General features: G+C 47.5%; 37 protein-coding genes (1 of these 37 only partly in view). 12 read left to right on the top strand and 25 right to left on the bottom strand.

The window, feature by feature from the left end; all coding sequences use genetic code 11:
* Nucleotides 1-493 carry the 5' portion of a hypothetical protein gene (locus DXD25_RS03040; RefSeq protein WP_187360420.1) on the bottom strand. Its footprint begins 443 nt before the window's first position, so 493 of the gene's 936 nt are visible here — the first part of the coding sequence; the start codon lies at nucleotides 491-493; its stop codon lies off the left edge, out of view.
* Between the two features lie 191 nt (nucleotides 494-684).
* Between DXD25_RS03040 and DXD25_RS03035 the strand changes: the two genes are divergently transcribed.
* From DXD25_RS03035 to DXD25_RS03020, 4 genes are read left to right on the top strand one after another with little or no spacing between them, the layout of a single operon-like run.
* A complete protein-coding gene (locus tag DXD25_RS03035; RefSeq protein WP_117661740.1) occupies nucleotides 685-1452 on the top strand; it encodes a peptidylprolyl isomerase in 768 nt (255 codons plus the stop codon).
* Nucleotides 1453-1507: 55 nt separating this feature from the next.
* Nucleotides 1508-2716, top strand: a complete 1209-nt coding sequence (locus DXD25_RS03030) for an L-serine ammonia-lyase (protein WP_089542517.1) — start codon at nucleotides 1508-1510, stop codon at nucleotides 2714-2716.
* Nucleotides 2717-2727: 11 nt separating this feature from the next.
* Entirely contained in the window at nucleotides 2728-4281 is a 1554-nt protein-coding gene (locus tag DXD25_RS03025) for an ABC transporter substrate-binding protein/permease (RefSeq protein WP_117661739.1), read from the top strand.
* A gap of 4 nt (nucleotides 4282-4285) precedes the next feature.
* Nucleotides 4286-5026 carry an amino acid ABC transporter ATP-binding protein gene (locus DXD25_RS03020; protein WP_089542519.1) on the top strand — a complete coding sequence of 247 codons (741 nt, stop codon included), beginning with the start codon at nucleotides 4286-4288 and terminating at the stop codon, nucleotides 5024-5026.
* Between the two features lie 240 nt (nucleotides 5027-5266).
* On the opposite strand, the gene DXD25_RS03015 is transcribed toward DXD25_RS03020, so the two are convergent.
* Both DXD25_RS03015 and DXD25_RS03010 read right to left on the bottom strand, forming a co-directional pair.
* Nucleotides 5267-6955, bottom strand: coding sequence for a SulP family inorganic anion transporter (locus DXD25_RS03015; RefSeq protein WP_117661738.1), 1689 nt, complete (start codon nucleotides 6953-6955; stop codon nucleotides 5267-5269).
* A gap of 112 nt (nucleotides 6956-7067) precedes the next feature.
* Nucleotides 7068-7610 (bottom strand): hypothetical protein, encoded by a 543-nt coding sequence (locus DXD25_RS03010; protein ID WP_117661737.1) that lies wholly within the window; start codon nucleotides 7608-7610, stop codon nucleotides 7068-7070.
* Between the two features lie 389 nt (nucleotides 7611-7999).
* Between DXD25_RS03010 and DXD25_RS03005 the strand changes: the two genes are divergently transcribed.
* From DXD25_RS03005 to DXD25_RS17410, 4 genes are read left to right on the top strand one after another with little or no spacing between them, the layout of a single operon-like run.
* Complete coding sequence (locus DXD25_RS03005) at nucleotides 8000-8215, top strand: DUF3791 domain-containing protein (RefSeq protein ID WP_117661736.1); 216 nt, start codon at nucleotides 8000-8002, stop codon at nucleotides 8213-8215.
* Nucleotides 8212-8700 (top strand): DUF3990 domain-containing protein, encoded by a 489-nt coding sequence (locus DXD25_RS03000; protein ID WP_117661735.1) that lies wholly within the window; start codon nucleotides 8212-8214, stop codon nucleotides 8698-8700. The genes DXD25_RS03005 and DXD25_RS03000 overlap by 4 nt, the downstream gene beginning before the upstream one ends.
* Nucleotides 8697-8915, top strand: coding sequence for a hypothetical protein (locus DXD25_RS02995; RefSeq protein WP_005939411.1), 219 nt, complete (start codon nucleotides 8697-8699; stop codon nucleotides 8913-8915). The genes DXD25_RS03000 and DXD25_RS02995 overlap by 4 nt, the downstream gene beginning before the upstream one ends.
* Before the next feature lie 12 nt (nucleotides 8916-8927).
* Complete coding sequence (locus DXD25_RS17410) at nucleotides 8928-9056, top strand: hypothetical protein (protein WP_255415677.1); 129 nt, start codon at nucleotides 8928-8930, stop codon at nucleotides 9054-9056.
* Here DXD25_RS17410 and DXD25_RS02990 read toward each other — a convergent pair.
* The 6 genes from DXD25_RS02990 to DXD25_RS02970 form a co-directional block, all read right to left on the bottom strand.
* The gene (locus DXD25_RS02990; RefSeq protein ID WP_117661734.1) at nucleotides 9049-10095 is read right to left on the bottom strand and encodes a YhcG family protein; all 1047 of its coding nucleotides are present in this window, start codon (nucleotides 10093-10095) and stop codon (nucleotides 9049-9051) included. The genes DXD25_RS17410 and DXD25_RS02990 overlap by 8 nt on opposite strands.
* Nucleotides 10096-10271: 176 nt before the next feature.
* Nucleotides 10272-10706, bottom strand: coding sequence for an N-acetylmuramoyl-L-alanine amidase (locus tag DXD25_RS02985; protein WP_117661733.1), 435 nt, complete (start codon nucleotides 10704-10706; stop codon nucleotides 10272-10274).
* 72 nt (nucleotides 10707-10778) lie between these two features.
* A complete protein-coding gene (locus DXD25_RS16580; RefSeq protein WP_153089909.1) occupies nucleotides 10779-10877 on the bottom strand; it encodes a smalltalk protein in 99 nt (32 codons plus the stop codon).
* A 304-nt stretch (nucleotides 10878-11181) separates the two neighbouring features.
* Nucleotides 11182-11778, bottom strand: a complete 597-nt coding sequence (locus tag DXD25_RS02980) for a DNA-binding protein (protein WP_117661732.1) — start codon at nucleotides 11776-11778, stop codon at nucleotides 11182-11184.
* Nucleotides 11779-11963: 185 nt separating this feature from the next.
* A complete protein-coding gene (locus DXD25_RS02975; protein ID WP_117661731.1) occupies nucleotides 11964-12173 on the bottom strand; it encodes a DUF4248 domain-containing protein in 210 nt (69 codons plus the stop codon).
* Between the two features lie 272 nt (nucleotides 12174-12445).
* Entirely contained in the window at nucleotides 12446-14578 is a 2133-nt protein-coding gene (locus DXD25_RS02970; protein ID WP_158556277.1) for a VapE domain-containing protein, read from the bottom strand.
* 184 nt (nucleotides 14579-14762) lie between these two features.
* Here DXD25_RS02970 and DXD25_RS02965 point away from each other — a divergent pair, with 184 nt between their 5' ends.
* On the top strand, nucleotides 14763-15032 hold the full coding sequence (locus DXD25_RS02965; protein ID WP_117661729.1) for a hypothetical protein: 270 nt from the start codon (nucleotides 14763-14765) through the stop codon (nucleotides 15030-15032).
* Nucleotides 15033-15408: 376 nt separating this feature from the next.
* On the opposite strand, the gene DXD25_RS02960 is transcribed toward DXD25_RS02965, so the two are convergent.
* The 11 genes from DXD25_RS02960 to DXD25_RS02905 all read right to left on the bottom strand — a co-directional run bounded on the left by DXD25_RS02960 (nucleotide 15409) and on the right by DXD25_RS02905 (nucleotide 46911).
* The gene (locus DXD25_RS02960; RefSeq protein ID WP_117661728.1) at nucleotides 15409-19899 is read right to left on the bottom strand and encodes a pectinesterase family protein; all 4491 of its coding nucleotides are present in this window, start codon (nucleotides 19897-19899) and stop codon (nucleotides 15409-15411) included.
* Nucleotides 19900-19910: 11 nt separating this feature from the next.
* Complete coding sequence (locus DXD25_RS02955; protein ID WP_147327829.1) at nucleotides 19911-34829, bottom strand: hypothetical protein; 14919 nt, start codon at nucleotides 34827-34829, stop codon at nucleotides 19911-19913.
* Between the two features lie 22 nt (nucleotides 34830-34851).
* The gene (locus DXD25_RS02950; protein WP_117661726.1) at nucleotides 34852-36018 is read right to left on the bottom strand and encodes a fimbrillin family protein; all 1167 of its coding nucleotides are present in this window, start codon (nucleotides 36016-36018) and stop codon (nucleotides 34852-34854) included.
* Nucleotides 36019-36102: 84 nt separating this feature from the next.
* Nucleotides 36103-37290 carry a fimbrillin family protein gene (locus DXD25_RS02945; RefSeq protein WP_147327828.1) on the bottom strand — a complete coding sequence of 396 codons (1188 nt, stop codon included), beginning with the start codon at nucleotides 37288-37290 and terminating at the stop codon, nucleotides 36103-36105.
* Between the two features lie 358 nt (nucleotides 37291-37648).
* Nucleotides 37649-38068, bottom strand: coding sequence for a hypothetical protein (locus DXD25_RS02935; protein ID WP_117661723.1), 420 nt, complete (start codon nucleotides 38066-38068; stop codon nucleotides 37649-37651).
* Between the two features lie 241 nt (nucleotides 38069-38309).
* A complete protein-coding gene (locus tag DXD25_RS02930; RefSeq protein WP_117661722.1) occupies nucleotides 38310-38930 on the bottom strand; it encodes a fimbrillin family protein in 621 nt (206 codons plus the stop codon).
* A gap of 185 nt (nucleotides 38931-39115) precedes the next feature.
* Nucleotides 39116-40318, bottom strand: coding sequence for a hypothetical protein (locus DXD25_RS02925; protein WP_117661721.1), 1203 nt, complete (start codon nucleotides 40316-40318; stop codon nucleotides 39116-39118).
* Nucleotides 40315-41631, bottom strand: coding sequence for a DUF3575 domain-containing protein (locus DXD25_RS02920; protein ID WP_117661720.1), 1317 nt, complete (start codon nucleotides 41629-41631; stop codon nucleotides 40315-40317). The genes DXD25_RS02925 and DXD25_RS02920 overlap by 4 nt, the downstream gene beginning before the upstream one ends.
* A gap of 52 nt (nucleotides 41632-41683) precedes the next feature.
* Nucleotides 41684-42397: a UpxY family transcription antiterminator gene (locus tag DXD25_RS02915; protein WP_117661719.1), complete on the bottom strand. Its 714-nt coding sequence runs from the start codon at nucleotides 42395-42397 to the stop codon at nucleotides 41684-41686.
* A gap of 212 nt (nucleotides 42398-42609) precedes the next feature.
* A complete protein-coding gene (locus DXD25_RS02910; RefSeq protein WP_117661718.1) occupies nucleotides 42610-45795 on the bottom strand; it encodes an efflux RND transporter permease subunit in 3186 nt (1061 codons plus the stop codon).
* A gap of 18 nt (nucleotides 45796-45813) precedes the next feature.
* On the bottom strand, nucleotides 45814-46911 hold the full coding sequence (locus tag DXD25_RS02905) for an efflux RND transporter periplasmic adaptor subunit (protein ID WP_117661717.1): 1098 nt from the start codon (nucleotides 46909-46911) through the stop codon (nucleotides 45814-45816).
* Nucleotides 46912-47062: 151 nt separating this feature from the next.
* Between DXD25_RS02905 and DXD25_RS02900 the strand changes: the two genes are divergently transcribed.
* Entirely contained in the window at nucleotides 47063-48283 is a 1221-nt protein-coding gene (locus DXD25_RS02900) for a glycoside hydrolase family 27 protein (RefSeq protein ID WP_117661716.1), read from the top strand.
* Nucleotides 48284-48542: 259 nt separating this feature from the next.
* Nucleotides 48543-49487 (top strand): hypothetical protein, encoded by a 945-nt coding sequence (locus tag DXD25_RS02890; RefSeq protein WP_117661714.1) that lies wholly within the window; start codon nucleotides 48543-48545, stop codon nucleotides 49485-49487.
* A gap of 110 nt (nucleotides 49488-49597) precedes the next feature.
* Here the strand turns inward: DXD25_RS02890 and DXD25_RS02885 are convergent, their stop codons facing one another.
* The 5 genes from DXD25_RS02885 to DXD25_RS02865 are packed head-to-tail and all read right to left on the bottom strand — an operon-like array spanning nucleotide 49598 to nucleotide 56175.
* On the bottom strand, nucleotides 49598-50197 hold the full coding sequence (locus DXD25_RS02885) for an AbgT family transporter (protein WP_117661713.1): 600 nt from the start codon (nucleotides 50195-50197) through the stop codon (nucleotides 49598-49600).
* Nucleotides 50187-50912, bottom strand: a complete 726-nt coding sequence (locus tag DXD25_RS02880) for a DUF5932 domain-containing protein (RefSeq protein ID WP_089542569.1) — start codon at nucleotides 50910-50912, stop codon at nucleotides 50187-50189. Before DXD25_RS02880 ends, DXD25_RS02885 begins: the two co-directional genes overlap by 11 nt.
* On the bottom strand, nucleotides 50909-54439 hold the full coding sequence (locus DXD25_RS02875; RefSeq protein ID WP_117661712.1) for a DUF5112 domain-containing protein: 3531 nt from the start codon (nucleotides 54437-54439) through the stop codon (nucleotides 50909-50911). Before DXD25_RS02875 ends, DXD25_RS02880 begins: the two co-directional genes overlap by 4 nt.
* Before the next feature lie 5 nt (nucleotides 54440-54444).
* Nucleotides 54445-55116, bottom strand: a complete 672-nt coding sequence (locus DXD25_RS02870) for a bifunctional 4-hydroxy-2-oxoglutarate aldolase/2-dehydro-3-deoxy-phosphogluconate aldolase (RefSeq protein ID WP_117661711.1) — start codon at nucleotides 55114-55116, stop codon at nucleotides 54445-54447.
* Between the two features lie 36 nt (nucleotides 55117-55152).
* Entirely contained in the window at nucleotides 55153-56175 is a 1023-nt protein-coding gene (locus DXD25_RS02865; RefSeq protein WP_117661710.1) for a sugar kinase, read from the bottom strand.
* Between the two features lie 424 nt (nucleotides 56176-56599).
* On the opposite strand from DXD25_RS02865, the gene DXD25_RS02860 reads away from it, so the two are divergent.
* Nucleotides 56600-57664: a substrate-binding domain-containing protein gene (locus DXD25_RS02860; protein WP_117661709.1), complete on the top strand. Its 1065-nt coding sequence runs from the start codon at nucleotides 56600-56602 to the stop codon at nucleotides 57662-57664.
* Nucleotides 57665-57671: the final 7 nt, after the last annotated feature.

Here is a 57671-nt window from a genome sequence, read left to right as displayed (position 1 = left end):
ACGTGGCATTGATGGTCTGGGTAAAACCGCCCCAGTGTGGCGCATGCTTGCCGAAAGTGGCGAAGACGGAAAGATCTACCGAGAGGTTCAGTCCCTTATGGAGTCCCCAGCCATATCGGTTCCAGCCATATTTGCCCCAGTCATTTCCCCAATAGTCATAGCTGTTTCCCAATCCTCCAGAATTGACCAGATTGGAGATCGGATTGTTATAATAATCACTATCCTGAGGATTCTTCAGATAACTGCCCATCTTGTAGAGTTCGTCGTTGTTGGAATCGATATGCCGGATAGGGGTATAGGTGTTTTTTACGGGTTTGCCTCCATATACTACGGTTTTCCCGTCCTGATATACCGTATCGCCTGGCAACAGCCAGTCTTCCCTCGGACTATCCTGACTGTGCAGAGGTCCGAAGCTCACGTGCTGTGCCTGGGCTTTCATTCCTATCAGTGCGAAGCCCAGGAGAAGAAGATATAATCTTTTTGTTGTCATCATATCAAATCGTTTATGTAGCCTCATTTTCGAAGCTTTTTATGTTATTCACCAATTTTCGAGCATCATTTTGCCCGTTTCTGTCATTTTGCACGCAAAGATATAAAGAAAGTTTGAGAAAAGCATAACTTTTTAGAATAAAATCATTATCTTTGCAATCAATAACATAAAAAACAGATTTAAGTATTAAGAAAATGAAAAAGATAATAACGATATCTGCCCTCTTGCTGGCTGTTTTTGCTCCTCAGGCAATGGCGCAGGAACAGACTCAGCCAACTCAGCAGACTGCCCGTCCGGCATTCGACAATGAGTTGCTCCCTTGGGAGACCCCTCGTGATACCACCTGCCACGAGGTACTGCTGGAAACCACGATGGGCAATATCCGTGTGGCTCTTTATAACGATACTCCGCATCACCGCGACAACTTCCTCAAGCTCGTGAACAGCGGATATTACAACGGCTGTATCTTTCAGCGTGTCATCAAGAACTTCATGATCCAGGGCGGTGATTATTCCTGTCGCAAGGTAACTCCTGGAAAGGTGGAGAAGTTTGATGTCAACTATACGGTACCAGCCGAAATCATCTATCCTAAATATTACCACAAGCGCGGTCAGCTCTGTGCAGCCCGTGAGGGGGATGATGAGAATCCAACCAAGGCATCAGCCTCTACCGATTTCTATATCACCTGGGGCAGAAACTTCTCGCCCCGACAGATGGAATACTATGTAGAGAAGGAGAAGAGAGAGGGTGCGAAATCCTACGCTCTGCCATCCGAGCAGTTGCAGCAGGGTTACATCAAGCATGGTGGAGTGCCTCATCTGGACAATGGATATACCGTGTTCGGCGAGGTGCTGGAAGGTATGGATGTGGTAGATAAGATCCAGAATGTGGCTACCAACAAGGACAACAATGACCGCCCGCTGGAAGACATCGTCATCACCAGAGCCACCCAGGTGAAATAGACCAGCAAGGGGAAAATACCTGAAATGAAAACAATAACATTATAATACGGGAAAAATGAAATCTTTAAAGGAGTTATACCGAATTGGCAAGGGACCATCGAGCAGTCATACGATGGGACCTCAGCGCGCAGCTAAGCTCTTCCTGGAGCGTTGTGCTAATGCTTCGTCCTACGAAGTTACATTGTATGGTGCCCTGGCTGCTACCGGCAAGGGTCACATGACCGATGTGGCTATCGAGGAAGTGCTCAAGAAGCATATTGTTCATATCATCTGGAAGCCTCAGGTCTTCCTGCCTTTCCATCCTAACGGAATGAAGTTTGTGGGCAAGGACCTGAATGGCGACGTGATTGATGAGTGGATTGTTTATAGTATCGGTGGCGGTGCCATCTCGGATGGTTCTGATGGACAGTCGGAGTTGGGCGCTGAAGATGTCTATGACCTGAAGACGATGGCGGAAATCCAGAAATGGTGCTACGACAACGGCCGCTCTTTCTGGGAATACGTGGAGAAATGCGAGGATAAGGATATCTGGGATTATCTCCGTAAGGTCTGGGATACCATGAAGCAGTCTATCCACAATGGTCTCAGTCATGAGGGTGTCTTGCCTGGACCGCTGAAACTTCAGCGCAAGGCTGCTGTCTATCATATCAAGGCAAAGGGCTATCGTGCTTCCTTGCAGAGCCGCGGACTGATTTATTCCTATGCACTGGCGGTGAGTGAGGAGAATGCATCGGGCGGTACCATCGTTACGGCTCCTACCTGTGGTGCCTGTGGTGTACTTCCTGCCGTACTCTATCACATGCATACCGCTCATGAAATGAGCGAGGAGCGCATCCTCCGTGCTTTGGCTACTGCCGGACTGGTGGGTAACATCGTCAAGCACAATGCTTCTATCAGTGGTGCTGATGTGGGTTGCCAGGGTGAGGTAGGTGTAGCTTGTGCGATGGCTTCAGCTGCGGCATGCCAACTCTTCGGCGGTAGTCCTGCCCAGGTAGAGTATGCTGCCGAAATGGGATTGGAGCATCACCTGGGTATGACCTGCGACCCGGTTTGCGGATTGGTACAGATTCCTTGCATCGAGCGCAATGCCTTTGCGGCTGCCCGTGCTCTGGATGCTGATCTCTACGCTTCCTTCTCGGATGGTCATCACAGCGTATCATTCGATAGAGTAGTAGAGGTAATGCGACAGACCGGTCACGATCTCCCTTCGCTCTATAAGGAAACCAGCGAGGGCGGTTTGGCAAAAGGCTTTAAAGGAGAATAATGATTAATTAGATGATTTATAACAGATTAAAACAATTTAGTTTAAGTACTTTAGTAATAGCAGTCTGTCTTCTCCTGTCTTCCTGCGGCTCGGATTCTTCCGAAACCCGAAAGCAGTTGAAGGCGAAGGCTGATTTGCAGGGCGCCGTTATCGGCGTACAGTTAGGTACCACCAGCGACGGACTTGCCACAGAGTTGGAAAAGAAAGGAGATGGCACCAAGGTAGAACGATACAACAAGGGAGCCGATGCCATTCAGGCGCTCCTCCAGGGTAAGATCGACTGTATGGTGACCGATGAGGCACCAGCCAAGGCATTCCAGCGGGTGAATCCTTCTCTCCGCATTCTGCCGGAAACCTTCGATGCCTCCTCTTTCGCCATCTGTGTGGCAAAGGATCATGCCGAGTTGCAGCAGTCCATCAATCAAGCCATCCGTATCCTGAAGGCGAATGGCGTCATCGATTCCATCGTCAACCGCCATCTGGAACGGGGCATTGCCGTGGCTTATACGCCTAAGACTCCGGATGTGAAGAAGGTAGGACCGGAAGCGCTGCTGAAGCTCGGACTGAAGAAGAGTCTCCGCTTTGCCACCAATGCCACCTTCGAACCATTCGAGTACTACCAGGATGGTAAGATTGTGGGTATCGATGTAGATGTGGCGAATGCCATTGGCGATGTGATGGGCGTGGATGTCGAGATTCTTGATATGGAGTTTGATGCCATCATCACTTCCGTACAGGCAGGCAAGGCTGATGCCGGTATCGCCGGTATTACCATCACCCCCGAGCGGGAGAAGAACATCGGGTTCACCGATTCCTACGCCGATGTGCGACAGGTCATCATGGTAAATTCCGGAAATGCAGAAGTAGCTGGTGCACAGCATGGAATTCTGGATAAGTTCAAGTCTTGCTTCATCGATGACAACCGCTATGAGTATCTCCTGCAGGGATTGGGCAATACGCTCATCATCACCTTCTTCGCCATCATCCTTTCCGTGATTCTCGGTACGCTGATAGCCATTGTCCGTGCCCGTCACGAACGTCGGGGTGGTTGGCGCATTCCGAATATGCTCTGCCAGTTGTATCTCACCGTCATGCGTGGCACCCCTACCATGGTGCAGTTGCTCATCATCTATTATGTGGTCTTCGCCTCAGCCGATGTCAACAAGATCCTGGTAGCCGTCATAGCCTTCGGTTTGAACTCTGCGGCATATATTGCCGAGGTCATCCGTTCGGGTATTATGTCGGTAGATGAGGGACAGATGGAAGCGGGTAGAAGTCTCGGTCTTTCTTATGGCAAGACCATGCGACTCATCATCCTGCCACAAGCCTTCAAGAATGTGCTGCCGGCGATGGGTAATGAGCTCATCACCCTGCTCAAGGAGACTTCCATCAGCGGTTACATCGGTCTCGTGGATCTTACCAAGGGTTCCGATATCATCCGCAGCATCACCTACGAGGCAATGATGCCGTTGGGTGTAGTAGCCTGTCTGTATCTCATCATCGTCCTCGGACTGAATGCCGGAGTGAGAAAGTTGGAAAAGCGTTTGAGAAAGAGCGAAAGATAATAGAATGGATAAAATGAACGAGATAATCAAGATAGAAGGACTTCGCAAGCGCTTCGGCGACAACGAAGTCCTGAAAGGCATTACCACTTCCGTCAAGCAGGGCGAAGTGGTAGCCATTATCGGCCCGTCGGGCTGTGGCAAGAGTACCTTCCTGCGTTCCATCAATCTCTTGGAGGAACCTACGGAGGGAAAGATTCTGATCGATGGCATAGACCTTACCTCCTGGGATGTAGATATCAACAAGATGCGTCAGCGGGTGGGTATGGTGTTCCAGCAGTTTAATCTCTTCCCGAATATGACCATCCGCCGCAATATCATGCTGGCACCAGTAGAGTTGGGAAAGATGACCCGTGAAGAGGCGGATGAGAAGGCTACAGAGCTTCTCTCCCGCATCGGATTGCTGGACAAGGCAGACAGTTACCCGGATAGTCTTTCGGGCGGACAGAAGCAGCGTGTAGCCATCGTCCGTGCCCTGGCAATGAATCCGGAGGTTCTTCTTTTCGATGAACCTACCTCTGCGCTCGACCCGGAGATGGTAGGAGAAGTATTGCAGTTGATGAAGGATGTGGCTGCTGAAGGCATGACGATGGTAGTAGTAACCCACGAAATGGGATTTGCCCGAGAAGTTGCCAATCGTGTGCTCTTCTTCAGTGATGGCTATATCACGGAGGATGGTACCCCTGAAGAAGTCTTCAATCATCCGAAGTCTCCAAGACTCCAGGAGTTCCTGGGTAAAGTCCTGTAGGAGTTATCCTCTAGTTTCGCAAGTAAGCCCCACACGCCCTGAAAGGGCAGAAGCTCCTAGCCCAGGGCATCGCCCTGGGTAATGTTGGCAAAAAGTAAAGTCGCCCTGAAAGGGCAAAAGCTTTGAAATTGAAAGCTTTTGCCCTTTCAGGGCGACTTTTTTGTATCTGTTCTAAAGCCTAGGGCGATGCCCTGGGCTAGGAGCTTTTGGGCTTTCAGCCCGTTTCAACCGTACAGTTCGTTATTTTTTAGCCTCAATGATCTCTTCAGCACGCTTCAGCGCCTTGCTGATATGATCAGTGATGTTCTCCTTGCCGAGCATATTGTAGAAGCCCGCCTTCTCCAACTGGGCGTTTACCTTTTCGCAGACACCGGAGAGAACTACCTGAATATCCTCCTTCTGACTCATCTCACAGAGGTTGGTGAGGTTGTGGATACCGGTAGAATCCACGAATGGAACCTTACGCATGCGGATGACGCGAACCAATGGACGGTCACCGAAGGCTGCCATCACTTCCTCAAATTTATTACCTGCTCCGAAGAAGAAAGGACCGTTGATCTCATATACCTCTACGCCCTTAGGAATCGTATAGTGCTCCAGGTTGGTAGAGAGGAAATCATATTCCTTGTTCAAATCAATCTCATCCTCAGTAACTGCCGTAACATCAGTGGTCTCGCTCATTCGCTTCATGAAGAGAAGACAGGCGATAATCAATCCCACCTCGATGGCGATGGTCAGGTCGAAGATGATGGTGAGGAAGAAGGTAATCAGGAGCACGGTAACGTCGCTCTTAGGATTCTTCATCAATGCCAGGAAACTTCTCCAGCCGCTCATACCGTATGAAACCACAACCAGTACACCTGCCAGACAAGCCATAGGAATATACTTGGCGAGTGGCATCAGGAAGAGGAAGATGAGCAACAATACCACTGCGTGGATGATACCTGCGACAGGAGTCTTACCGCCGTTGTTGATATTGGTCATTGTGCGGGCGATGGCACCGGTAGCCGGAATACCGCCGAAGAGTGGGGAAGCGATGTTCGCCAGACCCTGGGCAATCAACTCTGTATTAGAATCGTGGTGGTCGCTGATGACACCGTCGGCAACGGTAGCAGAGAGCAGACTCTCGATGGCGCCGAGGATGGCGATGGTGATGGCAGGAGATACCAGACTCTTGATGGTCTCCCAGTTCATCTCAGGAACCTGGGCAGCAGGCAACTCGTTGCTGATAGAGAAACGGTCGCCGATGGTCTCGATGCTCTCTACGCCGGCAAACTGCTTGAGCAACAGCGCCACAACGGTCATCAGGATGATGGCGATGAGCGATCCCGGAATCTTCTTGCTGAACTTAGGAGTGATGGCGATGACCACCACGCTAACCACACCGATGAGGGCACACCAAGGGTCGATGGTGTCGAAACTCTGGAAATAGACACCCCATTTCTCCAGGAAGTCAGAAGGATTGGAAGCCAATGTCAAACCGAAGAGATCCTTGATCTGAGTGGTGAAGATGGTTACGGCGATACCGCTGGTGAAACCTACCACGATAGGATAAGGGATGTACTTGATGATGGTACCGAGTCGGAGCAGCCCGAAGAGCACCAGGAAGAGACCTGCCATCAGCGTTGCGATGGTCAATCCCTCGAATCCATACTTCTGGATGATGCCGTAGATGATGACGATGAATGCTCCTGTAGGTCCGCCGATCTGCACTTTGCTTCCGCCGAAGATGGAGATGATGAGACCCGCTACGATGGCTGTGATGATACCCTTCTCGGGTGTCACGCCAGAAGCGATACCGAATGCGATGGCCAGAGGCAGGGCTACGATACCAACGATGATACCTGCCATGAGGTCAGACATGAATGTTTTCTTGTTGTAACTCTTCAAGCAAGAAAACAAACTCGACTTAATTGCTATTGCCTTCATTTAAAAAGTTTTGTTATATGAATTAATGTGATTTTTGCTTCGTTATCCGAAAATCGAGTGCAAAGGTACAACTATTATTTCATATAACAAAATCTTTTTTAATGTTTTTTAATTACTGCAGCTGAGTCATGTGATAACCCAGTCTCTTCAGTTCCATGGCTGCGCCCATCAGATACATTTGATGTAAAGCTGCAATGAAACCACGGAAAGCAGCCTCTGTACCAGGCTCATATCCCTGATGGATGAGCAGGGTATAGGTGCGAGCGGCACACTCTGCTACGATGGTAGAAGTAGCCTTGTGCTCGTTCTCGTCGAGCAGCAGAACCTGGTCGAGAATATAGTCATCCATGTGGTCGAAATCAATGCGGTCTCTGAGGTATTCATAAAGATTATCTACCTTGCCATACAGTTCCCAGTCCTCGTCCCAGTATTTGGCGATGGCCATGCCTACAAACATAATCCATCCCAGAGCCACGGTAGGGTATTTGCTGAACTCGCGCATGGCATCAGGCAGATAGCTTTCGCCTATCTTAGCCCACTGTTCCTCGATGTCTGGAGCATCCGGAAGCTGGTCATCAACACGCTGTCTGCCAGTAAGGTACATACTCAGATCCTGTTTGAAGATCTCTTCTATTCTTTTGCTTTTATTTTCCATATTATTTAATGTTTATTTTGTCTCTAACTGTCATTGAAGGTACAAAGGTAAAACAAAAAACTCAGATAATACCCGTTTTTTACAAGTTTTAATGCTTTCTCCCTTCCGCATATCTCCCACAGATTTCACGGATTTACTCAGATTCATAGCTTTCAAGCCAAGACCTAAAAACAGAACCATAAAGTTTCAAAAATAAGCATAAAAAGTGGGATTTGTAGCATCTTCGACTAAAATCACCTTATAAAATGCTAAAATTTTGCCTATTTATGATAGATTATCGCAATAAATTATTATTTTTGTAGGGTAAAATGCAATAAAAATATGAAGTTAAATCGCATAAAGGCAGTTTTAGAGGAGAAAGTGGCAGAGCCACAGAAAGGAGAACAACAATGAACAAGGAACAGCAAGCTAGAGCCATGTTTGTATCGTTCTGCATAGAGCAATATGCCAAGGCAAAGAATATGGCTACTGAGGATGTGGTGAATTTGTTTGAACAATATGGCATAGCAGAGCATTTTTGTGAGTTCTACGATGTACTCCATACGCAAGGCGGTCAGTGGCTGGTTGAAGAAATTGACAAAATGATAAACGAAAGAAGAAAATGAGCAAAGTATATCATGGAAGTATCGAGGAAGTTAGAAACCCAGAGATACGTCAGCCAAACCGTTCTCTTGACTATGGCTCTGGCTTCTACACAACAACCTCTTACGAACAGGCTAAGAAATGGGTAGAGCGAAGGATGAAAGATAAAGGAGTATCTGTTGGTTACGTGAATGTCTATGAGTTGGATGACGAAGTAATAAATGACATGAAGTCACTTTTCTTCGAGAAACCAACAGAGGAATGGGTGAATTTCGTAATGAAAAACCGTACCGAGAGGGAGTTCACCCACGACTACGACATCGTGTATGGTCCTGTGGCAAACGATAGCGTTTATACTCAGTTCACACTCTATGAAGGCGGCATCATCAGTATGCCTACTCTCATTCAAGAATTAAAGACATATAAATTGGTTGACCAGTATCTTTTCCATACGGAGAAGTCGCTGCAAGCCATTAAATTTGTGGAATCAAAAATTATAAAGTTATGAATGCAAAAATAACGCAAGACAACTTGTATATGTTGCTGCCATTAAAGATTGGATGGCTTGCCCCTTGGCTCTCAGAAGACAAGGGCATAAGCCTTACGGATGCAATCAACCGTATATATCGCTCAAAACTCTATAAGAAGCTATCCACCGAAAGTACCCAATACTGGCACTTGGGACCAGTTGACTTATACAATGAGCTGAAGAAAGAATTTTAAACAGAAGAAGTTATGCCAACAGACATATCAGAGAAAGAACTCGAAACAATACTCGTCAGCTATCTTCGTGACCATCATGGTTATGAGGAAGGCACGTCCAGCGACTACAACAAGGAGTTTGGACTGCTTTGCCTTATCTGATATGTTGTAGTCTGAATAGCTCTTTCTGTTTTTCTATCTCTTCCTTAAGCTGTTGCTCTGTAGGGAGATAGGTGAGATATTTAGAAGCGAATAATTGCTTGCTGTCGTGCAGGATGGAAAATCTTGCAATGTCCTGGCTGGTTTCCGAACAGAGCAGTATGCCGATGGTCGGGTTGTCGCCTTCCGTGCGTTTCAGCTCATCATACATTCTTACATACATATCCATTTGTCCAACGTCCTGATGGGTGATCTTGGTCGTCTTCAGGTCGATCAGTACGAAGCATTTCATCAGGTAATTGTAGAATACCAGGTCTATGTAGTAGTCCTGGGTATCGGTGATGATGTGCTGCTGGCGCTCTACAAAGGCATAGCCTTTGCCCATATCCATCAGAAACTTCTGAAGATGGGTGATGATGGCACTCTCCAGTTCGCTTTCCGAGAAACTCATGTCTCGGGATAAGCCAAGGAACTCTGTCACCATTGGCGACTTGATGAACATGGCTGGTGAGTCTGCGTATCCTTTTGTAAGGGTTTTCATCTCGTTCTCTACCTCTTCTTTGTGCTCATTGCTGGTTTGCAGAAGACGATAATAGTATTGTGAGGCAACATTGCGGTCGAGGGTTCTTGTGCTCCACATTTGCTCTGACGATTCCTTTAAATACCATAGGCGAGCTCCTGCATCTGTAACTCTTAGAATACTCTTCAGATGGGTCCAAGTAAGATTTTGCACGCGCGCGTGCAAAATCTCCCAATCAGGGAAATATTGGTATAATTGCTTGAAATAGGCAAGGTTACGAACACCATAGCCGGAGCCGAACTCAGTTGTCAACTGCTGAGATATAGACTTGATGAGCTGTATTCCATAATCTGCACGCTGCTTGCCAAGTTGCTCTTCTTCAACAATACGTTTGCCAATTTCCCAGTTTGAGCGTATCAAGGCTTCGTTGATAGATTGATACGCCTTGCTTCTTGCCTTTGTGATGATGGTTCTGATATCATCTATGAAATGAGCATCAATATTAGCTATCTTGTCATTCATATTCCTGTATATTTTATGCTTTTTCGTGCAAATTTAATAAAAATGTAGAAGATGGGCAAATCTTGATGGCAGAAAATCGCATAAATGGCTGCATTTTCTTGATTTATACGAAAAAGCCCCAACCTTATGTGCGGGGACATAAGATTGGGGGAGGAAAGAGAGAAGAGTACGGAAAATTATATGTGGAAATGAATGCTGGAAAGCCACTTCTTGACATCGAAACATGGACACTCCTTGTGGACACCAGGGAGATCTCTATGACCCATGATCTCGGCTTCAGGATAGTCGGTACAGAGACTCTTCAGAAGCTCTCTCATCGCAGCCTTCTGGGCCGGTGTGCGGGTGTCGGCAGGACGGGCTTCGGCATCCAGACCACCCTCGTAACAGATGCCGATGCTGTGGGCGTTGTAATGACGGGCATGTGCTCCAGGCTCCGACTCCGGACGGCACGGATAAATCACTCCGTCCTTCGTGATGTAATAGTGATAACCGATGTCACGGAAACCACGGGCTAAATGACACGCCTCCAATTCGCCTACCGTGAAGTCCTGGGTGACTCGGGTGGCACTGCAGTGGATAACGATTAAATTGATCTTTCTGTTCTTGATCATAGGCAACTCTTGTTAATGATTACTGAATAACGATTTCTGAATAACGATTTCTGAATACTGATGCGGGATTCATTACAATCCCTTGCAGCTCTGCACGCAGACGGCAGAAGCGATGGCGGTAAGTACCGTGATGATAAGATTGATGATCTTCTTGATGGTTTCTTTTCTCATGGTCTGATGATTTACTAAAAATTGATTTACTAAAAATTGATTTACTAAAAATTGACTTTACTAATACTTGATTTACTAATACTTGATTTACTAATACTTGATTTACTAATACTTGATTTACTAAAACTTGATTCAACTAAAAAGTTCATAACCAGGGAGATATCCTAAGAAGGAACCCCTATAACCCAGGCACCCGTGCAGAGCTTGCTTTTGATGATTGTTGCAGATGATTCCTGCCTCTTGATGCTCTCGGAATGCCCCTGACGCCATACGGCTCCCTTCTTTCAGATTTTACGATTCTCGGCTAAAAATTTACGTTGTCGCCGCCTTCTTCTGTAGAACCGCTATCCGTGGTTCCGCCGCCACCCTGTTGGGTGTTATCGGTGTTGCCACCGCCACCAGTCTGGCTGCCTCCACCACCTGTGGTCTGGCTGCCACCACCTGATGGGTTGTCCTTGCCGGCATCATCCGGATTACCTGGATTCACTGGATTCTCCGTTGCAGGAGCTGCCAGATTGATGAGCTTGATAGAGGTGTCAAGGTTCTCGGTCTTGAGCTCGCCAGTGGCTCTGGCTCTCAACTTCAGTCCCAAAATGTACTTCCCTACGTTGTAGTTCTCCTTGGTAGGTGCACCGCCCTTCACCTTCAGTCCGAGGGAGAAAATGGCGATGTCGGCAAATTTTACATTTTTACCCAAGAGGAGCAACTCCTTGGTGCAGGCAGCTGCATCGGTAAGCATGCCGAGGATGGCACCCTTGCTGTAAGGGGTGTTGTGGCTAGCCATGTGAGCGGCGAGCTCTTCGAGTCCGATGGTCTCATCGGATACTACTCGTGGAAACCATTTGCCGTAAGCTTCGGCAATCTTCTGGTTCGTGTTCTGGTATAAGACAATTCTGATCATAACGTTTAAATGGTTAAATTATTAAAGTTAATCGGCGCTGCGCATTGCCCGTGGTTCTTTCTGAATCACAATGCAAAGATACAACATTCAGAATCCGCCATTCACGTTTTCTCACGTTTACTCACGTTTTCTCACTGATTTTCACGTCTTTTTCTGAAGATAAGCCCGGAAGAATGATTTTCTTCCTATGGCTCGCCCAGATAGTCTAAGATATGGGCTACCTGTATCGGACTGAATTCCTTCGACCATTTGGTGTAGCCGCTCTTCACCAGAGCATCGTGGAGAGGCTTGCAGCGGTTGATCCATCTTCTGAGATGGGCACTTGCCACTTCGGGAGTGGCATCAGGGAAATACTCAAGAGCTAACTCTTGCTTGGAATAACATTTCTGTTCCATATTGATTGAAATTTAAAAGAGACTTGTTTAGGATGCCTAAGTGACTTACTTACGAGCCGTAAGTGACTTGCTTAGGATGCCTGAGTGACTTACTTAGGATGCTGGAGATTTTTTGCTCCGGTATGACACTTATGACACTTATGACAGGCTTTTCTTGAAATCTCTCTCACGTAGGCGGGCGGGAGGCCTTTCTGGAAAATTTTTCCTGCCCGCCCGCGTGAGGAAAGTTTTAGAAAACAAGTGTCATAAGTGTCATAGTGTCATAAACTGCATCAGAACGGAAGGTTGCTGCTGGCATCGATTCCCAGGGAAATCTGATAGTTTCTGATCTCTTCAGCCGTACGGATGATGGCGATGAAACCACGGCATCTTGTATTGCGAAACCTCTTGAATCCCAGGTCGCTGAATGCCTTGCCAATCTTCTGGCTGCTCAGCTTCTGAGTGATGTTGCAGCCGATGATCTGCATCGCCCGGGCTACGGACACAAACTCCCCTGTCTCTCCCTCCGAAGGCTTCCGGAAGTAGAGATCCACCAGTTCCTGTTCGAGGCGTGGCGTCTCGAATTTGCTGTTGTGCCGGTTCTGCCGCTCTATCTCTTCATCCGTAAACCAGTAGCGGTAGCCGCTCTTGTAGAGGGCGTAAGCCTGGGCATAGATGCCGGGATGATTGAAGGGATGCTGGCGAGGGGAGACGATGCTCTCTACCTCGAAAGGCAGCCAGCGGCGGGTACCCGTAGGATCGTTCAGAAACTCAGGATTGTTGCCCGTGCCGCAGAAACTGTTGATGTGCTTGCGCTGCTCGGCATAGTGGGCATAGGCAGCTCGCTCGTTGATATACTGCATCGTCACCGCAGCCTTCAGCTGGTTCATCTCCGAGGCTGACATCGTATCCAGCTCCTCGCAGCAGATGAGGGCGTACTGCGAGAGGGCGATGAGATCATCCTTCGTCATTCGCTTGGCATTGGTCTTCGTGTAGAAGTACTGCTTCAGCTCCAGCGGAAGGAGATGATTGAACCAGGTGGTCTTGTTGGCACCCTGTTTTCCGATATAGACCAGGATGACATTGTTGACCGCCTCTTCGTCCAGCCAACCGGCAATCATTGCCACGAGCCACTTTTTCAGGCATTCCTCGAAGCTCAGCACGGAGCTGTCGGTATCCTTCACTTTCACGGTGGCTGCGAGTTCGGCGATGTAGTCCTTGTCGCCCTCCTTCCAGGGCGGGAGATGGGCGAAATAATCCTCGAAGGGATTGAATACGGGCGTATAATCGCTCTCGATGACATTGCGCATATCCAACTTATTTACCTTCACCGTGAGCGACATCTTGGTCCAGAGCGAGTTGACGTGTCGGTCGAGGAGTATCTGCCATTTTGGCGATTTGTCGGAAGTGGCGGAAGCGGCGGAAGGTGATGCGCCTTCTGGGATTTCCTGGAACTCGTATCGCTGGGTGATGAGATTGTATCGGAGACGGATATGACCATCGAGAAAAATTCTGATTTCCTCGACCGATGCGAAGCGGTTGTCACTTCCGCCATTTCCACCGCCTCCACCACCTCCTCCTGATGCCTTTCTGCTGGCACCGGGGGTGTTGTCGTAGCAGGACTTGATGACCTGCTCCACGCCGTCGTATTCGGGAAATTTCTGGAGTGCCCATTCCAGAACGTTGGCATGGGCATAGCGCTTCCTGGCGAGCATATAGCCCACTCTCATCACATAGTTATTGTGTTTGTTTGGCTGATAAATAATCTTGTCGTTGTCTAGTTTCGGCTTGATGATTTGCTCGTAGTAGGTGTTGATGTGTTCCAGTTTCTTCTGTTTCTGATTCTTCTTAGTTGTCTCGGTATGGAATAGGGAGATTTCTTCGGCTGAGAAAGAGATAGCATCGGAATTGTAGTATGCATCGGGATCGTAGGCGAGACCACTGAGTCGATTGACGTTCTTGCATTGAAAGTCAGCTTTTTTGCCAATGAGCTGCTGATAGTAGTCATTGCCCTTGGCGAAGGCGGCGGGGTAGTCATCTCCGAGAAAGGGATAGATGACTCGGATACCGTTGCCGCTCATCGTGATGTAGCAGAGTAGGGTGTGCGGATCGGCGCAGAGCTTCTGCTTCAGGGCGTTGAGAGCCGTGATATCGGGAGGCACTTCGGGGAAGAGCTCATCGAAATCTACGAGAGATAGGTGGGTGAGTGCCCGGATGTTGTCCTGACCCTTGCCTCCTTCGAGGTGGCAGGCTGGGGCAAAGAGGGGTGCATCTGCCTTAAAGGTCTTCTTGCCGGTTTGGCGGTAGGACTGGGTGAGGAACTTGAGTCTCTCATCGGTTTTCATAAATGAAACCAGGCTTTCGAGATCTCCCTGTATGGGAGTCTTGCTGGTCATGTTTGCGAATTGTGATACTAGTTGCTTCATTTTTATCATTTACTATTGTTGGTAAAGCGGATTGTTCCGTTTACATGATTGAGTGAGAAAGGAGTTGGGGATAGTCAGTATCTCGCTGGTTTCATATCGCAAAGTTACAAAAAAAGGTTGAAAGGTCAATTCCCATAGTGGGAATTTTCAACTATATTTTTTAATTTCTTAAATTAATTTAACAATGTACAAAAGTAAAATTGACATTGACATGCATTTATTTGGCAAAACATTGCGCCAGATCATGCATGACAATGAGATTAACTGCGCAGAGTTCTCAGCCGACATTCAGCTGGGTCCAAAGTACCTTACGGGAGTCAGACAAGGTAAGGAAGTGTATAACCACGCTATTTACGTGAGAATCGTGGATGGCTTGAAAGGCTATTTTTCAGAAGATGTTTATCCGGATATTAGAGAGAAACTTATCCGAGCATCGTTTGGGGATGAGGTATAAAACAAAAGAACGCAAGCCCGCTAGGCGTTCCGCCGGATTTGAAATCCGGCGTCAAAAAATGTCCTAACCTATTTAGGCTCTGCGGATTTGCAATCCGCAGCAAAGAAGTATGCTTTTCCTTTTGTTGGGGGATTGCAAATCCCCCCGGTTTTAATAGGTCGAACCTTTTTCTACGGCGGATTACAAATCCGCCGGGACGCCTAGCGGTAGGTCTCCAAATCTGCGTAATCTGCGAATTGAAAATCGGCGGCCGAAGGGAAAGCCAAATCTGCGTGACTTAAAAAAATACTTAATCTGCGTGGGTCAAAACAAAAGGCTGGTAGGAATTTTTCCTGCCAGCCTTTTCTCGTGCTTTTTTCTTGTGTGTCTTTAAACTTTATTTTCTGTAGAACTTGCCTTTCTGCCGGGTGATGAAGATGCCGTGGTGGGCAGAGGATTTATCTACTTTTTGACCTTGCAGGTTGTAGATTGGTTCCTCTTTCTCTTCTTCATCATTCTTCGGGAGGAGAACTGGGGTGGCTCCCTTGGCAAAGACGAAGGTGATGCCACGCTTGCCTAATGCCAGGCTCTCCTGGTTGCTGTCACTCACCATCTCCTTCGGCAGCCAAGCACGGTTGCCGGCTAGGGTAGAACCCGTGTACTTGTAGAAACCTAATCCCCACGTTGCCTTGTAGGAGAGCACATAGCCATTGTTGTTGTTCTTATCAATGGCTTCCTTGCTCGGATTTCCCTTCAGAATCGTTACCTTGTCACATTCTCGCGAGGTAGGATGGAAATCGTGAGTGCCAACAGGACCGTAAACCACATAACCCTTGTTGGCATTTATCACCGTTACCGGAGTCAGCGTCATGATGAAGTCGGTAATCTTCGATTCTGCATCCGTCTGGTTATGCGCCGTGGCAGCGTATGCCTTTACCTCTTCCGGAACCTTGGCGTTGAATGGCAGACAGATGGTGGTCCAGCCATAATCTTTATCACCCTCCTTATAACCTTCCACTTTCTTGATATCAAGCGGGTATGGATCGGCTACCACATATTCTATCTCCTTGGTAGCTCCTCCCAGTCCGCCACGCTGGTTGGCAGCACGTACGCAGTAGGAACCGGCACCAAGGTTGGTGAGATTCACCTGATTGCTGATGGTATTCTCTAGATAGATCCATTTGCCTGTTTCATCCTTCTTGAAGAGGAAGTAGCAGAGGGCTTCGTCCTGAAGGTTCCATTTCAGGAGATTGTCTTCCAGCTCGATGTCATCCTTCCATACAATCTGTTTTTCTGCAGCCTCTCCGCCAGCAACCTTGCCACTCTGTGCATTGATCTGGGCACAGAGTTTGTCGGGTTCAAAACCATCAGAACCACCCAGGGCATTTCGCTTGGTATAGGTTGCTGCCTGAACATCGCTGAGTACGCATTCCTCAGAACCGGCTCCTGGGGTACATGCCGTGAGCGATCGGGTACTCAGAGAAATCAGATTACCATCAGCATTCTTGCTCTTGTATTCATGGAAGCGGATGATTCTGCCAGTATTCATCTTGCCCCAACCGGTGAGTTTCGGGAGGGTTTCCATGGTGGTGTTGAGGAAGGTGCAGGCAGGATAGTTGTTCCAAGGACGGGCGAGGGTCCAGTTGTAATCCCGATGGTACTCCGGATTCTCCGTTTCCGTCTTGATGGTACAGTTGTTGAACACATATCCCCATTCCTGAATCTCACCCTGTTCTGGTGCTGCGATGTTGTTGCTTGCACGGTCGCGGTGGATGAGGTTGCATTTCTCGAACCAGATATTTCCGTCACCGCAGATGAAATCCACGACTCCTGCTATATCACAGTTATCGAAATAGGCTCTGCTGTCGTCACTGGCATTGTTGGAGAAGTAGGTGTCCTGATAGCTGATGAGGGATACATTCTTCATGATGGTTCTGTTGCCCTGGTCGTGGAAGGCGGCAGCTCGGCTGGCGCTACCTGAAGCAGCATAGTCGAAGCGGTTTTCCAGCTTCAGATCCTGGGCATAGAAGTCGGTAGCAGGCTTATCCAGATGGAGGGTAGCTGTTGTTCTGAGACCTTCTTCTGTAGGTTTGTTCCAGATGGTGACTCCACTCTGGCTTTGTCCGATGAGCGAGATATTGCTTTTCAGAAGATCCGTCTTTTCGTTAGCATTCTTGCTTCCTATATGGTATTCTCCATCAGGAACGAAGATGTAGAATCGGTCGTTGTCGGTCTTTGCGTTGGCTGCAGCAATGGCTGCATCGATATTTCCATCTGTTACCACATAGTCAAAGGTCCTGTGCTGGTATTCACTCGCCTTCGACTGGATATGGAGGGTAAGGGAGAGATCCTTTGGATAGGGTGTGTCGTAGATATCGCTCAGCGATTTGGCTGGAATCTGATAGGTATAGGTTGCTCCCGGAGTAAGATCCCAGTATTTGAATACCAGCTGGGTTCCCGTTTTCGAATGATATTCGCCCTTATCGCTTGTGATGGTTGCCTCCTTCATCGTATGATTGAAGTTCAGCTGGATCGAACCGCTTTCTGGAGCATTCCATACCTCACTTTTTTCATCCTTGTATTCCTGATTTCCTATCTTGTATCCGGTGAACTCAAGCCCTACTGTAGGCTTTTGATACTTAAGCTTGACAGGGTAGGTGGCTACGGCGATACCTCCTGTGGTAGTTACAGTGATGATGGCTTCCGGATCGGTCAGGGTTGGTTTCTTGGTTACTGATACCGTACCATTTGCCGTTGCCTCTCCTGTAAGCTCAGGAACTTTTTCCATGTTATTATCCCATACATCTACGTCTTTGAAGGTAACGCATTTGTCCTGATTCATCTGCGTTCCAATCTCTTCTGCCGTCAGCGTTACACCTTTACAGGTCAGCGACTGGAGGGTCGTTTTTTTTGTAGCATCCTGTGTCTGATAGGTAATGATGAAGTCGATGGCATATACACTTTTTATTTTATCTGTAAAGATAGCCGTATGCGATGCACCTTGTGCGCTGGTTACCTCAATGTATTTTTCTCCTACGTTTACCGTATAACCATCATCCCCCTGATTTTTATCTGCGATGGTTACGGAGGTTGGAGTTGCGGTTGCCGTGAGCTTTACCTTGCAGTTTGGCGTAGCCGGAAAACTGATGACAGATCCCTTGTTAATCTGTATTCTAGAATCTTTGCTGAGGTTATTGAATTTACCTTTCATACCAATCAGGTCAAGCTTCAAGTCTATCTTTTTCCCGTTGCTTTCAACCTGAGTAACCAGGATGCCATCTGCTTTCTGGTATTCAATATTTGGAGCACCATCCTTGAGGGCAAAATGCCAGGTGGCTTGGGTCTCCTTATCGATATCGAAGATATTGAAATCGTTTGCTCTGAATACCGGATTCAGCGCAATGTCCTTGGCTTCTGCCTGATAGGTTGTACCAATCTGATATTGCATTGGAGTTCCTGTTGCTTCTCCGGTATCCGAACCCGCTCTCTTCTCCCAATGATCCAGCGTATGTCCCTCGTAGTAGAGGGTGCGGTTCTCTGGTATGGTAAAGTCATCTCCTTCCTCTACCCATGCTGCCTGAGGGGCTGAACCCATGGCATTTGGTCCGCCGTTATAGGTAATGTAATAGGTAGGTTTCTCCTTGAAGCAGATTTCGATATCGCTGTGGGTGTTGATTTCAAATTCCACGATGTAGCGGGTTCGCTTGCCCTGCTTCTTTTCATCCTCTGTTGGCTCCACTTTAGTCAGTTTGTAGTCTTTGTAGGTTGCGGCATTTTCCTTGTGATCTATAATCCTGTCGAATTCGTAGCCGAACAGTCTTTCAAACTCGATTTTCACCTGATCACCCTGTCGGATGAGATAACTGCCATCTTCCTGCTGACTTGCATCATATTGAGAATTGGCAGTAACATTGGTAATCTTGCCATGTTCTGGGTTATCTACCTTTACCTTGAGATTCATCTTGTTGGCAGCCAGAGTAGCCAATTCTATCCACTGGTAGTAGGAGTAGTCATCACCGATAACGATCGGGATGCGGAGTTCCGGATTCTGGGTGGTATAGGCATAAACATACCGGTGGTTATCTCCCGCCTTCTGGCGTTCTGCCTGGGTACGAGCTTCATCGAGCGTAGGCACCACACCGTCTATCGTGGTGGAAGTGATAGGAGAGTAGGTCATCATCGAGATTCGGGTTCCTGCTCCGGCTGCAACCCAGAAGGTAGTACCCGGTCCGATGGCTGCCCATTCTTCCTGGTCTGTATTCCTGATATATCCCTTCTTGCCGGTATCGCACCACATTGCCACATCTCGCATGTATTCATACCGTTTACCTTCCTTCAGGGTCGTGATAAATACCTTGGAAGTCCAGAACGGTTTCTCATTGCTGCCGATGTTGACAGTCTGAGCACAAACCTTTCGCTGCTCCTTGGTATCAGGATCAACATAATCATGTATCTTTCTTCCGAAATCATATCGGATGGTCGGATTCGTAACGCGATTGAATTGGGTGGTAAGATTCGGTTTGAAATGAGGAATCAAGGTGAGGTCCGTGTTGACAGGATAGGTCTTACCTAATTCATACTTGTTACCCTCTTGATCTTCCCAATGCGTAAGCGTATAGCCTTTCTCGGTTGCATTACCGGTATCATCTATGTTCTTGAAGATGGTATAATTGGTAGGAACGGTGAAGGAGGTAGCATTGCTGATCGTGGAGATCGGCATGCTTTCCGCATTGCGATAGGCTTCCGTTTTGCCATTCACATGGGCAGAGGAGTAATCGAAGGTTACGGTTCCTGTCTGTGCCCACGCACTCCCCATCCATCCCATCATCAGGAGAAGGATGATGGAATGGAGGAAGTTGCCGGTTGATATCTTATTCTTTCTATTCATATTCTTTGTTGTTATTTTACCATGATTTTTCTTTCACCGAAGATGTAGAGGCCAGGATGGAAACCACTGTAGGTGGCGGTGCCTGGCTGAACATCGAGGATGCGGTAGAGCTGACCGGTAGAGGCGAAGACCTTGAGCTGGAGACTGTAGGTACTTTCTACCTTGACACGTCTGCTGCCGATGGAACGGATGATGAGGTGATCGCCCGATTCGCTGTCCTCCTCGTTGCCGTTTACCTCCGGTTCTATCCGGTCGATGCCCGTTGTCTCTGCAATATGAATCACGGATGGATTGGCAGAACGGGTCTGGGCTGCGGTCTGTGCGGCGGTCTGTGCCTTTGCCATGTAGGTGCGGAAAGGCATTACGGTAGCCAGGGTTGAGGCATCATCGAATGCGGTTCCCTGGGCGTTCATACCATAGACAGCACCTTCTGCTACCTTTTGGGCTGCGAAGGTTCCCATGTGGACATAACCGCTGGTTGCGGTCTTCATCTCTACCGGGAGGGTCTTCATCTCTGCCGTTATCGGAATCACGATGGCACCCTTTTTCTTGGCGTCTTCGCCCGCATAGCTTTCTCCGAAAGCATGGAAGGTGATGGCCTGTGCCGGTTCCTTCGCATTCTTCAGATTGTTGTAGAATGCCGAGGAGAGGTCGAACTCATAGAATCTTTCACCCGGGAAGCGGACTACGTATGGCGTGCCTGCCTTGAGAGGTTGATAGCCTGTGTAGGTATGCTGCTGGGTGTAGTATGGATTCTCCACCTTATTATATAGCAGTTCTCCGTAAGTATATTCGAAGAAATGATTCTCGAAAATATAATCCCAAGAAGCTGCACTACCTGTATTTTCAGCCTTTCCTATCTGGAAGAGACCGGAAGCGGTACCCGGGCGCTGGAAAGTGGCTAAGATTTTGCCGTCTTTCTGATCTACTGATGTGAAACCGCGCAGCCAGTATTCGTGGTGCTGGGTACCATACTTGGTATCTTCGCCATAGAAATGGGTAATCTCACCATTGAGAGAAGCCTCCGCCTTGTTGACGGTGAATGGCAGACAGATGCCTTCCCAGGATCCGGTAGCCTCGTTGGCATAGAGCGATGGCATGCGTATATACCAGGCATGACTGGTTACTGAGAATGGAATCGGTACGCAGAAGTCGTTGTTGTCGCAGGTAATGCCCTCGCTGTTTTCTCCTGCCGGTGTGCGTTCTACCAGGTGGAGAAGTGGGGTAGCATAGGAAACCTTTCCTGCTGCATCACTAGCCTTGATGATATGATGGCCCAGGATTCGCTCTTCGGAAGTCTGCTCGTCGTAGTTCAGCGTACTGTGCACTACATCGTAGGCATCCTTACTGCTTGTCTCATTGCTTTCTGCATCGGTATAAACCAGGAGGTTCTGGGTAACGCCCTTCTTGATGATGAAATCATAGAAGCTGGTGGCATTGTCATCCTCAGCCGTGAAGTCGATGGCTGTAGTGGATGGGATGTGCACGTAGGTTCCCATATTCTTGGTTCCCTGGTTGTAGGCATTGTAGTGATACTTACCTGGATTGGTGCTGCCGTAGTAACCAGTCGTACGATATACACGATTGCTCATGTATCGGTTTTCCTGGGAGGTGATGCGGGCAGGATAGAGGGCTGGAGAAGACTGGAGGTCCTGTCCCCAGAAGAGGAAGTCGTTCATCAGCTCTCCGCCTTCCTTTGCGTTCTCGTTGAACTGTGGGAGATAGTTGTCTGTTCTCGACTCCTTGGCATTCTCTGTTGCAGGCACGTAGTTCTGTGCGCGCGCCTGGTCGATGGTATGCGTCTTGTCGTGACGGGTAGCCGCCTTGCCATAGTTTGGTAGATCACTGTCCTGACCGGTACGGAGATAGGTGATACCTGTATTCTTGCCTGTGATGGCATCGGTACGGTGGGCATACTGATAGTCGCCGTTGGCATAATAATCATATACATACTTCAGTGCTGCCTTGTCATCATCCGAACTATTGCCTTTTCGCGCACGCAGATAGTAGCCGTTCAGATCGTAGGCCACCTTACCATACTTGAAGTCATCCTTGGTATAGGTATTGTTAGCCTTTCCATCCATATCATATACGATAGGCGTATCAGGAGATGCTGACGGAGCATATTCGAAACAGCAGTGGTAGCCCGAAGCATTGCTGCTGCTATTCGGCTGGGCGATGCTTCCGCTTAACAATCCGAGGTTATAGATGTTACCCTGGTTTGCTGCGAAAAGCGTCTTATTAGCCTCCAATCCGCGCAGGATATGTCCGTTGCCATGGAAGGTTCCCTGGAAGATGGCATTGCTGCCAGTATAATCGGCAGGAATCTCCAGGTCGTTCTGCAGGATGAACTGGGCGTTCTTTCCTCCGTTATTTTCTGCTGCGGAGATGAAGGCTCCGAATGCCTTCAGGTCGTCTTGGTCGCTGATATAGATGCGAGGTTCTGCCAAGTTCTTTTCAGTAGAAACTCTTTTTATGGCTTCGGAAAGACGGAGATCGATGCCGGTCTTATGCGGATCCATTTCGTGGTAGTTGTGAACCGTGAGGGTATCGCCAGCCGCCATGGTAACCGGGAAGACCACATCATTGAAACCGTTCATGGTAACACCCAGCTGTACGCCGTAGCCATTCATGAAGTAGTAGGCTGGGATATCCAGATAATCGAGGGTCTTGTCATAGACGCTACCGGCAAAGAGGTCCGTGCGGGTTTCGTCAATCTTGTCGCCCTGCTTGTAGGTATTCTCGGAATCCTTGGTCTTCGACAGCCATGATTCTGCTTCATCAAACTGTAAATCGCCATTATTATCTTTCTGTAAGTTACCCTTGTCATCCCTTTTCAACTTGCCGATGTGCCAGAAGTAGCCGTTGGCAGCGAAAGCCTGGTCGGCAGCAATCTTCACCTTGTCCTTTTTCAGTCGGATCATTTCGCCAGGCAGGGCACAGTTGTCGATGGTGATATGGCCGGTGAAGTTAGGTCCCTGCACGTATTCGATGGTGAGGAAGATGGTATAGGTATATTCTATCTCCTTACCGTTTTCATCCTTTTTAGGAGTAATCCCGTCTTCTTCGAGCTGCTTGGATCCCAATACCAGCGTAGCCTGACATTTCTTTTCAAGATGCTGGTGGTAATATTCAGGAGAAGCATCGGTATTGTTATCCACCAGGCGGAACGAAATCTTGGCATCGCCATTCAGGTCAGACGGAAGTTGCTTGTTGATATAATTGTTTTCATCATACGTACCTTCATCCGTTGTACCGGTCATTGGCAGTTTAGCTGCAAATCCCTTTGTGTTGTAGTCTTTGTCTGCCGAAGCACCTACATAGAGTGTGTATTTACCGGCTGTATCTGCAGTTTCCAAATCACACTTATAATTTTCATCATGTCCACTTCTCATCTTCCAGCTCTTGATGTATATCTCCTGACCCTTCTTGAGTCCGGCAAGGGCGGTAAGACCATCTGAGTTGTCGTTGTCGAAGTGGATGTTTTCCTTATAGGTATAGCCCGTGATGTGGGCATTATAATAATAGTTTAAACCAGTGACATACCAGTAGTGGATTTCTGTAGAATCAGGATCCGCTCCATTCTTCATGGCGTAGAATCCGGTAGGCGAACAGTCATCGATGATGTATCGGTTGTTTCCGGTGTTGCGCGGATTCAATGGGAAGACGAAGTTACCTGTGGTTTGCAGGAAGCCTTTGGTGGTTTCTCCTGATACTTCATGGATGTTGTCTGCATAGACATATCCACCACCTTCACCCGTACGGGCATTCATCAGGTTCATCTCTACGACACCATAGATAGGACCATAGTAGATGGTTTCCGTCATCTTCTGGGTTGCCTTATCGATAATCTCCTGCACGTTCTGAATCTTCAGGGCATAACCCGAAGCAATACCAATCATATTCTTGGCTGTACCGTTGTTGCGGCTCTTGAATCCTGTTTCATCTTGCTTATTACCCTCTTCATACGTCTTGATGCAATCCTGCTTGAAAGCCTGATATGTTTTAGACTCGGCAGATGCCACACCATACTGATTGTGCCAGGTATCCTCAGAGAAACTGACATTGGATTTCACCGCACCTACATAATGGATGTTGTTGGCAAGACCCATATAGTTGCGTGCCTTTACTCCATATTTAAATGTGTCTGTAGTCTTGGCTGTTTCAAGCTCAGCCTGCAGCTTACCGTCTGTCAACTGGATATTATCGCTAGCCACCATCTTGATTTCTCCCACACGTGCGATAGAGTAAGGAGTCTTGTTGATTTCGTTGACGGTATAGTCGCGTGCACCGAGCAGCGAGAAGCAGTTGTCCTCCAGTCGGAGGAGGTCCATACGCTGGAAGGTATTGATGATCTTCGGATTGTTGATGGTATGCTCGGCAAAACCGTAACCCGTGATGTCGCCACTGCGGAAGCCCTGGGCGTAGGAGAGGTGACCATCGCCGAAGATGCCACCCTCGCTGTCGTATTCATAGAATTTATTCTCACGACAACCCGTCAAGCCTTCAGGAACTTGATCCCCCTTGATGTACTTGACCTGTTCATAGATGAAGCGATAGGTATATTGCTTACTGTTCGCATCATCGTAGTATTTATAATAATAGCCATAGAGGTCGGTACCATTCGGAAGACTGATTTCCTTCATATCCTGCTGTGAGATGGTGATATGTTCACTGCTCTTGTTATCTCCTACCAGAATCAGGGTATTGCCTCCGAAGCCGGCATTGATTCCTTCCGTCAGCTTGAGCACCGTGGTATTGTTTGCCAGAACGGATGTACCCTGGGCGAGGGAATATCCTCCGCCATAGATGGCTTCATCGATATGGATATGTACGTTTTCCCAACCCATAGATGGGGTTGCGGCATCTATCTTGGTGAAATAGTCAGACTTCTTGTCAGCTTGTATCTCAGTTCGGGTGCCGTTATCTATCGCCACGATGTCAGCATATACACCCTGCGAAATCAGCTCGCCGGCAAGGAGATGAATCTCCTGCTTGATGGTTGGTGATTCCGTGGGGCCATCGTTGTTTTTCAGCTCTCTGTTCTTCTGGTCGGTACGGTTGAGGATATATTTTCCATTCTTCAGTGCGTTGACCTGATAGTAAGTAGGATAACCCACCTTTACCTGGGTAGAGCCATAGACATAACCGGAATAGGAACCGCCGGTAACCGAACGGAAGACGTGACCATTGAGGATATCCACATCGGTAAGACCGATGACATTACCCTGCTGACCGCCACCATAGACGAAGTTGGCAGAAACGCCCAAGCCTTCCGTATTCACATTGTCCGTTACACCGCAAGCCTTGAACTTTCCGTTCTCTTCTGTCGGTTCTATGCAACTGATGTTCTCACCCATGATGATACGGGTGTCGCCATATACATAACTCTCCATACCATAGCCGGCGCCATAGACATTGAGGCTGGAGAATTTCGGATTGGTGGCAAGCGAATCGTTGGCTGCTTCCAGTTTCTGCTTGTCCTTGCCAGCCAGGAGGTCGCTCTGCAGATGGATGGTGATGTCGCCTCTTACCGTTCCGGAACTGAAGCAACCTCCATAGACACATCCGCCCTGGTAGGCACCATTTACTTCCTTCGGCGTAAACTTGTTCTGGATGGTGAGGTTGATGAATGGTTTTGTGGAATGAGCCAGACCGAGCAGATAACCACCCTCGTGGGTAACCAGTCCGTTGTAGTCGTAGTTGGCATTGTTGCATCCTCCCACTATCTTTTCGGTGATGGTAAGTCCCTTAGGGAAGGTATAATTCACTACCTTACCCTCTGCATCCGGATAGATGTTCATATTGCCTCGGTTACCGCCACAGAAGAAGGAACCGATGGTACAGTTCTGTAAATCCTGATCCCAGTCCAAAGATCCCTGGATGTTCATCTCTACCGGCTGGAAATAGAGGTCGATGAGGTGAGGATAGACCAGTGGGCGCTCCTCGCTCTTGGTTGGAAGATAGAGGGCGCTGATACCTCGGTTGGATGGATCGTTCACCCAGTCGATGCTATCGGCAAAGTTCAATTCCTTGCTGGTATCATAGTAATCGCCATTCAACTTCTGGAACTTGTTCATGAAGTTGTTGTCCTCGGATGCGGTAAAGAGGGCATCGCCGTTGCAACCCATGAAGAGTCCGTGGATGTTGACATAGCTGCCAATCTTGATGTTCACGCTACCGCAGGTAGCATCAGAAGACTTGGTCTTTGCCTCCTTCACCTTCAGTACGGTGGCAGAGTTACCGCCTCCATAGACATCACCCTTGATGAGAACGGTATCGTTGGCATTCTTGCCCGCGATGTAGATATTCACCTTGTTGGTCAATGGTCGCCAGGAGTTGATGTTCACCATCTTTGCCGCATCGCTAGCCGCCTTGTGAGAAGGCATGCTGGCACGCATCGGAACGGTATATACCAATGGTGTCTTTTCCGAACTTGGGTCGTTCGGATTGAGCGGATAGTTCTCGTTGACGGTTACCTGGGTGTTGCCCTTTCTGTCGAGGGCATAGAGGTAATCGCCATTGCCGGCACCATAGACATTGCCGTCGATATGACCGCCATAGATATTGATATGGGTACCTTCGCCGCCATTGTCTGCGAAATAGCCGTCGGTATCGTTTATGTTGACATAACCGGAAACATCATTGCCTCCGAATACGTTGCCGTGGATGAAGATATCCTTGTGGGTATAGGTGCTTCCTGCAGATTCGCTCTCAGAAGAGGTTGCAGCATCGTCGTCCTTTCCGATATTCACCTCGGTACTCTCGATGACATCACCCATCATACCGCCTCCAAAGATGTCGCGGCAGTCCATCGCCTGGATATTCACATGGGTTTTCTTGACGGAATTGTAGAATCCGCCACCAAAGAGTCGGCGACAGAAGGTACCGCCCTTACCGGTAACGAAGGTTTCTCCTTCTACCTTACCGGAATAGCCACCACCCACGAAGTCCATCACGGAATATCCGCTCCAGAAGTGCTTGTGCACCAGACCCGGAACCAGGTCGATGGATGGATCAATCAAGCTGCCACGTCCCTCCATGGCGATATTCACGTGGGTGTCGCCCTTGATGACGGTATGTTCGCCATAGCCGCCACCGAATACGCAGAAGTGTGGGGATCCCACCTTATTATATATCTCCTTCCATTCATTGGTATCGAAGAAGTTGTATTTATCGTCGATATCCTGACTGGAAACTACTTTCGTATTCTTGTGCAGCAGACCCTTTGCCATGGTGAGGTAGGTGTTCTTTCCTACCTCGCAGGCGATATTACCACCAGCATAGATGTTGTGGTTGATCTTGAACTTCAAGGCTTCATGGTCGTACTGTGGAGAATAGGTGATACCATCGAAGGTGCTTGTCTTTTCCCATGAACGGGTCTCCGGTTTCCAGTAAGAGGTAAGCAGCGCCCTTCCTCCATAGATGAGAACATTGGTGTTGCCACTGACGTCTGCCGATGTGACAGCCAGAGAATCCTGGCCATTGACGATGATGCTGTCGCAGCTGCCCAAACCTCCACCATAGATACCATGACCTATGTAGCCGTCATAGATTCTTACGGTGGTGTTGCCCTCTATGATACCGTTCTGACCGCCTCCGTATATGCGTTCCAGAAGATTTGGGATAATGTCTGTGTTGGTTGTTTCATTCGGATGCTCCATGTTTTCAGGGTCAGAAGGGTTTTTATATGCCTTCTTGTCGTCGTCCCAATAAGGGTAGGTCATACATGCTCTGTCAATAAGCAGATAGGTGTTTCCCTTAACGCTGCCCAGTTTCTTATAATCTTTGCATTGGGTTAGGAGGCGTCCCTTGCCACCTGCAAAGGCAGCAGAGTAGATAGAGCCTCCTCGGATATTGACCAAGGTAGTGCTGTCTGCTTCTGTGGAGCCAACATTGGCAACATCTCCACCACCATATACGCTTCCCATCACGATGGTACGGTCTATCATTCCTCCTGTTGCCTGGAAATGGACATCTCGTCCATACAGATGTACTTCAGTTTTGTTGACGTGAGCCATGTTTGGGAAGTCGATAAACTCGCCGTCAGGTGTCTTTACTGATTCGATACCGGCACCGCCACCATAGAGATTTCTGGCGATAAAGCCCGACTTGACAAATACCTTGGAATTGCCAGTTACAGAACCGAAATCATAATTATCGCTATTGGTATAGTCTCCATAAGGTATGGCACCGAGACCTGCACCATAGATATTTTCGCAGAAAAGCTGGCAGTCGGTTTCCACATAGGTGCTATCCGTAACATATCCAGCAAAGCCACCTCCATGTATGGTCTGGAACGAGAAGCCCGGCAAACCGAGCGTCCAAGCCAGACAGCTGGCACGGTATCGCTGGTATGTGTTAGGATCTTTGTCGTTACCATCACTACCATATAATTCCTTTTTAACAACCGGGTCAAGTTTTTTGAAATCATTATAGAGGTTGATTTCGAAATTCTTGTAGGTTTCAAAGTCTTTTGACTGGTTGAGATAACGATATTTTACTCCATTTACTTCCAACAGACCATTATCGTTAATCTTGCTTCCCGGCTGGGCATAGACCTGGGTCTTAGCCACCTTGGTATTGGCACCATATCCGGCTCCGAAGACAGAGAACTGAGGGTTGGAAGGGTTCTTGGCACTGAGATACCAGCAGAGACCCGGCAGGGTGGTCTCATCGAACATGCTGAGGGGATGACCGTTCTTATCAACGATGTTGTCGAGCGGAGAGTGGTTGATTTCCACGATAGCCTCACCGGTCTCACCGTTATCAGTTCCCATAGAGTTTCCATCTTTATCGAAACCAACATAGCAGGCACGGTTACCGCCGCCATAGATGTTGTTGTTCTTCTTGAAGCATCCTGAGAGAATCTTCTCATTTGTGAAGCTGAAGAACTCCTGTGTATCCTTGTCGTTCTGGATTTTCTGGATGGCTGTCTTCAGCTTTCCCTCCGGGAGTTCTGCAATGGTCTCCACCTTCTGTAGGGTCAGTACCATCTCCGAGAATTCTTTCTTGCTGCTGAAAATCTTCTCTGCATTTCCCTGAGCTGCCAGCCAGGTAGTGATGTTGCCGTCGGTATCTGCATTCCGGTTCCAGATCCAGGTACCGCCATCCATCTGTACCTTGGTGTTACCCAGGATGTTGGCATAGGTAGCTGTCTTTTCTGTATCCAGACTGCCGAGTACCTTCTGGTTTTCATCCTCGTCCTTGTTGATGACGATATCTCCGAAGCCGCCACCGAAGACGCTTTTACCCAGCATACCGCCTTCGATATGTACCAGGGTATTGCCATCTACGGTACCGTAGGCACAGCCGCCATAGATGTTGCCCCAGACGTAAGGTACGGTGTTGCCGTAATAATCGAGGGCGATGGAATTGGTGGAAGTAGCCGAAGTATTGGCAACGTGAACGATGGTATTGCCATTGATTCTACCCACCTTCTCATAGGATGTAGCCTGCGCCTTAGGCAGACCCTTACCGCCACCATATACAGAACCGTAGATGTCGCCGCCGATGATGTTCACCAGGGTGCGATACTGCTTTGCCTCATATCTTGTTTCTCTATCGATATCACCGGTATTAGGATCAATCTTGGTTTCGCTGTTTGGCTTGATGATATAATCAGGGTTGTAGTTTTGCGGACCCACGGTAGCCATATCTCCACCGCCAAAGACCTTGCCATAGATCTTAGCCTGATCCGATACCTGTACCAGGGTGGTTCCGTTGACTCGGGCTACATTCTCGAAGTGGATGCCATTAGCAGTTTTAGGTGCAACACCGGCACCACCGCCGAATACATCGCCATAGATATTGCCACCACTGATTTGAACTACCGTATATGCACCTGTTGTGTTGTCGCCAATCTGTCCGGTAGTATTGTCTTCGGTCTTGTTTGGATCACCGAATCCGCCACCATATACACGGTGAAGGAAGGTATTACCTGCTACGGTAACCTTGGTATTTTTGGTTACGATGCCGGCATATCCGCCACCCAGGACACCGAGGATGGTGAAGTTTGGAATACCCTTGGAGTTGTCGAAGACTGGAAGGGTTTTGGTTTCGGTATTGGTATCGCTGTTTACACGGGTGCTTTTGCGTGAACCTTTACGGGAAACCGAATGAGGGCGAGCCAACTGCTCTGTACTGTTATCAACTTCTGCATCATAGATACCATAATCACCTTCTACGTTCACGATGACTTCGGTACTGTTTACCTGGGTGTATTCACCATATCCACCACCGAATACCGAGAAGTGAGGGTAGTTGTTGTCATTGTAGGACTCCTTCCATTCGGCAGTATTCAGCAGGTCGAATGGAGTCATACCCTTCAGTACCTCTATAAAGGCGGAACCTGTGACGTTGCAGGCAAGGTTTCCACCGCCATAGATGTTGTGAGGGTTGAGGAAATGAGACTTGCTGCTGGTGGCATCGGTACCATAGAAAAAGGCTTGATTGGTATTATCCTTTGGATTCCAGATGATGAAATCTCCATCATTTCCATTTGTTGGGTCCCAAATCTTATCCCAGATGACATTGATGGAGAAGTTGTCCTTCTTCTTTCCGTCATCGCCTTCTACTTGTCCACCCATATCCTGTGCCAGGGTTACGTAGGTGTCGCCCTTAATATCGGCAGAAGTGAACTGGTCTTGATTGGTGAGCGCATTTCCATTAGGATCAGTGATATTACCCTTTCCGCCACCGAAAACCTGTCCGGCAAAGTGAGCGGCATAGATATTGACATTGGTGCCGCCCTCAACCTGTGCCAGGTTGCCGCCGCCATAGATATCGCCATAGATATAAGGAGCCTGCTGGGTGCTTCCGGTGAAGGTGACGTTGGTGTTGCCGATTACCTTTCCTACCAATTCCGGTGACTGGGTGTTTTCTACTTTTGCATCAAAGATCTGATTGGATAAGCGTCTTGTTCGTCCGTTGCCACCTGCAAAGACCGAACCACGGATGTCAGCATCTCCACCGATTGTGATGTTGGTGGCATCATTTCCTTCGTTTTCTACTACCGCCATATCACCACCGCCATAGATGTTCTGATAGAAGATACCGCCATTGATGGTGACGTTGGACTGACCCTTGATGAGCGCCATCTTTGAGAGGGTAGTGATGGTACTTGTATTATTCAATTTTGCATCCGCTACACCATAACCACCACCGAAGATAGGACAGAAGAAGTTTCCGCCATTGATATTGAGCGCTACATTGCCGTAGGTCTGACCGAGGGCAGTATAGTCGCTGGCTTGTCCCTTTTCGCCCTTGGCTCCGTATGGATCTTTGGAATAATACTGGTTGGTGCCTCGTCCACCGGCGAAGATACCTTTCTCGCAATGGAATTCTCCGCCATTGATGGTAAGGGAAACGGCGGTTTTATCCTTGCTTCCATATACGTTACCGCCTGTCTTGCTTGGGATGGCACCGGAAGATGTCCACAATCCCGGACTCATATATCCGCTACCTCCGGCATAGATACCGTCAATCTTCTCTGTCTTAGAACCGAAGATACCACCATTGATGATGATCTGGGTGTTGGTAAGGAGAGGATCTACATCGGTATGATTATAATCCTTTGCATTATAGCAATGAAACTTAATCAATTTGCCTTTGGCATCTGCGTAAGGACCATAAAGCATCACGTCTTTGGTATCACTCCAGTAAGCGATGCTTTGATCGGGTGTATGGGTATAGGCTGTGTCATCACCATAACCGATACCATTCATACCACCTGCTCCTGCACCAAAGATACCGCATAGGATATTGTTCTTCTTGGTGTTGTTATCTGGCAGAACCTTGAAGGTTCCGCCATTGATGGTGATGGTGCTGTAGCCATAGAATGGGTTATTGATATATACTCTGCCCGTATGTCCACGTCCCATACTACCGCCATAAAGTTCGGTAACAACAACGCGGGCATTATCCACCTCCTTCGAATCATCGCTTTTCTTATATACTGAACTGGCTGGGTCTAGCAGAATATTGGCTCTACCCATATAGGTATTGCAAGGCACCTTGTATGTTCGGTTATTGTAGGTGAGTTCAAACTCTGTCTGGGCACCCAAAGTTCCGTTGACAATACGAGCCACCTTGCCACTTCTGATGATGATATCCACATCGGCATACATCGCACCCTCGTGGTTTCCAGCAAGGATAATACCGGCATCGTAGTCATTGGATCTTTTTGTATTATCAATGGTTTTCTCCTGATTGTTGTCATCGTTCCATTTTCTGTCGATATCCATCGTAATGGTACATTTGATAGGCAGATTTGGCGTTCCCATCACACCATTGAGGTTAGACTTTGCCGTCTGACGACCACCAGCACAGATAGCTGAATAGAAGCCCGACTTGATGGTGATGCTGAATCCCTCCTTGCCGTGCGGCATGGATGCTTCGAAGTCTTTAATGTTATTCTTGTTATTCAGCGGATAGAAACGGCCATCGTTGTTGAAGCCACCGAATATCTGCATAGGGGTGGTTACGGCACCATCGATGGTACCGTAATTGGTAGCATTATCATTGAATCCCTCCATTTTGATGCCTTCACCCATCTCCAGGTTGTTGTATTGGCAGAAGATGTTCTTATAGGAAGCACCGCCAGAACCGGTATTTTTGAAGGTGATATACTCAAATCGGGTATCTCCCCAAAGTGGCAAACCCGTGTCGAGGTCAGTGATTTCGATGGAGCCACTATAGTCTATATTGTTATATTTACCTGTAATGGTTGCGTTACGGAAAAGTGGAGAATTCTTAGCTCCTTCCCACATCTTGTTTGTCAGGACAGAGCTTCCGTTATTATCTGTAATATTGAAACCATTTGTCTTGTTGTTGGTAAGAGTGGCATTACTTTCTCCCATTAATACGATGATGTTCTCATCCCAAGATCCCTTTTCTGAGAGCTTGCTGTAAGCTCCCTTCCAGGTAAGCATAGGCTTTTCTGCCGAATAACCATATTCTGCATCCTTGATATATGTTTCTTCTTTCTTTTTGACATCGTCTGTTATTGATGGGGCAGGTTTCAGATAAACCACGGTTGTGGCACTTACCCAGGTATCGAGAAGAGTCTTATCTCCCGAAATAACGGTAACATGACAGCTGTATTTATCGTTGTAAGTAGCGCCGGAAGGACGGGTAAAGCTGGAGGATGTTTCAGACAGCTCGGTATCGCCATTATGCCACTTGTAAGTGATAACTAATCCTAACTTGTCATTGGTGAATTGCTCTTCAGTATCGTTGGTAACATTGACGGTATAGGTGTTACCGCTGGTTGTAAGAGAGGCATTTACATGAATCGCCTTGACCAATATGGTATTGGTGCGTGAACTGCCATCTGTGGCATAAACATACTGGTCGTATAGCTGGCGTGGTAAGGTGAATGGATTGCAGGCGTCAGAATTCGCCTGAGTCCAGGTTTTGTTATCGTCAGAAACATACCAGTTGTATGTTCCGGCTGCAGTATTACCATCGGCTGATACTACATTCAGTACATCGCTCGTTCCACGATCCATTTTGATTTTGATGGAATTGAAGGCGAAGTTTGTACTCGCTGAATATGCCCAAGTCTTCTTGTCCAGTTGCTGGTTACTGATGAAATCGTTATTGATCTTGATGAATTCATTTCCGAAATCAGCGATTTCTTTCACTATACCCATATTATAGTCTGATGCACCTGTTCCCTTGCTAGCTGTTGTGTAATACAAGGTTTGAATATTGGCATCCGGCAGGTTCTTGACGTAATTCGCTGCATAAAAAGCGATGACACTACCTCTTGTACATTTTATGCTGCTGCTGGTAACCATTTGTGGACCATGGATATAGATGTTGGTAGGAAGAATGGCATTGATTTTAGTGAATGTACTGGCACAACCTATACCTCCTGCAACTGTTACAAACTTGTTGTTGGAAAGAGATGCTTTCTTATGTATATTGATCTTAGTATCAGATGAGAGGTTGAAGATTCGGTAATTCTTTCCATCCAGATATCCAATGATACCACCGATTCGGCAGGTGTTTTTAGTGGAATATTTCTCCTCCCGGTCGGTAATGGTTGAGTTCTTGATGATGATGTTGCTCACTTCGGCATAGTCTATCAAATCGCTCACCACGACTCCCATCTTGATGGTACCATCTTCCGTAGGCAGTTTTTCCGTTGAAACTTCCAGGCGGGCATTGTCGATCATCAGGTTGGTGACGGTGGCAAATTTGTCCTTGGTACCATTCAATCTTGAGAAAAGACCCCAGGATGCTTCCTCACCACCATTGGTGGTCCAATAGATCTTCATGTTGCGGATGGTCTTTCCATCACCGTCAAATGTTCCTCCAAAGTAACCGGCTGTGGATTTTTTCAAGGTTCCGATAGGCATCCAGATTCCTTTGCCCAGATCGATATCTGAGGATAAAAGGAAGTATTGACCGTTATACATCGTGTTAGATGTTCCGTTGGTTACTTCACGTGCCAGTTTAGCCAATTGCAGGTCGGTATTGATTTTAAAAGGGTTAGCTTTTGATCCATCTCCGCCAGCATAGGCATCGGCATAGAATTTCACTCCGTTATATTCCTTGCCATAGACCTTAGGCTCAATATTGAAGCTGAAGGTCTGGGTTGCCTGGTTGGCATCGGTATAGGATACTTCTACCGAGCGGGTTTCCTGACTCAACGGCAGGGTAAGGGTTCGGGTATCGTCTGATAGCGTCTTGCCATCAGTAATTTCCTGATCAGCCACCTTTACCTTCCATTCACAGGTACTGTTCTCCAGAAGTTTTTCTCCAGGAAGGGTATAGGAGATGGTTCCATTTTGGAAATCACAAGTCTCTTTCAGATCCTGAAAGCTGAGACTCTGTGCCCATACGGTCTGTATGCTCATCAGCCAGATGGTGAGGAGCATCATCATGTTTCTGCATATTTTCTGATTCGGATGAATTCTCATTGTCTTTTACTTCTTTTTGTTATTAATCAATCAGCAGGTGTCCTGTATAAGCATCCTGGTCGGTCAGTACGTAGAGATAGCGTGGTTGGATGAGGATGCGGATAGGATATATGGTTGCAGTAGCACTCGAATTGAAGCTACCGAAGTTGCTTTTGTTCAGAACGATAGAGGATGTTACATCTTTTCTTGTAACGATGGTGGTTCCATCCTGCGCTTTCATTTCTACATCGTAGGTAACCTGAATGGTTGGCTCGAAGGCTGCATAGGGAATGGTATAGAAGGTTCCGCCCCATTGTGCATAATCTGTGGGTGTTACCACGGTTTCCTTGAATGGGATGATGACAGGATTGTCGTTCGTGAAGGTTTGAAGCGTGATGCCTGTCCATTGTATTCCTCCGGCAGTCCATTCTTGCTTGGTCTTATCATAGGTGAAATTTCGGGTGATGGTGCAGGAGGTAGGGATTTCACCTGTTATCTGGACTTTTTTGATATTGAACTGTCGGATGGCTCCCATCTGTGGATCGAGCTTAAAGAGGAGCTTGTATCCGATGAGGGTCTGGTCGAACTTGAATCGGATGGTATGGTCGAAGCTCTTCTTGTTGCCTTTCTCATCCTTCACCTCTCTATGCTCCGGCAAGGCGCAGATGATTGGGGCGCTCTTGGAATCGAAGACGAAGGGTGAAGCGGAGGTGGTGGTTGAAGTGGATGCGTATGTGGTAGGGGTGTAGGGTATGGAGAGGGTATAGGTCTCCCTTTGCTTGGCTGCATCGCTTTGAGTCGTGATGCTTGCCTGTTTTTCCGAATTGGCAGAATTGTCACGGTAAGGCATATAGGCAAGGAAATCGAAGAAGCGTGCCTCCTGGTAGTCTTCCCATTTCTTCGGGGTGCCATATCCCCAGGTACCTTGAGACTTATCGTAAGTTACCTGTTGGTTGTTGAAGTCATTGAGTAAAGTATGATCCGAAGTCTGGGAATTTGCCTGATATCCGAATACTCCCATCTGCTGCGGATGCAGGTCGGGGTCGTATGTCTCGTACTCATTGGCTCGGGTAGCGACTTTCTGGGTCTCTACCGTGAACGTGATGTTATCGTATTGATCGGAATGCTGAACGGGCATATCGTTACTGCTGCAAGCCGAGAGACCTGCAAGGAGTGCGATGCTGCTAATTATAGAATTCGATTTCTTCATTGCTGAATGATATTGTTTTTATGGAAGTTAAGGGAAGTTAGAAAAGTTAGAGGGACAAATGTCTTGCGCTTTACGACAAAGACATTACCAATCTTTCGTGCCGTTTCCGTTGTTATCCAAAACGCCATTTTCTTTCCATTGCTCTACCTGTACTTCTGCGAAAGATATACTGGTATTGGTTTCAGATATCTTGAAGGTATATGTATATTGGCAGCCTGCCTTCCACTGGGTATATTCGCTGCCAACGGTGGCAGATACCGGGTTGCCATTCACTTTCGCCGTAATGGTATAGGAGCCTTGTTTATAGTCTGCGATATCCATCGGAGGCATATAATACCATTTCTGGTATGTGGAAGTTTGATGGATGGGATCGGTTTCTTCCTCGTAGGGAATGGTGAGTTCGAGGGGTCCCACTTTAGTATTTTCCCATGATTTTAAAACTTGTGTATTGTTTTCGGAAAGGGGATAGGATATAACGATGGTTCCCCCGATTGGGGTTTTTGCTTCATTGGCAGCTGTCCATTGCCAGTTTTTTCCTGTTGCATCTTTCTGCCATCGTGAATCCTTGAAGGAGATATCCGTGATTTGGGGTACCTGACCTTCCGCATATTTGAACTTGAATCGTACCTTTGCGATGAGAGGGGCAAAGGTAAGTTTCACCTGATCGCCATACTTGTTTTGACCTGTAGATTGGTTATTGGATTCCCAAAGTTCAGAAATATAAGGGGTAGTGGTACTGGTGGCATCATTACTGAAAGCATAAGGAATGCGGAATGTGGTATTGTTGAAATTGGCATCTGTAGAAGCGTCTACTTCTTTAGTCTCTTTATTATAGGCATAAGCCATAAAACGATAACTGCTAGCGGAGTAATCCCAGTATTTGATGGTTTGGGTGAGATTGAGGAATGAATTTTGTTTCCCGATATACTCCCAGGCTTTATCAGTTGCATTCCAATCAACCAGATATCCCTCCATCACCTTTTGGATGGCAGCAGTTCCGTTTCCATCCTCTTGATGTCCATCAGTTCCATTTCCACCCTCTCGAAGTGCATCAGTTTTCGTTTTATATCCCCAGACTCTAAAAGAAGAAAACAATGTTTCCAGTCCCGTTTCTCCATCGCCAGCCCGAGACCCAGTCTGAGCGCAAGCCCGGGATCCAGCCTCCTGCCATTTTCCGCTATTTCCACCAAAGGCAATACCAGATTCAGAAGAACCTGGTATAAACGGGTCGTCCTGCCCCGAATGGGAGCAGGACAACAGGCATAAAGCCATAAAAATAATTAGTATTTTATGATTATGCATTCACTGAATAAAATTCTTATTATATTAAAATTGGCGTTCCGCCGGATTTGCAATCCTAACCCCCGCTAGGCGTCCCGCTGGATTTGCAATCCGGCGTTAAAAAATGTCCTAACCTATTTCGGCTCTGCGGATTTGCAATCCGCAGCAAAGGAGTATGCTTTCCTTTTTATTGGGGGATTACAAATCCCCCGTTGTTTATAGGTCGAACCTTATTTTACGGCGGATTTCAAATCCGCCGGGACGCCTGGCGGGGCATTGTCAGAACTTATGGCACAGCATCTAACTTCTTTAACTCCTTAAACTTCCTGATATGCGAAAGTTCTGTCGTTTATTTTCTGATGACAGTTGTCTCACTTGTTCCGTCATCTTTGAAGGTGGTTTCTGTTATCTGGGAGCCATCTTCATTCTCTGTTACGATAGCATCAAAGACGATAGGCTTCAGACCTGCTATACCACCTGTACCACCTGTTGAACCATTTGTTTTCTCTGTAATCTTGAAAATATAGTTATAGATGAAGTTTGGCTTCCAATCCGTATAAACTTCTGGTACATTTACGCTTGCGCCTGTTACGGTAATTGTTTCACCTGAACCATCTGTAGCAATCAGGGTATAGTCTGCCTTCATTGAAAGTCCGCCGATAACTTTACATGTTGTAACAGCAATCTCATTTGTTGATGTAGCATCATTTGAAGTTCTACCGATATATTTATCTTCAGTATTTGTGGTTTCCTTATCTTCTGCAGGCATATTTAATGCAAATTGGTCAAATGTGATGGAAGAAATTTTGCTAGTTGTTTCAGTACTTTCATCGTGAGTTAAAGTTGTTACTGCACCTCCAACTTTATTAAATTCAACTTTTAAAGTTCCGGTCGCATCATTGACCGGAATGCATTCTGTTGAAGCATAAAGGATAGGGGTATTGCTAGTGGCTGTAGAACCATCCTTTGTATAGAACTTTATCTCCTTGATTGAATAACCTGGTATGGTTTCATATATGCTTACACCTACTTTGGTTCCAGTTGAACGGAATGTTAAATTGTACTGCTTTTCCGTAATCTTTACTTGTAACAGACATTTTGTCTGCGATAAAGCAACCTTGAAGGTCTGATATTTTACCAGAAAGAGTATAAGTTGGATTATCATTATCTGTAATTCGCTCAACTTTAATCTTCCCGGATTCTTTACCAATCTCCTTGCCTCCCAAAGAGAATGCTACAAAATCGTACTGAGTAGCTGAATAATCCCAAAATTTCAAAGCTTGATTACCTTTCGTATTATTCAAGCTATTTGATGTTACGCCTGCATATACCCAGTTGTTATCTTTGTAATTAACATTATAGTGGTCATAAACAATGGTATTTGCACCATTAACTTTCTTAGTGCCAAATACGATAAAATTGTTGCTGAGAGCAGTTGCTGCATCATCTTTAGTTTTATCTTCTCCTGCACGAGTTCCGCGGCTAGTCTTTCCCGCTTCCCCGCTGAAGCTAATCTCTTTTGCCGTTACGGCACTAGGGTTGTTTCCTGGAACATCGCCGAGGAAATCATCACTTGAACAGCTGGTAAGAGCTACGGCTGCAATGGCTGTACAAAATAAAATTCTTTTCATACTCAATATCTTTCTTTAATTGTTTATCAAAAAATAAGTTCTTATTATTAATAATTTATCCGTTTCATTATTATCATCATCTAAAGACATCATCTTTTTCATCAATAAGACATCATCTCTATTGCTGAAACATCATCTTGATCTTCAAGACATTATCATCTTTATCTTTATCATTTTCCTTCTTTCTACATATCAAACTCCCATTGTTTCTCCTCGAAATCCTTGACCACGGCATCGAAACCGGAACCGCCATTTCGATTCGGAACGGGAATTGTATCCATATCCAGTTCTATGGTAATCACACCACCGCGATAGAGCTTCCTCACCTTGTCGGTGACATCGAAGACAAAGGTGGAATCCTTACCATTGTTGAACTGCATCGTGACATCAAAATAATGCCGGTTGTTCAGATCCGCCTTTCCCACTGCCTTCAGCGATTCAGCGTAGGAACGGGTGCTCAGACTGCTCGGGTTGATCTTAGGAATACCAAAGGTAACAACCTTGCCTCCTACGATATCACATTTCGTTCCATCCTGCATTGCCTGATCCTTCTTAAGACGCATATCAAAATTCACCGTGATGGCATCAGATCCCGTCACACCTGTATTTAATACTACCGAACGGGCCATTCCGCTGAGATTCGCATTGCCGTCGATGGCGGTGATGATACGACCGTTGCGATTGTTGTGGTGAAGGATTACCTGCATGAGATAGATATACGTCATCGGCTGCAGACTCATCGTGAGATTCCTCACCCAACAGTTGCGGTCGGCATCAAAGACGAAGCCGTCCAGATTCTTGTTGATATTGATTGCCCTTTCATATCCTGCGAAAAACTCTTCCGGCTGATAGAAGGCTCTGGTGAATCGGGTGCTGTAATGAGGTGCCGAAACCATCGTCTCATTGGTATAGGCAGTCACCTCATCGTTCGAACTCTCATCGATGGTTACGCTCTGGATGCCATCGGAGGTGTGAATATCCGTCCAAGCCAGAATGTCCCAGTAGCCATACTCGTAGCTGGCGGAGAGATAACGCTCTGAGATGGTATGCTTGTAGGGAGAACCGTGCGGACCCTTGGGCGTATCGCCTGTGAAATAGCGGCGGATATTGAAGACGGATGGTTCCGTATAGCCCAGTTTTCCGAAGAGCATTTCATCGGTGGCATCCCATTGGTATTTCCATTCCGCCTTCCAGTCGTATTCCACACCGTATTCCAGTTGGTAATCCCAGATAACGGGCAGGTCGAAGTTCACGATCGGAATCTCTATCGTCAGATCCTTGCCTTCTTCGTGGAGGTAGAGCATCGGATCGCGCTGGCAACTCATCATCGCTACGCAACCGAGAACCAGGCAAAGGGGTACATATCTTATTTTATTGATCTCTTTCATTTGCGTCGATAAATTATATCGTAACTCAATGTAACTTCTACGCGGGTAGGACCTATCCAGGTGTAGGAATGCTGTCGCTTCCTGAAATCCTTGGCATCACCATACCATTTATAATAATAGCGGTCGATGTCGGTACCGGGATCCACCGGGCAGCGCCACTGGTAAGGATCGTATCGGGTATTGAGATAACCAGCCTGAAGTCCGAACTCCATTCGCCAGTGCTCCTTCCGGTCGAGCGGCAGCACATATCCGAATCCCAATCCGGCTCCCCATCCTTCGCCTTCCCAGCCCCTGTTCTCGTCGAAGCATATATTATATAGGTACGCGTGCGCGTAAGAACTGAGGTAAAAGCCCTTGAAGGCGGCTCCTTTGCCCGGTTGGCGCAGAGCTACGTCGCCGCTTTGCAGATAATAGCGGGCGTGCAACTGGTAGTTGCGCAACTGGAAATACTTGTGGGCATCGTAGTTCTTCCACCAGGGACCGTCGAAACTGGCGCCATAGGTGAAATGTCCGTGAATCGGATAATATTCTATAGCCACATTCGGGATGGGACAAAAGCGGTTGTAGCCCGGCATATAAGCTAGATCGAAGAGCAGATTGGTCTTGATGCTGAGCAATTCCCTGCGGTATGTTCTTGCGATAGAAGAGAGAGGACTGATTTCCTGCTTCGGCATCATCGAATCGAGGGATAGGATAGGGCTCTGGATGGAGGATATCAGCATATCCATCTGCGGTTTCTCTGTGCGGGCAAGCGACTTGTTGATTGCCATGATTCTCACGGAGCGCAATCTCGGGAAATAGTTGTGATAGAGATGCAGCCAGAACTTGCCTTGATCCTGGCGGATGGCAGCCTCCTTGAGTTGCAGAACTTTGTTGCCATACCTGTTGAACAAGGAATCCAGGGTAGGATAGTAGGCATCGTGTTCCAGTCTCAGCAGGGTGCGCAAAAGGGCAAAATCCATCGGGGCCACATCATATCGGATGCGGTCTGCCTGGATGCCGTAGCTTCTGAGCAGGGCATTCATCGAATTCTTTCGGGCTTGGGCGAGTCGGGTATTGATATACAATGACCCTTCAGGTGATGAAGAAGCACGTCCGAGGATGATGCCGCTATCGCCTAATGCCTGCAGTTTCGGAATGAGTGTCTGGAGAATCCATTTCCTATCCTGTGCCTCGATGTCTTTCTTTCCGACAACAAAGGGGATGATAGGGCGGGAATCGTGGATGAATGTGCTGTCGGTAGTCTTTACCTGGGCAGAAGCATTCAAGTTATATCCTAAAAACACGAAAAGTATCTGAATAATTGGTTTCAATTTTACTTAAATCGAGGTTTTCACCTATAATAATAGAGGTTGATAAATCATTTTATATTTCTTCGATATATTGAAGGAAGGCACTTGGCAGATAGGCTGTCGCAATGGTGAGTGAATCTTCGATGGCGACTGCTACACGCTGCTGACCCTGATAGCGTGCCACTCTTCCAATCACACCCTTGAATTTACCTTCTATGACACGGACCAGTTGTCCGGTCTTGAACTTTGTTACTTCTTCCGGAATCATCAGAATGTCATCTGCTTCTGATTCACAGATGATCTTCAGACTATCCATCTCTCTGTCGGGAACGATGAGTGGGACTTTCGTTATCCTGCTTCCTTCGTGATAATGGCGGTAATAGAAACGGAGATAGGGGAGGTTCACATTATCATATACATATCTCTGCATTTCTTCTTCTGTTGCCTGAGCGAAGAAGATGTTCGGTATGCGTGATTCTACAACCAGTTTTCGCTGTCCCCTTACTTCCTTGATTCTACGTACGGTAGGGTAAAAGGCTGTGATGCCTTTTGCCACCAGATAATCGTATGCTTTCTGCTCTCTTCCGTAGGTGGTTCGCAGTGCATACCAGTGAAGTCCTGGCGGACTTGCCGTCTGGATATAGTTGGTGGACACCCCTGTATCTGAGCTCTCTGCCGATTCTATGGCTTGAGCTTCGGGGAGGACGCTGGAGGCAAGTCCAACGCAAGCAGGAGAAATACCGTTTTCTGCGGTGCTTTCCTTGTCCGATATCTGTTCTGTAACCATTATATATCTGAATGTATTTACCTATTCTAGACAGAACCCGGGAAATACGGATGCAAATATACACTATTTTTTCTAAAATAGAACATATTTTTTGAAAAAAGTTCAAACTACATACTTGGTTTAATTATTTTTAAGAGTTGGAAAGCTTTCAGCGAATGAACTGGAAGCTTTTCAACTCTTGAATTTGTACTTTCTGATACTGTACCTTCTGCTTATTCACAGGATGTCTTTTTCCTCAAGCTATACTTGCCGTGCTTATCGAATACAATCCAATAGAGCACAGGAAGGATGGTGGCGATGAGCACCATCGAGATGAGGGTACCGAAGAAGATGACGGCTCCCATCGGAGACCACAATGTGTTGTTCTCTATCATCATCGGCAATACGCCTACCGAAGCTGCAGCCGAGGTGAGGAAGATAGGACGCATACGGCGCTCACCAGCCTGGAAGGCGGCATCTCTTACCGAAAGACCCTTGTCGCGGCGAAGTTCCTCGGCATAATCGAGCATGATGATACCGTTTCTTACCAGAATACCCATCAGACTCACGACACCCAGAATGCAGGTGATGCTGACATCGAAGCCGGTAATCAGAAGTCCTATCGCAGCACCGAAGATGCAGAGCGACATGGAGGAGAGATTCACCAGAGCCAGACTGATGCGCTTGAAATGGAAGAGCAGAATGAAGAAGATGATCAATACCGCTATCAGCACTCCCGATATCACCTGTGGCATGGTTTCACCATCCTTTTCTGCCATACCGCCAATCTCCCAATCCAGATCGGTACCGAGCGGGAGTTTCGATATTTCCTCTTTCAGCTTGTTGGACAACTGGTTGGCATTATAACCTCTCAACGGTTCACCGACGATGGAAATGGTGCGTATGCCATTGCGTCGGACGATGCAGCCATCGTGCCAGTCGGGAGAAATCTTAGCCAGCTGACGGAGCGGCACACTCGATGTTCCGCCCATCACAGGGATGTATTCGTTGGCAAGGTCGCTGTCGTTCTCCGACTTCAGTACCATCTTCACCGGATAATCGCCTTCCCAGAGGGTGGACATCGGAATGCCATCGCCAAAATGAATGGCAAGATCGGCAGAGAGCAGCGTCTTGTTCACACCCAGGCGGTTGGCCTCGGTAGCATCCGGCGTAACCCGGATGCCTGGCAACGGCTCCTCGAAATTGGTGCGGATCAGATTGATACCTTCTATCTGATGCATGCAGGCAGCTATCTTCCTGGCGGCAGCCTTCAGATCGCTGATGCTGTCGCCGCTCACTCTTACTTCGATAGGGTAGCTGGCATTGTTGTAATCCATCTGCTTGAAGCGGATGTAGCAATCCGGGAAGTAGTTGGAGTAGCGGTCGGCATATCGGTCGAGTACCTCTTCGGTGGCACCGTTATCTACTGTATTCACGATGAACTGGGCAAAGTTGGGACCTCCAATCTGCGGAGCGTAGGTGGTATGGAAACGGGGCGAACCCTGTCCGATAAACGTGGTTACCGCCGTTACCTGCGAGTCGCGCTGCAGGACGTGAGCCATCGAATCAGCTACCTGTGCAGTTCTATCGGCTGTGGTTCCGTTAGGAAGATAGAACTCCACGGCAAACTGGTTTCTCTCGGCAATAGGCATCATTCGCTGCGGAAGATTCACGAAGATGACGGCACCGATGCTTACCAGCACCACGCCCACGATGAGGGTGATGCGAGGACTGGCGAAACAGTGCTTCAACAGCCAGGTGTAACCCATCTGCAGATAATCGAGCGGTTTCTTCCGGGCGTTGGGAGTAGGCTGACTGCTGATGCCCTGATGAATCACCCTATATTGTAAATAAGGTGTAAGCAGCAGCGAAACCGTGAGCGAGATGCTCAGGATGATGAACATCGCCCAAGGGAACGACTTGACGAAATCGCCCATATCACCATGCATGGTGAAGAGGAACGGGAAGAAGGTGAGCGAGATACTGAGCGTGGCGGAGAGTACTGACATGAAAAACTCGCGTGGGGCAGCGATGGCTGCGTGCCAGCGCGACATGCCGTGCCCCAGCTTCTCCATATAGTTGTCGATAATGACAACGGAATCATCCACCACCATACCCAGGGTTACGATGAGGGCTGCCAGGGTGACGGTGTTCAGTTCCATACCGAAAAGATAGAAGATACCCACCGAAGAGAAGATGGTGATCGGGATGCTGAGGGCGGATACCTCTGCCACGCGGCGTGGCATAAGCAGGATGACCACGATGATGACGGAGATGACCGAGATGAGCAGTTCGCGAAGGAAGTTGAGCACTGATTCGCTCACTACCTTGCTCTGGTCGGTGATGGTATTGATATGCACATCATCGGGCAGGGTCTGCTCAAACTCATCCATCGCCTGGTGAACGTCTTTTCCCATCTTCACGATATCATTGCCCGGTCGCATCTCGATGGAGAGGAGCACGCATTTGTTGCCATTGCTCTTGATGTATTTGCTCAATTTGGGATATTCTCTCCTGATCTGGGCAATATCCTTCAGCCGCACAATGTTGCCCTTGGGGTCGGAATAGACAATCTGCTCTGCCACATCGCGCTCGTTGTTGTAGGAGTCGGTGATGTGGATGGGCAGGTTGAGGTTGCCCAGCTCCAGGTTTCCACTCATGGTGGTGAAGCCCTGTAGGGCGAGCTGGTTGAGTACCTTGTAGGAACCGATGCCGTATTTCGCCAACTTGTTCTGGTCCAGATAGATACTGATCTGTTCGTTCTCCAGTCCGTAGGTGCGGAGGTTGGAGATGGCATCGATGCGGCGCAGGCGGTCCTTCAACCGGTCGATGTAGGTGTTCAGTTCCCGATAGGTTTTCTGCTTGCTCTCCATCGTGATGAGCAGGGCAGAGGTATCGGCGATGTCGTCCACAGCTTGCAGGGCGAGAACGCCTGATGGGAGTGATGCCTTGAAGACCTGCAGTCCGTGCTTGAACTTGCTCCAGAAGGCATCCCTGTCTTCTACATCATCGTTGAGTTCCAGAAATACGATCAGCATGCCGTCCTTGCTCTGGGTGTAGGTCTTCTTCTTGTTTACTTCCTTGTATCCGAAGATGAAATTCTCCAGCGGTTTCGCTACCCGTTCTTCCACCTCATCGGATGTGGCACCGGGATATACGGCAACGCAGGCACCCTGGCGGATGGTGAATTGCGGCATTTCCTGCTTAGGCATGATGCAGATGCCCAGAATGCCCACGAAAACGAGCATACCCATGAGGAGCATCACGATATTATGGTTGCACATCGCCGATTCGATGAACGAACGCTTGATGATGCGGTTGGGTTTTCTCGTAATGCGAGCCTTGATATGGTCGTGAAGGGCGGTGTCCTTCTGCGGAATCCTCGGCTTGTTTGTATCTTGATTTTTGTCTTGATTCATATCTTTTCCCTCCACAATTTATCGGTTGTTACTCTTTCCGGTATCCACCTTCATACCTTCTGATACCTTCTGCTGACCATTGATGATGACCTGGTCGCCAGTATGAAGTCCCGAGAGAATGATGATGCCGTCTCCCTCGAAATCGCCTATGGTTACAGGTTGCTGGTGCGCCTTGCCGTTTACTACGGTCCAAACGAATCGGGAGTTATCTACATCCAATTCAACGCTTTGCGGCGGAACGATGATATGAGCCGGTGCTGCTGCGCTGCCCTGAATCTGGGCGTTGCAGACCATACCCGGGAGCAGGCGACCCTGCGGATTGGTGATGCCCACCTTGATGTCGTAGGTATGCGAGATAGGGTTGGCATCGATGCCTTTTTCTGAGATGGTTCCATAGAAGACGGCTCCGGAAAGAGCGGCAACCGTCAGCTTTACCTTGTCGCCTACGTGGAGATGCGAGATTTCTGCTTCGGGTACGGAAACCTTGGCGTTGACCTGAGCCACATTGGCGAGTTTCAGCACGGGCTGACCAGGAAGCACGTAGGTTCCCATATCCACATTCTTGGCAGCGATGACGCCAGAAAACGGAGCGGTGAGTGTGGAGTGGGAGAGTTGCTGACGGGCGATGCTTTCGGCAGCCTTCGCCTGCTCCAGTTTACTTTCTATCTCCACCCATTTCATATCCGAGATGGTTCCCGACTGATGGAGGGGCAGGAATCTCCTGTAGGCATCTTCTGCCTGCTTCAGGGTGGTGAGGGTAGCCCGGTGAGCCTCCTTCACGGTAGTAGGGTTGATGGTGGCAAGCAACTGGCCCTTGCTGACTCTGTCACCCTCATCTACACGGATGGAAGTGATATTTCCGGCGATTTCGAAACTGAGTGTTGATCCCATCTTTTCCTCGATGGTACCCACATAGTCTTTCGTTCCCCCCAGGTTTGTATTTCCTACAGAGATTGTTTCCACCTTGATATTCTTCTTTTCCATCTTCCTGGCTTTTTCCGTACATCCTGTCAACAGCAGGCAGAATCCCGTAATCATCAGACTGCATCCCATGAATATCAGACAGCTGCTACTGCATTTCATGAGCCATCCTGTCATACCATCTTTCTTTTTCATATCTTCTTCTTTTTGTTATTTTTTTGCAAAGGTATGAAATAATGGCGAATGTAAGGGGAACAAAGTATTAAATATGTTTAAGAACTAACGTTTTTTTAGAAAAAAGATGTACCTTTGCATATTGGAATAAACCATATAATTAAAATTCAATATGAAGAAAATCTTATCTATTGCTTTTGCTGCCTTATTGGCAACATCTTCTTTTGCCCAGAAAAGCGAAACGCTGCTGGAGCGCAACCAATTAGCAAAAACTCCTCCTATGGGATGGATGACATGGAACCTCTTTAAAGGTGACATCAGTGAACAGCTGATCAAGGAAACTGCCGATGCCATGGTAGAACATGGTTTCCGCGATGCCGGTTACGAATACATCTTTATAGATGACTTGTGGCAGGGAGGTCGTGACCGCCATAATAACATCATTCCAGACCCAAAGAAGTTCCCGAATGGTATCAAGGCGCTTGCCGACTATGTTCACTCCAAGGGATTGAAGTTGGGTATCTATTCAGATGCAGCCCAGCTTACCTGCGGTGGATGGACAGCCAGTTATGGTTTCGAGGAGCAGGATGCCCGCACCTTTGCTTCATGGGGTATCGACTATCTGAAATATGACTACTGCAATGCTCCGGAGGACAGTGCCACAGCCCGTAAACGCTATCATGCGATGGCTCAGGCTTTGAGCAAGTCGGGTAGAAACATCGTTCTAGGTATCTGCGAATGGGGACAGCGCAACTGCGAAGAATGGTGCGAGCAGGTAGGCGGTTCGCTCTGGAGAACCAGCTATGATGTAAGAGATATGTGGAAAGATATCGTGAAGCAAGGCGGTATGGGTATTCTCGATATCGTGAATATCACAGCACCGCTCGCCAAGGATGTTCGCCACGGACAGTGGCCTGATATGGATATGCTGGTTGTGGGATTGAATGGCAAGGGCGGACCATCCAGTGATCTGGGTGGAGTTGGCTGCAGCTATACTGAGTATCAGACCCAGATGAGTATGTGGTGCATGATGTCATCAGTACTGGCATTGAGCAACGACCTCAGAAAGCTTTCTGCTGAGGATAAGCGCATTCTCCTGAACAAGGAAATCATCGCCATTGATCAGGATCCGTTGGGCAAGGCTGCTGAGCGCAAGGTAAATCAGGCTGATCATCAGATTTATGTTCGTCCTTTGGCAAATGGTTCTCATGCCGTTGCCATTCTTAACTGTGGTGATAAAGATAAGTCTATTCAGGCAGATTTCAAGCAGTTGGGCTTAAACGGCAAGTATCTGGTAAGAGATGTATGGCAGCATCGCGACATTGCTAAGAAGGCAAACAGATGGAAAGGCACCGTGAAAGCTCACGAAACCAAGGTGTTTGTATTGAAATAAGCTATAAGTTGGGCTCTCTTTCTAAGTATGAAGAGAGCCCCTACTTTTTTACTTTTAAGGGACGTTATGATAAATAGTGGTTATGAAAAGCATCGTTTAGGGAAATTCCTCTATCGGTTTAGGGAAAATCCTTACTATACCTCCATAAATCGCCTTATCTTTGCAGCAGAAATCAGAAAGATGACGGAATTGACGATGATTCTGGAATCTGATGGTTTCCTGGAAAATGGAAGTTTAACATATAAAATAAGATAAGATTATGAAGAAGTTAATCATAGCACTAGTAGCAATGTTCATGATGACATTCACTTCTGCATCAGCAATGAGTTATGAACAGGCTCGCCAGCAGGCTCTGTTTCTGACAGACAAGATGGCTTACGAGCTGAATCTGACAGATGATCAGTATGAGGCAGCCTATGAGGTGAACCTCGACTATCTGATGGGCGTAGATACCTACGACGATCTCTACGGCATCTATTGGCGTCAGCGTAATCTCGACTTGAGCTATATCCTTCTGGATTGGCAGTATCGCTCATTCTGTGCCGCAAGCTATTTCTACCGTCCTCTTTACTGGGATGGTGGTTACTTCCACTTCGGCATCTATGCACGCTACCCACGCAGAGATTACTTCTTCTTCGGAAGACCTCATTTCTATGCTGTATATCGTGGTGGACACAGCTGGAGAATGAATGGTGGCAGAAGCTGGTATCACGGACGTGAATTCGGCGGTCCGCGCCCTATCGGTGTTCGAGGTCAGGAACCAAGATTCGGTATGCGTGATGGATTCAACCGTGGCGATTATGGTCGTGGCAAGACGTTCGGTAACCTCAATCGTCAGAGCAGTACAAGAACTACGGTTACACGTGATCATTCTATCGGCAACAGTCGCCAAAATAATGCTACCTTTGGAAGTGGTGTCCGTGGCGGTGGTTCTTTCGGAGGTTATAACCGAAGCGGATTCGGCAGTGGCTCTACCAACAACAGCCGTTCGTTTAATAATGGTTTCACACCACGTTCCAGTACTCCAAGCAGGGGATCTTTCGGCGGAAACCGTGGCGGCAATTCGTTGAATAACAGCCGTTCATTCAACAGTGGAAGCCGTTCCTTTGGCGGAGGCAGCAATGGTGCCCGCAGTTCCTTTGGAGGTGGTTCTTTCCGTAGCAAGAGCAATAATGGCGGCGGATCATTCGGTGGCAGAAGATAGTTAAGACCAATTTATCAAACCAAATATATACCAAAAGAAGGGACATTCCAAGTGATTGGGATGCCCCTTTGATTTTTTAGTATGATGAATTGATGTACTATCAAAGATCATCAAAAAAGATAATCTACAGAACTATATAATTGAATGACAAGTATATAGATGATAAAGAGAGGAGCTGACAGGCGTACCCCATCCGCCATTGCCTCTCCCATTGCCTCAATACTGTTCAGTCTTTGGCTGACTACGCCGAAAGACTGTGCCATGACAATGACCATAAAACAGATATAGGGCAAGATGCTTCTGGAAAAACTGCTGGAGGCATATCCTCCCATTACATTGAGCAGGATGGCATGAGGGATGAGCGTGAGCAACAGCATCACACCGATAAACAGGACGAATTCCAGGCAAACCAACCGCAAGGCATTGCGCTGTCGGTAAACCTTATGGTCGTAGTTTAACAAGCCGCTAGCCCGTAGCGTTCCCCAGGCAATGCTGATCAGCAATAGCCATACCAGCCAAGGTGACTGCAGGTTGGCGGTGAAAGTGCCGAAGAACCATCGGATACCTTCCGGGCTGAGCAATGACCGGGGAAAGACATCGGGCATAGCGGCAGTGATGAGCCAGGAAGCCAGCACCAGTACGATCTGTGCCAGTATCAGCAGGAACATGGCATAGCCACATATCCTGCTGAATGTATGACTATTCTTCATCAGCCTGCAAATTATCAATATCGATGATGCGTAACTCGCAGGCGCGTACCACGAGTCGGGTCGCATTCACGCTCATGCCATTATTTCCATCAGGGAAGAGCTTCTGTACGAGTTCATTCTGCCGCTTTTCCAGACTCTTCACTCCGAATGGCATACCTCGCAGGTTCGTGATCTGCTCCTTGGTATAACCCAGGGCGAGATGGCGGAGGAATCGCTCGTCGTACTCATCAATCTCGTAATTGATCATCGCCTCCTGATGCATCAGCTGGCTTCCTACGCTCTGCTTGAATCTATCAACGATTTTCTGGAGAATCGGCTGGTTGAAAACCAGTTTCTTTCCACTCATGCAGGAAGCCACGTCACCACGGGTCAGCAATTCTCCGCTCTTGAGGATGATGCCTTCACAGCCTGCATCGAGTACATCTACCCATAACTTCTCGTTGAGAATCTCACCGGTAAAGATCAGGACCTTCACATCAGGATACTGTTCCTTCGTGCTACGGCAAATTTCTACTCCAACAGTGGTGGAGCCACCCAGGCCAAGATCAAGCAGTACAAGGTCTGGCTTTTGCTGTTTGATGAGTTTCCAATAAGCGATTTCACTATCCGCAGTGCCGATGATTTCAGCTTCGGGTATGTCGTTCTTGAAGATTCCTTCTGTGCCTTTCAATTCCAGAGGCACATCTTCTACTATAATAACCTTAAATTTATTCATATCTTTGTCTTTATTATTTTTTCAGGTAAAACAATTTCTATCATGAGTTTGCCGTCTGATGACGGCTTGGCAAGAATGCCGCAGCCACGCAGGTTGGTTGCCTCCCCTATTTCTCTCACAATCTGGCGTGCCACCAGATATTTCATATCGCAGGTGAGCGGTGTGAAAAGATGTGGATGCCGAGTTGCGTCAAATGGAATATCTGGAAGAATATACTGGCAGGTGACATAGGCGGATGATGCGGCTGCTTCCTGATAAGTGAAGTTCTTCACTCCGCCAGTGATCAGTTTCCTGAGATATGCCAGCAAGTCTGCGTCGCATTTCACGGTTCCTTCCACCTGCTCCATTGCCTGTGCGCTGAGCATCGTATATATTGCCTTGTAGTAATCCACCAACTCCTGCAGGGAAGTAACATCCTCAGGTGTACTGTCGATAAGCTGTCTGATTCGCGATGGGTAATACATCGTTTCGTGCTTGAGCGTAGAGAGACAGTTATCGAGTACGGAATTGGCAATGTGCAACTTTCCGTTTTCATACTCGGCACGATGCAGTTCGTCTTCAGCCATTTCTATATTCGTAGCCTCATTCTGCTGCATATCAATGCTTTGCTTCAGTGCCTGCGAGATACGTTCCACCACCTTGTTGAGCTGAGGAAAAAGCTGAACGTTACGTATGTTATTGCTGCCGGATGGAGTCCAGATTCCGGTAATCTGTTTCAGCTTATCCGTGTTGGAATCACCACTGAGCAACACCTTGTTGATGCCATTGATCTTTTCTACGGCATAGCGATAACGGAGGATGTGGCGATAGTATAGCAGATAGTATGCCAGTGGCAATTGTAACAGCAGGATAATCAGCAAGACGATGGCTACCGCCTTCGAGTTTTCTGAAGTCTGCATGGTTCTTACGTAGTTATCGAGCGAATTATCCGCACTCCGTTCACGGAAAAGCTGTGTATATACCTTGTTGTTACTATCGTATAGTTCCCATTTGTGGAGCGCCAACGCTGCCACGGCACTCTCATTACGGATATCGAGTATGATCTCGTAGTTGGTTGGCAAACTGTCGTGCAGCCATTGGATTTCGGCAGCGGTTCCTTTCATGGGATGTGCCACCATCAGATATTTCCCATCAGGATTCAATGTCAGATAGTATCGGTTGAGATAGCTGCGAGACGAATCTGCCATAGCCAGGGTCCGCTCGTAGGTACCATTGATATTACTGAAATAGGCACTATCGGCATAGGATGCTGCTTTTTGCAGCAATCGCGATGTCTGCTTATTGCCCCTGTGCCTGTCAGTTCTGTGCTTGTCAGTTCTGTGCATAGAGACCTTATTCCGGATGCTTCCCTGTACGGCAGATGGGATATTACAACCTATCAGCATCAAGGCAAGCATCAGTATCATTTGCATTTTCCGAATACCGCAAGGCAGTCGGAAAGTGAACCTACTACCCTTTCCAGGCTCACTCTCTGCCTGAATATTACAAGGAGAGAAAAGCGAACTGATTTTCTTGTACTTATCGATGATGCCCTTACAGTTGAGCAATCCGAATCCATGTCCGCCGGTATAGGTGCGGTCGAAGATATGCTCCAGTGTTTCTTCATCCATACCTTTTCCCGTATCTTCTACAGATATTTCTACAAATGCCTGATGGCTCTTGGCACTAACCACGACCTCACCTCCTGCAGGTGTAAACTTCCTGGCGTTGTCGGCGATGGTGTTAATCATGAATAGTGTCAGCGTACGGTCTGCCTTTACCGTGGCATCTGTAGGCTGTACGGTCAGTTTGACCCCACGCATTTGAAAACTCATTTTTCCCTTGGCAACAATATCGAAAAGTGGCTGGAGCGGGAAACTCTCAATGCGGAGATTGATGGCTCCCTGGCGCATCTGTATCCAATCGGTGAGAATCGAATTATATTGGTTGATCTTGTCTGTCAACTCTGAGATATAGGTATATCGCTCCTGTTTCACTTCTTCAGGATCATCACCCTTCATCAGCCTATCTACCTCATGGATCATACGGTCGATAAACGGGGTGATGCTATTGACCAAAGAAAGCTTGGCACGCTGTTCCAGGTTGCGGCGTCTATTGTCAGATATATGAAGCTGGACCATATTCTTGGCTTCTTCCAATTCTTCATGCTTTTCTGATAACGAATTGATATGCTGTATGTTCTGTTCTTCCCATTCATGTAAAGGTATCAGCAGGGATTCTACAGAACTTTCCTTGGTATTGCGGCGCTTCATTCTGTCGAATACATAGAGCAAGATCATAACCAGGACTATCATAAAGATTACCGCAGCAATCATCGTGTTCAGCTGGACGGCGTTGTTGTCCAACTGAGTGGCACGCGCTTCTAACTGCCTGTCTTGTCGGCTCTGCTCCTGCAAATCGAGGTAAATATTGCGGTTGTAATCGCTTTCCGGCTTATCATCGATGGCGGAATAAACCAGGCTGAGTCTTTCCCGGATAGATGCCACCAGGTCGGGTGCCTGCTGGATGGCTCTGTTCTGGTTGAGTGCCCTATTCAGGCAATCGCCTGCCGATTTATAATCCTTGATCTGCCAGTAGCATTCTGCCAGTGTGCGGTATGCTCCTGCCGTCTGGTAAACGTCTCCATATTCAGAAAAGATATTGAGTGCGCGTTGCGCAAAGTTTCCTGCCAGAAGTTCCAAAGGCATCTGTTCAACATTGAGATACTGGAAAGCCGGCAGATTGTTTTTTACCAGGAAATCACGCTGTTCCGGATCCTGAATATGTTCGCTGATAGATTGCAGTGCGTTTGCCTGCCAGTATGGATAAGGATTGCTGCCACTTGCCAAAAAGTAGAGGCGAATGAGCATATCAAATTCCGCCTGACAGATTTCCTGTGGGGTGCCATGAGTGATGGCGCCACCAGCTCCCATATTATAAAGATAGTTGAGATACTGTGCCGTATCCTGTTCCACTTCATCCGGGTCAAGATCTGCCAGCGCATTGAGCATCGGCTTGTCTAGCTGTACATAATAAAAATAGGTGGCAGCAACGATATCAAACTCACTCTTCGCATAAATGGCGCGCTGACGCTCCCGAAGAGGAAGGTTATCTATTTCCTCACCGATTCTTCGCAGTTTACGGATGGCTTTTTCTCTAAAGCTGTAGAAATCCTTGTTGCGGGCCTCACGCTGACAGAGTCGCATATTCTGAACGTCGGCAATAAGGAGTTCTATCTGGTTGTCACTGCGTTCGTTTACCTTGTCAAGCCATTGCTTGGCAGTATGGTAATCCATCTTGGCAATAGCCACAAAAGCCAGGTTATTGCAAGCCTCCGCATATCCGGCAGGATAGTCTTCGGAAAGAGTCAAAGCCTTCTCTGCCAATACTTTAGTAGAATCAAGGTTACGATAGTGAAGCGCATAAGAAAGATAATTCAGCTCATCTACTTCGCCCTTATGCGATGGCGAACAAGCTGAAAAAACAAACATCGCCACCATCATACAGATGATGGCGATGCCATAAATATGATGAAATCTTTTATGCATTCTGATTATGCACGTGCCTTAGCAATGTAGCCCAAAGCTTCCTGGCACTTGGCTGTGATGGCAGCCCAATCTGCTGCAGCAACAGTCTCCTTAGGGAAGAGCTTAGAACCCATACCTACACAGAGAACACCTGCCTTGATCCAAGGAGTAAGGTTCTCCTCTGTTGGCTCTACTGCACCTGTTACCATGATGTTGCTCCAACGCAATGGTGCCATTACATTCTTAACGAATGAAGGACCACCTACATTACCTGCAGGGAATACCTTGGTTACATCGCAACCTGCTGCCTGAGCATTGTTGATCTCTGTTACAGAACCACAACCTGGTGAATAAGGCACCAAACGACGGTTACATACTGGAGCAATGTCAGGGTTGAAGTTAGGACCAACGATGAAGTTTGCACCCAACTGGAGATACAAGGAAGCTGTACCAGCATCAACCACAGTACCAGCACCCAAGATCATCTCTGGGCACTCCTTATCAGCCCACTTTACCAACTCACCGAAAATCTCGTGAGCGAAATCGCCACGGTTGGTGAATTCAAATACGCGAACGCCACCCTCGTAGCATGCCTTGATCACGTTCTTGCAGATTTCGATATCTTTATTGAAGAATACAGGAACCATACCAGTCTCTTTCATAGCTGCCATGACCTGCATTTTGCTAAACTTTGCCATCTTTTTGTTTTAATGTTAAATGTTTAATGTTAAGTGTTATCGCTGTACACGACCATTAGCGTTACCGCCAGCAAGGCTCTCAACCTCGTCAACAGAAACCAAGTTGAAGTCGCCAGGGATAGTGTGCTTCAATGCAGAAGCAGCAACAGCGAACTCAAGTGCCTCGCCCTGAGTCTCCTTAGTCAGGAGACCATGGATCAAACCGCCAGAGAAAGAGTCACCACCACCTACGCGGTCGATAATAGGGTTGATATCGTAGTGCTTGCTCTGATAGAACTCCTTACCATCATAGATAAGAGCCTTCCAGCCATTATGAGTAGCAGAAAGAGACTCACGGAGCGTAGAAACGACATACTTGAAGCCGAACTCTTCCATCATACCCTTGAAGATGCCATAGTAACCCTCAGCATCAGTCTTGCCGCCTTCTACGTCAGCATCAGGCTTGAAGCCCAGGCAAAGCTGAGCATCTTCCTCGTTACCGATGCAAACATCTACATACTGCATCAATGGGCGCATCACAGAGATAGCCTTCTCTGATGTCCAGAGCTTCTTGCGGAAGTTGAGGTCAACAGATACTGTTACGCCATGACGCTTAGCAGCCTCACAAGCCAACTTGGTCAATTCTGCAGCCTTATCGCTGATAGCAGGAGTAATTCCGCTCCAGTGGAACCACTGAGCACCCTCCATTATCTTGTCAAAGTCGAAATCAGAAGGATCAGCCTCTGCGATAGCGCTGTGAGCACGGTCGTAGATAACCTTAGATGGGCGCATAGAAGCACCTGTCTCTGCATAGTAGAGACCTACTCTATCACCACCGCGGGCGATAAACTCAGTATTGACGCCGTAACGACGAAGACCATTTACTGCAATCTGGCCAATCTCGTGCTTTGGCAACTTTGATACGAAATATGCATCGTGACCATAGTTAGCAAGGCTAACAGCAACGTTAGCCTCACCACCACCAGGGATGATGCGAAGTGACTCACTCTGGATGAAACGATCGTTGCCTTCTGGTGACAAACGAAGCATAATCTCGCCTAATGTTACAATCTTTGCCATTGTTTGATAGTTTTAATTTCTTTGTTTTTATTGTTTGTTTACTAATAGACAATTTTGTTGTAGTTGTCCGTAACCGTTGGCAAAAATAGCTATAATTTCTCGAATACCAAAATTTAATCGCAGTTTTTTTCATTTATCGCCCTATTTTTTCGTATTTTTCTCACTTTTCCCCTTTTTTTCTCCTTTTTTTTCGATTTTTGTGCAAAAAAAGAGCTGTGCATTCGCACAATTCAAAAAAATGTTGTATATTTGCGCCCGAATGCTGATGGTGTGACCGCACACAAACCAGAGTTCAACAAAACATAGTAAAAAAGCACAGTTTGTGCGCACAGTTATGAAAGGAACGCTGTCGTCTTTCTAGATAAAAGTCTCCTACTATATAATAATGTGCGTGCGATGTGCTCAAACCATAAACTTAAAAACAATGGCCGAAAGAATCAGAATCAAAGATATCGCCGAAAGAGCAGGCGTATCTGTAGGAACAGTGGACCGTGTGCTCCACGACCGCCCGAACGTGTCGAAGCCGGCTCGTGAGAAGGTGGAACAAGCGCTCAAGGAAATGAATTATCAACCTAATATGTATGCCAGTGCATTGGCATACAACAAGGCTTATACTTTTCATCTTCTGATACCGAAGCATGAATCGGAAGCCTATTGGGAAGAGATAGAAGAAGGTGCCCGAAAGTGCGAAGACCAGCGCCGGGATTTCCATATCGATTTAGAGATTCGATTCTACGAGCGTTCCAGTGAGGATTCTTTCAAGGCTGTTTCACAAGAGATTCTTGATGCCAATCCGGAAGGTGTTATCATAGTACCATCATCTTTGGAAGTGACACGTGGTTTTACAGACCAGTTGCATCAAAAGGGTATTCCATTTATCCTGCTCGATTCTTATATGCCAGACTTGCGCCCTCTCTCCTTCTATGGACAGGATTCGTTCTGCTCTGGCTACTTTGCAGCTAAGATGCTGATGATGCTTGCGGGCAATGAGAAAGAAGTGATGCTGATGAGACAGACCAAGGATGGCCATGTGGTCAGCAAGCAGCAGGATAACCGTGAGGTGGGATTCCGTCATTATATGCACGATCATTTCCCACAGATTGTCATCAATGTGCTTGATCTTCCGCTCAATGGAACCCGCAACGAGTACCAGAAGATGCTGGGTCAGTACTTTGATGAACATCCTGCTACACATCATTGCATAACAATGACATCGAAGGCGCATATCGTGGGAGATTATCTCCTTAAGTCCAATCGTCGTGATGTACAGATCATGGGTTATGATATGGTGGGCAAGAATGCAAAATGTCTTCGCGAGGGCAGTATCTCGTTCCTCATCGCACAGCATGCCTATATGCAGGGCTACTATTGCGTGGATACCCTCTTCCGTGCCATCGTTCTCAAGAAGAAGGTGAATCCGGTGAATTACATGCCTATTGAGCTGCTGATGAAGGAGAATATCGATTTCTACCGCAGGACGCAGATCTAAGGCGGAA

Source organism: Prevotella sp. TF12-30, assembly GCF_003436715.1.
Classification (GTDB): domain Bacteria; phylum Bacteroidota; class Bacteroidia; order Bacteroidales; family Bacteroidaceae; genus Prevotella; species Prevotella copri_A.
This window is presented reverse-complemented; position numbering and strand designations above follow the sequence as displayed.

What these genes read in the sequence shown, in the direction of transcription:
- DXD25_RS03035 (WP_117661740.1), top strand. Translation starts at nt 685, where the DNA reads ATGAAAAAGATAATAACGATATCTGCCCTCTTGCTGGCTGTTTTTGCT.
- DXD25_RS03030 (WP_089542517.1), top strand. Translation starts at nt 1,508, where the DNA reads ATGAAATCTTTAAAGGAGTTATACCGAATTGGCAAGGGACCATCGAGC.
- DXD25_RS03025 (WP_117661739.1), top strand. Translation starts at nt 2,728, where the DNA reads ATGATTTATAACAGATTAAAACAATTTAGTTTAAGTACTTTAGTAATA.
- DXD25_RS03020 (WP_089542519.1), top strand. Translation starts at nt 4,286, where the DNA reads ATGGATAAAATGAACGAGATAATCAAGATAGAAGGACTTCGCAAGCGC.
- DXD25_RS03015 (WP_117661738.1), bottom strand. Translation starts at nt 6,955, where the DNA reads ATGAAGGCAATAGCAATTAAGTCGAGTTTGTTTTCTTGCTTGAAGAGT.
- DXD25_RS03010 (WP_117661737.1), bottom strand. Translation starts at nt 7,610, where the DNA reads ATGGAAAATAAAAGCAAAAGAATAGAAGAGATCTTCAAACAGGATCTG.
- DXD25_RS03005 (WP_117661736.1), top strand. Translation starts at nt 8,000, where the DNA reads ATGAACAAGGAACAGCAAGCTAGAGCCATGTTTGTATCGTTCTGCATA.
- DXD25_RS03000 (WP_117661735.1), top strand. Translation starts at nt 8,212, where the DNA reads ATGAGCAAAGTATATCATGGAAGTATCGAGGAAGTTAGAAACCCAGAG.
- DXD25_RS02995 (WP_005939411.1), top strand. Translation starts at nt 8,697, where the DNA reads ATGAATGCAAAAATAACGCAAGACAACTTGTATATGTTGCTGCCATTA.
- DXD25_RS17410 (WP_255415677.1), top strand. Translation starts at nt 8,928, where the DNA reads ATGCCAACAGACATATCAGAGAAAGAACTCGAAACAATACTCGTCAGC.
- DXD25_RS02990 (WP_117661734.1), bottom strand. Translation starts at nt 10,095, where the DNA reads ATGAATGACAAGATAGCTAATATTGATGCTCATTTCATAGATGATATC.
- DXD25_RS02985 (WP_117661733.1), bottom strand. Translation starts at nt 10,706, where the DNA reads ATGATCAAGAACAGAAAGATCAATTTAATCGTTATCCACTGCAGTGCC.
- DXD25_RS16580 (WP_153089909.1), bottom strand. Translation starts at nt 10,877, where the DNA reads ATGAGAAAAGAAACCATCAAGAAGATCATCAATCTTATCATCACGGTA.
- DXD25_RS02980 (WP_117661732.1), bottom strand. Translation starts at nt 11,778, where the DNA reads ATGATCAGAATTGTCTTATACCAGAACACGAACCAGAAGATTGCCGAA.
- DXD25_RS02975 (WP_117661731.1), bottom strand. Translation starts at nt 12,173, where the DNA reads ATGGAACAGAAATGTTATTCCAAGCAAGAGTTAGCTCTTGAGTATTTC.
- DXD25_RS02970 (WP_158556277.1), bottom strand. Translation starts at nt 14,578, where the DNA reads ATGAAGCAACTAGTATCACAATTCGCAAACATGACCAGCAAGACTCCC.
- DXD25_RS02965 (WP_117661729.1), top strand. Translation starts at nt 14,763, where the DNA reads ATGTACAAAAGTAAAATTGACATTGACATGCATTTATTTGGCAAAACA.
- DXD25_RS02960 (WP_117661728.1), bottom strand. Translation starts at nt 19,899, where the DNA reads ATGAATAGAAAGAATAAGATATCAACCGGCAACTTCCTCCATTCCATC.
- DXD25_RS02955 (WP_147327829.1), bottom strand. Translation starts at nt 34,829, where the DNA reads ATGAGAATTCATCCGAATCAGAAAATATGCAGAAACATGATGATGCTC.
- DXD25_RS02950 (WP_117661726.1), bottom strand. Translation starts at nt 36,018, where the DNA reads ATGAAGAAATCGAATTCTATAATTAGCAGCATCGCACTCCTTGCAGGT.
- DXD25_RS02945 (WP_147327828.1), bottom strand. Translation starts at nt 37,290, where the DNA reads ATGGCTTTATGCCTGTTGTCCTGCTCCCATTCGGGGCAGGACGACCCG.
- DXD25_RS02935 (WP_117661723.1), bottom strand. Translation starts at nt 38,068, where the DNA reads ATGCCTGCAGAAGATAAGGAAACCACAAATACTGAAGATAAATATATC.
- DXD25_RS02930 (WP_117661722.1), bottom strand. Translation starts at nt 38,930, where the DNA reads ATGAAAAGAATTTTATTTTGTACAGCCATTGCAGCCGTAGCTCTTACC.
- DXD25_RS02925 (WP_117661721.1), bottom strand. Translation starts at nt 40,318, where the DNA reads ATGAAAGAGATCAATAAAATAAGATATGTACCCCTTTGCCTGGTTCTC.
- DXD25_RS02915 (WP_117661719.1), bottom strand. Translation starts at nt 42,397, where the DNA reads ATGGTTACAGAACAGATATCGGACAAGGAAAGCACCGCAGAAAACGGT.
- DXD25_RS02910 (WP_117661718.1), bottom strand. Translation starts at nt 45,795, where the DNA reads ATGAATCAAGACAAAAATCAAGATACAAACAAGCCGAGGATTCCGCAG.
- DXD25_RS02905 (WP_117661717.1), bottom strand. Translation starts at nt 46,911, where the DNA reads ATGAAAAAGAAAGATGGTATGACAGGATGGCTCATGAAATGCAGTAGC.
- DXD25_RS02900 (WP_117661716.1), top strand. Translation starts at nt 47,063, where the DNA reads ATGAAGAAAATCTTATCTATTGCTTTTGCTGCCTTATTGGCAACATCT.
- DXD25_RS02890 (WP_117661714.1), top strand. Translation starts at nt 48,543, where the DNA reads ATGAAGAAGTTAATCATAGCACTAGTAGCAATGTTCATGATGACATTC.
- DXD25_RS02885 (WP_117661713.1), bottom strand. Translation starts at nt 50,197, where the DNA reads ATGAAGAATAGTCATACATTCAGCAGGATATGTGGCTATGCCATGTTC.
- DXD25_RS02880 (WP_089542569.1), bottom strand. Translation starts at nt 50,912, where the DNA reads ATGAATAAATTTAAGGTTATTATAGTAGAAGATGTGCCTCTGGAATTG.
- DXD25_RS02875 (WP_117661712.1), bottom strand. Translation starts at nt 54,439, where the DNA reads ATGCATAAAAGATTTCATCATATTTATGGCATCGCCATCATCTGTATG.
- DXD25_RS02870 (WP_117661711.1), bottom strand. Translation starts at nt 55,116, where the DNA reads ATGGCAAAGTTTAGCAAAATGCAGGTCATGGCAGCTATGAAAGAGACT.
- DXD25_RS02865 (WP_117661710.1), bottom strand. Translation starts at nt 56,175, where the DNA reads ATGGCAAAGATTGTAACATTAGGCGAGATTATGCTTCGTTTGTCACCA.
- DXD25_RS02860 (WP_117661709.1), top strand. Translation starts at nt 56,600, where the DNA reads ATGGCCGAAAGAATCAGAATCAAAGATATCGCCGAAAGAGCAGGCGTA.